Origin of the sequence: Escherichia sp. MOD1-EC5495, from assembly GCF_002965965.1 — a bacterium.
Classification (GTDB): domain Bacteria; phylum Pseudomonadota; class Gammaproteobacteria; order Enterobacterales; family Enterobacteriaceae; genus Escherichia; species Escherichia ruysiae.
The window spans coordinates 57,672-109,990 of the sequence record NZ_PTRI01000017.1 but is presented as its reverse complement, the minus strand read 5'-3'; the positions used below and the strand labels follow the sequence as shown (position 1 = coordinate 109,990).

The following is a 52,319-nucleotide window of genomic DNA, read 5'->3' as shown; positions in this document are numbered from 1 at the left end:
GCACGACCTTGCCAAGGTCGGGGTCGCGAGTTCGAGTCTCGTTTCCCGCTCCAAATTCTCCTCTCAATAAACTATCCACAGCGACGCGATGCGTTATTGCTGGTTTTTGTTGTCTCTGACAAACTCTTGTAAACAGAGTTATCCACAGGTTCAGGCTGTAATCTTAATTTCAGAAAAACTTCGCACGGTGAATAGTAAATTCTTAACGTGTTGATATTTAAATTGAAAATTAAGGTTTCGATTTGTCGTATTGATCGCTTGACGATTTTTTCCGGCTTGAATTGCAATACGTTTTTATTTTTATTCACAAGCTGTGGATGAATCAGGCGTCGCGTGGTAAGCCCTTTTCAATCACCCGAACAAGACGCTGTTTTTTCGGTAGTTGAACCTCAACCACGCATGCATTTCGTCTCTCGATTTGCTGCGCAATCGCCCACGCTATGTGCTCATCAAGAAGTGGATGCTCACCTTTACGACTTTCCAGCGCCGCCAGAATCGCTTCATCCCAGGGGGCATTGCCTAATGCTACGGCGATATTACGCAGCCAGCGCAGGTGGCCTATACGGCGAATCGCTGAACCTTCTGTTATTTTTAAAAACTTCTCTTCGCTCCAGGCGAATAACTCAATGAGTTCCGGTGCGTGTAATGGTTTGCGTGGGCTGAAATCGTCTTCAGTTGTCAGTTGCGAATAGCGATTCCACGGGCAGATAAGCTGGCAATCATCGCAACCGTAAATACGGTTTCCCATTAACGGGCGTAACTCTTCCGGGATTGCCCCTTCCAGTTCTATCGTCAGATAAGAAATGCAGCGGCGAGCATCTACGGTATATGGCTCGACGATGGCGCCGGTCGGGCAAATCGTCATACAGGCCACGCATTTACCGCATCCTTCCTCGACCGGTTGATCCACAGGTAACGGAATATCAACCAGCAGCTCGCCTAAAAAGAAGAACGAACCGGCTTCGCGATTGAGGATAAGTGAGTGCTTACCTGTCCAGCCAAGTCCCGCTTTTTCAGCCAACGGGCGCTCAAGAACAGGCGCAGAATCGACAAACGGTCTAAAATTCAGCGAAACACAATGTTGCTGAATCATCTCGCCCAGCTTTTTGAGTCGGTTGCGCAGAAGTTTGTGATAATCACGGCCCAGCGCATAACGGCTAACATAGCCGAGTTTGGGATTTTTCAGCGTGCTGGCAAATGCGGCGTTGGCAGGCAGGTAATTCATCCGCACGCTGATCACGCGCAGCGTACCGGGCAATAACTCGTGGGGGCGGGCGCGCAGCATACCGTGACGTGCCATCCAGTCCATTTCGCCATGGTATTGTTTGTCCAGCCATGCTTGCAGTTTTGGCTCGGAATCGCTGAGATCGGTGTCGGTAATACCCACCTGCTGAAAGCCCAGTTCCAGCCCCCACTGTTTAATTTTTTGCGCTAACTGATTGAGATCGAGGGGCTCTGACATGACGGACCATACAATGAAGAAAAACCCCGTAAGTATACCACACACCGTCTGGCACGCCGACGATATCCGACGTGGTGAACGCGAAGCGGCAGATGCGCTGGGGCTTACACTCTATGAGCTGATGCTTCGCGCGGGTGAAGCCGCGTTTCAGGTGTGTCGTTCGGCTTATCCTGACGCCCGCCACTGGCTGGTGCTGTGCGGTCATGGCAATAACGGCGGCGATGGCTACGTGGTCGCGCGGCTGGCAAAAGCGGTCGGTATTGAGGTTACGTTGCTGGCTCTGGAGAGCGACAAACCGTTACCGGAAGAGGCTGCGCTGGCACGCGAAGCATGGTTAAACGCGGGAGGCGAGATCCATGCCTCGAATATTGTCTGGCCCGAATCGGTAGATCTGATTGTTGATGCGTTGCTCGGTACCGGCTTGCAGCAAGCGCCCCGCGAATCCATTAGCCAGTTAATCGACCACGCTAATTCCTATCCTGCGCCGATTGTGGCGGTTGATATCCCTTCCGGCCTGCTGGTACAAACCGGAGCCGCGCCAGGCGCGGTGATCAACGCCGATCAAACCATCACTTTTATTGCGCTGAAACCAGGTTTGTTAACCGGCAAAGCGCGGGATGTTACCGGGCAACTGCATTTTGACTCGCTGGGACTGGACAGTTGGCTGGCAAGTCAGGAGACGAAAATTCAGCGGTTTTCTGCAGAACAACTTTCTCACTGGCTGAAACCGCGTCGCCCGTCTTCGCATAAAGGCGATCATGGGCGGCTGGTGATTATCGGTGGCGATCACGGCACGGCAGGGGCTATTCGTATGACGGGAGAAGCGGCGCTGCGTGCTGGAGCAGGTTTAGTCAGAGTGCTGACCCGCAGCGAAAACATTGCGCCGCTGCTGACCGCACGTCCGGAATTGATGGTGTTCGAGTTGACGGATAAATCTTTAACTGAAAGCCTGGAATGGGCCGATGTGGTGGTGATTGGTCCCGGTCTGGGTCAGCAAGAGTGGGGGAAAAAAGCCCTGCAAAAAGTGGAGAATTTTCGCAAACCGATGTTGTGGGATGCCGATGCATTGAACCTGCTGGCAATCAATCCCGATAAGCGTCACAATCGCGTGATCACGCCGCATCCTGGCGAGGCCGCACGGTTGTTGGGCTGTTCCGTAGCAGAAATTGAAAGTGACCGCTTACATTGCGCCCAACGTCTGGTACAACGTTATGGCGGCGTAGCGGTGCTGAAAGGTGCCGGAACCGTGGTCGCAGCAAACCCTGATGACTTAGGCATTATTGATGCCGGGAATGCAGGTATGGCCACTGGCGGCATGGGCGATGTGCTCTCTGGTATTATTGGTGCATTGCTTGGGCAAAAACTGTCGCCATATGATGCCGCCTGTGCTGGATGTATCGCACACGGCGCGGCGGCTGACGTGTTGGCGGCGCGTTTTGGTACGCGCGGGATGCTGGCAACCGATCTCTTTTCCACGCTACAGCGTATTGTTAACCCGGAAGTGACTGATAAAAACCATGATGAATCGAGTAATTCCGCTCCCTGATGAGCAGGCAACATTAGACCTGGGCGAGCGGGTAGCCAAAGCCTGCGATGGCGCAACCGTAATCTATCTGTATGGCGATTTAGGCGCAGGTAAAACCACCTTTAGCCGGGGCTTTTTACAGGCTCTGGGTCATCAGGGTAATGTCAAAAGCCCCACTTATACGCTGGTCGAACCCTATACGCTCGACAACTTAATGGTTTATCACTTTGATTTGTACCGCCTTGCCGATCCCGAGGAGCTGGAGTTTATGGGGATCCGCGATTATTTTGCCAACGATGCCATCTGCCTGGTGGAGTGGCCACAACAAGGTACAGGTGTTCTTCCTGACCCGGATGTCGAAATACACATTGATTATCAGGCACAAGGCCGTGAGGCGCGCGTGAGTGCGGTCTCCTCTGCGGGTGAATTGTTGCTGGCGCGTTTAGCCGGTTAACCTTTGAAGGTGGCGGGATGATGTATCGCATCAGAAATTGGTTGGTAGCGACGTTGGTGCTGCTGTGCGCGCAGGCTGGCGCCGCTACGCTCTCTGATATTCAGGTTTCTAATGGCAATCAACAGGCGCGGATAACGTTAAGTTTTATTGGCGATCCTGACTATGCATTTAGCCATCAAAGCAAACGCACCGTGGCACTCGATATCAAACAAACGGGTGTGATTCAGGGGCTGCCGTTGTTGTTCAGTGGTAATAATCTGGTGAAGGCGATTCGCTCTGGAACGCCAAAAGATGCGCAAACGCTGCGTTTGGTGGTGGATCTCACCGAAAACGGTAAAACCGAAGCGGTGAAGCGGCAGAATGGTAGCAATTACACCGTTGTCTTTACGATTAACGCCGATGCGCCGCCACCGCCTCCTCCGCCGCCAGTGGTTGCTAAACGTGTTGAAACGCCAGCCGTTGTTGCACCGCGCGTCAGCGAACCGGCGCGCAATCCGTTTAAAACCGAGAGCAACCGGGCTACGGGTGTCATCAGTAGCAATACGGTGACGCGTCCGGCAGCGCGCGCGACGGCTAACACTGGCGATAAAATTGTCATCGCTATTGATGCCGGACACGGCGGCCAGGATCCTGGCGCTATCGGCCCTGGCGGTACGCGGGAGAAAAACGTCACCATCGCCATCGCACGTAAATTGCGTACTTTGCTCAATGATGATCCGATGTTTAAGGGCGTTCTAACCCGTGACGGAGATTACTTTATCTCGGTGATGGGACGCAGCGATGTGGCACGTAAGCAAAACGCCAATTTCCTTGTGTCGATTCACGCTGATGCCGCTCCGAATCGCAGTGCTACCGGCGCTTCCGTATGGGTGCTCTCTAACCGTCGTGCAAACAGTGAAATGGCAAGCTGGCTGGAACAGCACGAGAAACAGTCGGAGCTGCTGGGCGGGGCAGGCGATGTGCTGGCGAACAGTCAGTCTGACCCGTATTTAAGCCAGGCGGTGCTGGATTTACAGTTCGGTCATTCCCAGCGGGTAGGGTATGATGTGGCGACCAGTATGATCAGCCAGTTGCAACGCATTGGCGAAATTCATAAACGTCGACCAGAACACGCCAGCCTTGGCGTTCTGCGTTCGCCGGATATCCCGTCAGTACTGGTCGAAACCGGTTTTATCAGCAACAACAGCGAAGAACGTTTGCTGGCGAGCGACGATTACCAACAACAGCTGGCAGAAGCCATTTATAAAGGCCTGCGCAATTACTTCCTTGCGCATCCGATGCAGTCTGCGCCGCAGGGTGCAACGGCACAAACTGCCAGTACGGTGACGACGCCAGATCGCACACTGCCAAACTAAGGATTATTGATGCCCATTCAGGTCTTACCGCCACAACTGGCGAATCAGATTGCCGCAGGTGAGGTGGTCGAGCGACCTGCGTCGGTAGTCAAAGAACTGGTGGAAAACAGCCTCGATGCGGGTGCGACGCGTATCGATATTGATATCGAACGTGGCGGGGCGAAACTTATCCGCATTCGTGATAACGGCTGCGGTATCAAAAAAGATGAGCTGGCGCTGGCGCTGGCTCGTCATGCCACCAGTAAAATCGCCTCTCTGGACGATCTCGAAGCCATTATCAGCCTGGGTTTTCGCGGTGAGGCGCTGGCGAGTATCAGTTCGGTTTCCCGCCTGACGCTCACTTCGCGCACTGCGGAACAGCAGGAAGCCTGGCAGGCTTATGCCGAAGGGCGCGATATGGACGTGACGGTTAAACCGGCGGCGCATCCGGTGGGAACGACGCTGGAGGTGCTGGATCTGTTCTACAACACCCCAGCGCGGCGCAAATTCCTGCGCACCGAGAAAACCGAATTTAACCATATCGATGAAATCATCCGCCGCATCGCGCTGGCACGTTTTGACGTCACTATCAACTTATCGCATAACGGCAAAATCGTACGCCAGTACCGCGCAGTGCCGGAAGGCGGACAAAAAGAACGCCGTTTAGGGGCGATTTGTGGCACCGCTTTTCTCGAACATGCGCTGGCGATTGAATGGCAGCACGGCGATCTCACGCTGCGCGGCTGGGTGGCAGATCCGAATCACACCACGCCCGCACTGGCGGAAATTCAGTATTGCTACGTGAATGGGCGCATGATGCGCGATCGCTTGATCAATCACGCGATCCGCCAGGCCTGCGAAGACAAACTGGGTGCCGATCAGCAACCGGCGTTTGTGCTGTATCTGGAGATCGACCCGCATCAGGTGGACGTCAACGTGCACCCCGCCAAACACGAGGTGCGTTTCCATCAGTCGCGTCTGGTGCATGACTTTATCTATCAGGGTGTGCTGAGCGTGCTACAACAGCAACTGGAAACGCCGCTGCCGCTGGATGATGAACCACAACCTGCACCGCGCGCCATCCCGGAAAACCGCGTAGCCGCAGGGCGTAATCATTTTGCAGAACCGGCAGTTCGTGAGCCGGTAGCTCCACGCTACACTCCTGCGCCAGCATCAGGCAGTCGCCAGTCTGCTCCCTGGCCGAACGCGCAACCGGGCTACCAGAAACAGCAAGGTGAAGTGTATCGCCAGCTTTTGCAAACGCCTGCGTCGACGCTCAAACCAAAAGCGCCAGAACCTCAGGAACTTACGCTGGCCTCGAATGGTCAAAGCTTTGGTCGGGTGCTGACTATTGTCCATTCCGACTGTGCGCTGCTGGAGCGCGACGGCAACATTTCACTTTTAGCCCTGGCGGTAGCGGAACGCTGGCTGCGTCAGGTGCAACTGACGCCGGGGGAATCGCCAGTTTGCGCTCAGCCGTTGCTTATTCCGTTGCGGTTAAAAGTCTCTGGTGAAGAAAAATCGGCATTAGAAAAAGCGCAGTCTGCTCTGGCGGAGTTAGGCATTGAATTTCAGTCTGATGCGCAGCATGTGACCATCAGAGCCGTGCCTTTACCCTTACGCCAACAAAATTTACAAATCTTGATTCCTGAACTGATAGGCTACCTGGCGAAGCAGTCCGTATTCGAACCTGGCAATATTGCGCAGTGGATTGCACGAAATCTGATGAGCGAACACACGCAGTGGTCAATGGCTCAGGCTATTACCCTGCTGGCGGATGTAGAACGGTTATGTCCGCAGCTTGTGAAAACGCCGCCGGGTGGTCTGTTACAATCTGTTGATTTACATCCGGCGATAAAAGCCCTGAAAGATGAGTGATATCAGTAAGGCGAGCCTGCCTAAGGCAATTTTTTTGATGGGGCCGACGGCCTCCGGTAAAACTGCGCTGGCTATTGAGCTGCGTAAAATTTTACCAGTAGAGTTGATAAGCGTTGATTCTGCCCTTATTTACAAAGGGATGGATATCGGGACGGCGAAGCCGAACGCTGAAGAGTTACTCGCCGCGCCGCACCGATTGCTGGATATTCGCGATCCGTCGCAGGCTTATTCGGCTGCTGATTTTCGTCGCGATGCGTTGGCGGAAATGGCCGATATCACGACGGCGGGGCGGATCCCGCTGTTAGTGGGCGGTACTATGTTGTATTTCAAGGCGTTACTGGAGGGGTTGTCGCCGCTACCGTCGGCGGACCCGGAAGTACGAGCCAGAATTGAGCAACAAGCGGCAGAGCAAGGTTGGGAGTCATTGCATCGTCAACTGCAGGAGATCGATCCTGTTGCGGCAGCAAGGATTCATCCAAATGATCCACAAAGGCTTTCCCGGGCACTGGAAGTTTTTTTCATTTCGGGTAAAACTTTAACGGAACTGACGCAAACGTCAGGAGACGCTCTACCGTATCAGGTGCATCAGTTCGCCATCGCCCCGGCGAGCCGTGAACTGCTCCATCAACGAATTGAGCAGCGTTTTCATCAGATGTTGGCTTCAGGTTTTGAAGCAGAAGTCCGGGCGCTTTTTGCCCGAGGAGATTTGCATACGGATTTGCCTTCCATTCGTTGCGTGGGTTATCGCCAGATGTGGTCTTACCTTGAAGGCGAAATCTCATACGATGAAATGGTTTATCGAGGTGTTTGCGCCACGAGACAGTTGGCGAAGCGGCAGATAACCTGGCTGCGTGGTTGGGAAGGGGTTCACTGGCTTGACAGTGAAAAACCAGAACAGGCGCGTGACGAAGTATTACAGGTTGTTGGTGCTATCGCAGGCTGAATGTGTACAATTGAGACGTATCGTGCGCAATTTTTTCAGAATCGAAAGGTTCAAAGTACAAATAAGCATATAAGGAAAAGAGAGAATGGCTAAGGGGCAATCTTTACAAGATCCGTTCCTGAACGCACTGCGTCGGGAACGTGTTCCAGTTTCTATTTATTTGGTGAATGGTATTAAGCTGCAAGGACAAATCGAGTCTTTTGATCAGTTCGTGATCCTGTTGAAAAACACGGTCAGCCAGATGGTTTATAAGCACGCGATTTCTACTGTTGTCCCGTCTCGTCCGGTTTCTCATCACAGTAACAACGCCGGTGGCGGTACGAGCAGTAACTACCATCATGGTAGCAGCGCGCAGAATACTTCCGCGCAACAGGACAGCGAAGAAACCGAATAAGGTTTCGGGCTGTTTTTTTACACGGGGAGCCAGCGATCCTGCGTTCCCCGCTGATCTATTTAGAGGGTTTTACGCTTGTTTGACCGTTATGATGCTGGTGAGCAGGCGGTGCTGGTACACATCTATTTTACGCAAGACAAAGATATGGAAGACCTCCAGGAGTTTGAATCTCTGGTTTCTTCCGCCGGTGTCGAAGCATTGCAGGTGATTACCGGTAGCCGTAAAGCGCCACACCCAAAGTATTTTGTAGGTGAAGGTAAAGCAGTTGAAATTGCGGAAGCTGTCAAAGCGACGGGTGCTTCGGTCGTTCTTTTTGACCATGCCCTGAGCCCAGCGCAAGAGCGTAACCTGGAGCGTTTGTGCGAGTGTCGTGTCATCGACCGCACCGGCCTTATTTTAGATATTTTCGCCCAACGTGCGCGTACCCATGAGGGTAAGTTGCAGGTTGAGCTGGCGCAGCTGCGCCATCTGGCTACGCGCCTGGTGCGTGGCTGGACCCACCTTGAAAGACAGAAAGGCGGGATCGGTTTGCGTGGTCCGGGTGAAACCCAGCTCGAAACCGACCGTCGTTTGTTGCGTAATCGCATCGTGCAGATACAGTCGCGCCTGGAAAGAGTTGAAAAGCAGCGTGAGCAGGGGCGGCAATCGCGTATCAAAGCCGACGTTCCTACTGTTTCGCTGGTGGGATATACCAACGCCGGTAAATCTACCCTTTTCAATCGCATTACCGAAGCACGGGTCTATGCGGCAGACCAGTTGTTTGCCACCCTCGATCCGACGTTGCGGCGTATTGACGTCGCGGATGTCGGTGAAACCGTGCTGGCAGATACCGTAGGGTTTATTCGCCACTTGCCGCACGATCTGGTGGCGGCGTTTAAAGCCACGTTACAAGAGACGCGGCAAGCCACATTGCTGCTGCACGTCATTGATGCGGCAGATGTGCGTGTACAAGAAAACATCGAAGCGGTGAATACGGTTCTTGAAGAGATCGATGCTCACGAGATCCCAACCCTGCTGGTGATGAATAAGATCGATATGCTGGAAGATTTCGAACCGCGTATTGATCGGGACGAAGAGAACAAACCGATCCGTGTCTGGCTTTCTGCGCAGACCGGAGCGGGGATACCACAGCTTTTTCAGGCTTTGACGGAGCGGCTTTCCGGTGAGGTGGCGCAGCATACATTGCGTCTGCCGCCGCAGGAAGGGCGTCTGAGAAGTCGTTTTTATCAGCTTCAGGCAATAGAAAAAGAGTGGATGGAGGAGGACGGCAGTGTAAGTCTGCAAGTTCGTATGCCGATTGTTGACTGGCGTCGCCTCTGTAAACAAGAACCGGCGTTGATCGATTACCTGATCTAACCGGCAAAGCGTCTGAAGCGTGGAGTCATATCCTCTGGCGTCGAAAGACAACAGGGATCACCGCATAACAAATATGGAGCACAAACATGGCGTGGAATCAGCCCGGTAATAACGGACAAGACCGCGACCCGTGGGGAAGCAGCAAACCTGGCGGCAACTCTGAGGGAAATGGAAACAAAGGCGGTCGCGATCAAGGGCCACCTGATTTAGATGATATCTTCCGCAAACTGAGCAAAAAGCTCGGTGGTCTGGGCGGCGGTAAAGGCACCGGATCTGGCGGTGGCAGTTCATCGCAAGGCCCGCGCCCGCAGCTTGGCGGTCGTGTCGTTACCATCGCAGCGGCAGCGATTGTCATTATCTGGGCGGCCAGTGGTTTCTACACCATTAAAGAAGCCGAACGCGGCGTGGTAACACGCTTTGGTAAATTCAGCCATCTGGTTGAGCCTGGTCTGAACTGGAAACCGACATTTATCGACGAAGTTAAACCGGTGAACGTGGAAGCCGTGCGTGAACTGGCAGCTTCTGGTGTGATGCTGACGTCGGACGAGAACGTAGTGCGCGTTGAGATGAACGTGCAGTACCGCGTCACCAATCCGGAAAAATATCTGTATAGCGTGACCAGCCCGGATGACAGCCTGCGTCAGGCTACCGACAGCGCCCTGCGTGGAGTTATCGGTAAATACACCATGGACCGCATTCTGACGGAAGGTCGTACCGTGATTCGTAGCGATACTCAGCGCGAACTGGAAGAGACTATCCGCCCGTATGACATGGGTATCACGCTGCTGGACGTCAACTTCCAGGCTGCTCGTCCGCCGGAAGAAGTAAAAGCGGCGTTTGACGATGCGATTGCCGCGCGTGAAAACGAACAGCAATACATTCGTGAAGCAGAAGCGTATACCAACGAAGTTCAGCCGCGTGCGAACGGTCAGGCGCAACGTATCCTCGAAGAGGCGCGTGCGTACAAGGCTCAGACTATCCTGGAAGCTCAGGGTGAAGTGGCGCGCTTTGCTAAACTTCTGCCGGAATATAAAGCCGCGCCGGAAATTACTCGCGAGCGTCTGTATATCGAGACGATGGAAAAAGTGTTGGGCAACACCCGCAAAGTGCTGGTTAACGACAAAGGTGGCAACCTGATGGTTCTGCCGTTAGACCAGATGCTGAAAGGGGGTAACGCGCCTGCGGCGAAGAGCGACAACGGTGCCAGCAATCTGCTGCGTCTGCCGCCAGCCTCTTCCTCCACGACCAGTGGGGCAAGCAACACGTCGTCCACCAATCAGGGCGATATTATGGACCAACGCCGCGCCAACGCGCAGCGTAACGACTACCAGCGTCAGGGGGAATAACGATGCGTAAGTCAGTTATCGCGATTATCATCATCGTGCTGGTAGTGCTTTACATGTCTGTCTTTGTCGTCAAAGAAGGTGAGCGCGGTATTACGCTGCGTTTTGGTAAGGTACTGCGTGACGATGACAACAAACCTCTGGTTTATGAGCCGGGTCTGCATTTCAAGATACCGTTCATTGAAACGGTGAAAATGCTCGACGCGCGTATTCAGACCATGGACAACCAGGCCGACCGCTTTGTGACCAAAGAGAAGAAAGACCTGATCGTCGATTCTTACATCAAATGGCGCATCAGCGATTTCAGCCGTTACTACCTGGCAACGGGTGGTGGCGACATTTCGCAAGCGGAAGTGCTGTTGAAACGTAAGTTCTCTGACCGTCTGCGTTCTGAAATTGGTCGCCTGGATGTGAAAGACATCGTCACCGATTCCCGTGGTCGTCTGACTCTGGAAGTGCGTGACGCGCTGAACTCTGGTTCTGCGGGTACTGAAGATGAAGTCACTACCCCAGCAGCAGATAACGCTATTGCCGAAGCGGCAGAGCGCGTAACGGCTGAAACGAAGGGTAAAGTTCCGGTCATCAACCCGAACAGTATGGCGGCGCTGGGTATTGAAGTTGTCGATGTGCGTATTAAGCAGATCAACCTGCCGACCGAAGTGTCTGAAGCGATTTACAACCGTATGCGCGCCGAGCGTGAAGCGGTAGCGCGTCGTCACCGTTCACAAGGTCAGGAAGAAGCGGAGAAACTGCGCGCGACTGCCGACTATGAAGTGACCAGAACGCTGGCAGAAGCAGAGCGTCAGGGTCGTATCATGCGCGGTGAAGGCGACGCTGAAGCTGCCAAACTGTTTGCTGATGCATTCAGCAAAGATCCGGACTTCTACGCATTCATCCGTAGCCTGCGTGCCTACGAGAATAGCTTCTCCGGTAATCAGGACGTGATGGTCATGAGCCCGGACAGCGATTTCTTCCGCTACATGAAGACGCCGAGCTCCGCGACGCGTTAAGATAACGACTGCGGTACAGGTCAATAAAGCCACCGCATCCTCAGGGATGTCGGTGGTTTTCTTTTTCTATAAGGATAATGAATGAATTCGACAATCTGGCTGGCGCTTGCCCTGGTTTTGGTGCTGGAAGGTTTAGGGCCGATGCTTTACCCGCAAGCATGGAAGAAGATGATCTCTGCGATGACCAATTTGCCCGATAATATTTTACGTCGTTTTGGTGGGGGACTTGTGGTTGCGGGCGTTGTGGTCTACTACATGTTGAGGAAAACGATTGGCTGAACAAAAAATAGACTGATTAAGGTCATTTTTGGATGCAAAAAGTGCTGTAACTCTGAAAAAGCGATGGTAGAATCCATTTTTAAGCAAACGGTGATTTTGAAAAATGGGTAACAACGTCGTCGTACTGGGCACCCAATGGGGTGACGAAGGTAAAGGTAAGATCGTCGATCTTCTGACTGAACGGGCTAAATATGTTGTACGCTACCAGGGCGGTCACAACGCAGGCCATACTCTCGTAATCAACGGTGAAAAAACCGTTCTCCATCTTATTCCATCAGGTATTCTCCGCGAGAATGTAACCAGCATCATCGGTAACGGTGTTGTGCTGTCTCCGGCCGCGCTGATGAAAGAGATGAAAGAACTGGAAGACCGTGGCATCCCCGTTCGTGAGCGTCTGCTGCTGTCTGAAGCATGTCCGCTGATCCTTGATTATCACGTTGCGCTGGATAACGCACGTGAGAAAGCGCGTGGCGCGAAAGCGATCGGCACCACGGGTCGTGGTATCGGGCCTGCTTATGAAGATAAAGTTGCACGTCGCGGTCTGCGTGTTGGCGACCTTTTCGACAAAGAAACCTTCGCTGAAAAACTGAAAGAAGTGATGGAATATCACAACTTCCAGTTGGTTAACTACTACAAAGTTGAAGCGGTTGATTACCAGAAAGTTCTGGATGATACGATGGCTGTTGCCGACATCCTGACTTCTATGGTTGTTGACGTTTCTGACCTGCTCGACCAGGCGCGTCAGCGTGGCGATTTCGTCATGTTCGAAGGTGCGCAGGGTACGCTGCTGGATATCGACCACGGTACTTATCCGTACGTAACTTCTTCCAACACCACTGCGGGTGGCGTGGCGACCGGTTCCGGCCTGGGCCCGCGTTATGTTGATTACGTTCTGGGTATCCTCAAAGCTTACTCCACTCGTGTAGGTGCAGGTCCGTTCCCGACTGAACTGTTTGATGAAACTGGCGAGTTCCTCTGCAAGCAGGGTAACGAATTCGGCGCAACTACGGGTCGTCGTCGTCGTACCGGCTGGCTGGACACCGTTGCCGTTCGTCGTGCGGTACAGCTGAACTCCCTGTCTGGCTTCTGCCTGACCAAACTGGACGTTCTGGATGGCCTGAAAGAGGTGAAACTCTGCGTAGCTTACCGTATGCCGGATGGTCGCGAAGTGACCACCACTCCGCTGGCAGCTGACGACTGGAAAGGTGTAGAGCCGATTTACGAAACCATGCCGGGCTGGTCTGAATCCACCTTCGGCGTGAAAGATCGTAGCGGCCTGCCACAGGCGGCGCTGAACTACATCAAGCGTATCGAAGAGCTGACTGGTGTGCCGATCGATATCATCTCTACCGGCCCGGATCGTACTGAAACCATGATTCTGCGCGACCCGTTCGACGCGTAATTCTGGTGTGCCCGGCAGATATTTTGCCTGCCGGGCTGGCAGTGTGATACATTACTGCGTCGGATAGCCATTACGCTTTCCGACGCAGTGTTAAATCCTCGCTTTTTTCCTTCCCCAAACTGAAATAAATTAGCGACACAGCTTGTGGCTGGTTTATCATCAATGTAAATGTATTTTTTCCCGATTTCCCTTTTGAGGTTGATGTGCAGTTAACGAGTTTCACTGATTACGGATTACGTGCGCTGATCTACATGGCGTCATTGCCAGAAGGGCGGATGACCAGTATTTCTGAAGTGACTGACGTCTACGGCGTCTCCCGTAATCATATGGTCAAAATAATCAATCAACTTAGTCGTGCCGGCTTCGTGACTGCTGTTCGTGGAAAAAATGGCGGCATTCGCCTGGGTAAACCAGCGAGTGCGATACGTATTGGTGATGTGGTGCGCGAGCTGGAACCCTTATCGCTGGTGAATTGCAGCAGCGAGTTTTGCCACATAACACCTGCCTGTCGGTTGAAACAGGCACTTTCTAAGGCTGTGCAAAGTTTTCTTACGGAACTGGATAACTACACGCTTGCCGATTTGGTTGAAGAGAATCAACCGCTTTATAAATTATTGCTGGTGGAGTGACGAAAATCTTCATCAGAGATGACAACGGAGGAACCGAGATGTCACAAGATCCTTTCCAGGAACGCGAAGCTGAAAAATACGCGAATCCCATCCCTAGTCGGGAATTTATCCTCGAACATTTAACCAAACGTGAAAAACCGGCCAGCCGTGATGAGCTGGCGGTTGAACTGCACATTGAAGGCGAAGAGCAGCTTGAAGGCCTGCGCCGCCGCCTACGCGCGATGGAGCGCGACGGTCAACTGGTCTTCACTCGCCGTCAGTGCTATGCGCTGCCGGAACGCCTCGACCTGGTGAAAGGTACCGTTATTGGCCACCGTGATGGCTACGGCTTTCTGCGGGTTGAAGGACGTAAAGATGATTTGTATCTCTCTAGCGAGCAGATGAAAACCTGCATTCATGGCGATCAGGTGCTGGCGCAGCCGCTGGGCGCTGACCGTAAAGGTCGCCGTGAAGCGCGTATTGTCCGCGTACTGGTGCCAAAAACCAGCCAGATTGTTGGTCGCTACTTTACCGAAGCGGGCGTCGGCTTTGTGGTTCCTGACGACAGCCGTCTGAGCTTCGATATCTTAATCCCGCCAGATCAGATCATGGGCGCGCGGATGGGCTTTGTGGTGGTGGTCGAACTGACCCAACGCCCGACTCGCCGTACCAAAGCGGTGGGTAAAATCGTCGAAGTGCTTGGCGATAATATGGGCACCGGCATGGCGGTTGATATCGCTCTGCGCACCCATGAAATCCCGTACATCTGGCCACAGGCCGTTGAGCAACAGGTTGCCGGACTGAAAGAAGAAGTGCCGGAAGAAGCAAAAGCGGGTCGTGTCGATCTGCGCGATTTACCGCTGGTCACCATTGATGGCGAAGACGCCCGTGACTTTGACGATGCAGTTTACTGCGAGAAAAAACGCGGCGGCGGCTGGCGTTTATGGGTCGCAATTGCCGACGTCAGCTACTATGTGCGTCCGCCAACGCCGCTGGACAGAGAAGCGCGTAACCGTGGTACGTCGGTGTACTTCCCGTCGCAGGTTATCCCGATGCTGCCGGAAGTGCTCTCTAACGGCCTGTGTTCGCTCAACCCACAGGTAGACCGCCTGTGTATGGTGTGCGAGATGACTATTTCGTCGAAAGGTCGCCTGACTGGCTACAAATTCTACGAAGCGGTGATGAGCTCTCACGCGCGTCTGACCTACACCAAAGTCTGGCATATTCTGCAGGGCGATCAGGATCTGCGCGAGCAGTACGCCCCGCTGGTTAAGCATCTCGAAGAGTTGCATAACCTCTATAAAGTGCTGGATAAAGCCCGTGAAGAACGTGGCGGGATCTCATTTGAGAGCGAAGAAGCGAAGTTCATTTTCAACGCTGAACGCCGTATTGAGCGTATCGAACAGACCCAGCGTAACGACGCGCACAAATTAATTGAAGAGTGTATGATTCTGGCGAATATCTCGGCGGCACGTTTCGTTGAGAAAGCCAAAGAACCGGCACTGTTCCGTATACACGACAAGCCGAGCACCGAAGCGATTACCTCTTTCCGTTCAGTGCTGGCGGAGCTGGGGCTGGAGCTGCCGGGCGGTAACAAGCCGGAACCGCGTGACTACGCGGAGCTGCTGGAGTCGGTTGCCGATCGTCCTGATGCAGAAATGCTGCAAACCATGCTGCTGCGTTCAATGAAACAGGCGATTTATGACCCGGAAAACCGTGGTCACTTCGGTCTGGCATTGCAGTCCTATGCGCACTTTACTTCGCCGATTCGTCGTTATCCTGACCTGACGCTGCACCGCGCCATTAAATATCTGCTGGCGAAAGAGCAGGGGCATCAGGGCAACACCACTGAAACCGGCGGCTACCATTATTCGATGGAAGAGATGCTGCAACTGGGTCAGCACTGTTCGATGGCGGAACGCCGTGCCGACGAAGCAACGCGCGATGTGGCTGACTGGCTGAAGTGTGACTTCATGCTCGACCAGGTAGGTAACGTCTTTAAAGGCGTGATTTCCAGCGTCACTGGCTTTGGCTTCTTCGTCCGTCTGGACGACTTGTTCATCGATGGTCTGGTTCACGTCTCTTCGCTGGACAACGACTACTATCGCTTTGATCAAGTCGGACAACGCCTGATGGGGGAATCCAGCGGTCAGACTTATCGTCTGGGCGATCGCGTGGAAGTTCGCGTCGAAGCGGTTAATATGGACGAGCGCAAAATCGACTTTAGCCTGATCTCCAGCGAACGCGCACCGCGCAACGTCGGTAAAACGGCGCGCGAGAAAGCGAAAAAAGGCGATGCAGGCAAAAAAGGCGGTAAGCGTCGTCAGGTCGGTAAAAAGGTAAACTTTGAGCCAGACAGCGCCTTCCGTGGTGAGAAAAAAACGAAGCCGAAAGCGGCGAAGAAAGACGCGAAAAAAGCGAAAAAGCCATCGGCGAAAACGCAGAAAATAGCCGCTGCAACCAAAGCGAAGCGTGCGGCGAAGAAAAAAGTGGCAGAGTGATCATTACCCTCTTCAAACAGAAGAGGGGCAGATTGCTGACAAAATGCGCTTTGTTCATGCCGGATGCGGCGTGAACGCCTTATCCGGCCTACATAATCACGCAAATTCAATATATTGCAGGAATCATGTAGGCCGGATAAACGTAGTGCATCAGGCAAAACGTAAACAACGAGTACATTAATGAGCGAAATGATTTACGGCATCCACGCAGTGCAGGCCCTGCTGGAGCGCGCCCCTGAACGTTTTCAGGAAGTCTTTATTTTAAAAGGCCGTGAAGATAAACGTCTGTTACCGCTGATCCACGCCCTTGAGTCCCAGGGCGTGGTTATCCAGTTGGCAAACCGCCAATATCTCGACGAGAAAAGCGACGGTGCCGTGCATCAGGGCATTATCGCTCGCGTGAAGCCTGGACGTCAGTATCAGGAAAACGATCTCCCGGATCTGATCGCTTCTCTCGATCAACCGTTCCTGCTGATCCTCGACGGCGTAACCGATCCGCATAACCTCGGTGCGTGCCTGCGTAGCGCGGACGCCGCTGGCGTTCATGCAGTGATTGTGCCGAAAGATCGCTCCGCCCAGCTCAACGCCACGGCGAAAAAAGTGGCCTGTGGTGCGGCAGAAAGCGTTCCGCTGATTCGGGTGACTAACCTGGCGCGCACCATGCGTATGTTGCAGGAAGAGAACATCTGGATCGTCGGTACGGCAGGTGAAGCGGATCATACGCTTTATCAGAGCAAAATGACCGGTCGTCTGGCGCTGGTGATGGGCGCGGAAGGTGAAGGTATGCGTCGCCTGACCCGTGAACATTGCGATGAACTGATTAGTATTCCGATGGCAGGTAGCGTTTCTTCCCTGAACGTTTCGGTTGCGACCGGAATTTGCTTATTTGAAGCAGTTCGCCAGCGTAGCTAATTCCTCTGAATTATGAAAAACCATCCATATTTGGATGGTTTTTTTTATCTATAGCTGGTAAGATAATTACGCTCTATAAATATTCATTTTATTAATAATTAAATTTAATCTATATGGAATAATATATGACATGGAATCCGTTGGCGCTGGCGGCGGCGCTGCAAGCTGTACCTGAACAAAATATTGATATAACAAATAGCGAAAACGCATTAATTATTAAAATGAATGATTATGGCGATTTGCAGATCAATATTCTTTTTACTTCTCGCCAGATGATTATCGAAACCTTCATTTGTCCGGTTTGTTATATCAGCAATCCAGATGAATTTAATACCTTTCTATTAAGAAATCAGAAGATTATGCCGCTGTCATCGGTAGGGATCTCCAGTGTGCAACAGGAAGAGTATTACATCGTTTTCGGGGCGTTATCGCTTAAATCTTCCCTTGACGACATTCTGCTGGAGATAACCACACTGGTGGATAACGCCTTGGATCTGGCTGAAATTACTGAAGAATATTCACACTAATTACAAGGATTCGTATTTATGGGGATTTTAAAAAGTTTATTTACGCTGGGTAAATCATTTATCGCACAGGCGGAAGAGTCCATTGAAGAAACCCAGGGTGTGCGGATGCTGGAACAACATATTCGCGACGCTAAAGCTGAACTGGATAAAGCCGGAAAATCTCGCGTCGATCTGCTGGCGCGAGTGAAATTAAGCAACGACAAACTGAAAGATTTACGCGAACGTAAAGCGGGTCTGGAAGCCCGTGCGCTGGAAGCGTTGAGTAAGAACGTTAATCCGTCGTTGATTAACGAAGTTGCTGAAGAAATCGCGCGTCTTGAGAATCTCATTACCGCTGAAGAACAAGTATTGTCGAATCTGGAAGTCTCCCGCGATGGCGTAGAAAAAGCGGTTGCGGCGACGGCACAGCGTATTGCCCAATTTGAACAACAAATGGAAGTCGTTAAGGCCACTGAAGCGATGCAACGTGCGCAGCAGGCTGTGACGACATCTACAGTCGGCGCGTCTTCCAGCGTTTCGACAGCGGCAGAGTCATTAAAACGCCTGCAAACGCGTCAGGCTGAACGTCAGGCTCGACTGGATGCCGCCGCACAGCTGGAGAAAGTCGCAGACGGTCGCGATCTTGACGAAAAGCTGGCGGAGGCCGGAATTGGCGGCACCAATAAAAGCAGTGCCCAGGATGTGCTGGCGAGACTGCAACGCCAACAGGGTGAGTAATTTTTTTGCCAGCCTCACTGCAAGGCTGGCAACTATTTTAAGGATAAAATATGTCTGGTTTTTTCCAGCGCCTGTTTGGCAAGGATGATAAGCCTGCTATTAATCGTGGTACGCTGGGACTCCATCTCAATAGTGGTTTCACGCTCGATACGTTAGCGTTTCGTTTGCTGGAAGAGGCATTGCTGATCGAGTTACCGGGTGAAGAATATACCGTGGCCGCCGTCAGCTGCATCGATCTGGGCGGCGGTAGCCAGATTTTCCGCTATTACACTTCTGGCGATGAATTTCTGCAAATTAACACCACCGGCGGCGAAGATATTGATGACATTGATGATATCAAGAAGCTATTTGTCTATGAAGAGAGCTACGGTATCAGCAAAGAAAGCCACTGGCGCGAGGCGATCAACGCCAAAGCGATGGGGGCGATAACCCTAAACTGGCAGGAAAAACGCTGGCAGCGATTTTTTAACAGCGAAGAACCGGGATATATCGAACCCGTCTACATGCTGGAAAAAGTAGAAAATCAAAACCATGCCAAATGGGAAGTGCATAATTTTACCATGGGCTACCAACGGCAGGTGACCGAAGATACTTACGAATATTTGCTGTTAAATGGTGAGGAATCATTTAACGACCTCGGCGAGCCGGAGTGGCTATTTTCTCGCGCGCTGGGTGTCGATATCCCACTGACATCACTTCATATTATTGGTTAATTACAGGGACGTTTATAATGCATATACTGGATTCACTCCTTGCTTTTAGCGCCTATTTTTTTATCGGCGTAGCTATGGTGATTATCTTTCTTTTTATCTATTCCAAAATTACTCCACATAATGAATGGCAGTTGATCAAGAATAATAACACTGCGGCGTCGCTGGCGTTCAGTGGCACGTTGTTGGGTTACGTTATTCCATTATCCAGTGCGGCAATCAATGCGGTGAGTATTCCAGATTATTTTGCCTGGGGCGGAATCGCACTGGTGATTCAGTTACTCGTTTTTGCTGGCGTTAGACTTTATATGCCGGCATTAAGCGATAAAATTATTAATCACAACACTGCGGCAGGAATGTTTATGGGAACCGCCGCGCTGGCTGGCGGTATTTTTAACGCAGCTTGTATGACATGGTAATGGACGATCATGGCCAGAAAACGCAAATCAAGAAATAACAGTAAAATTGGTCACGGAGCGATCAGTCGCATTGGTAGACCGAATAATCCTTTTGAACCGCGTCGCAATCGTTACGCACAAAAATACTTAACGTTGGCGCTAATGGGCGGTGCCGCTTTTTTCGTATTGAAAGGATGTGCCGATAGTAGCGACGTCGATAACGACGGCGACGGAACGTTTTATTCGACAGTGCAGGATTGTATTGATGATGGTAATAATTCAGACATCTGTGCGCGTGGCTGGAACAATGCCAAAGCGGCATTTTATGCCGATGTTCCGAAGAATATGACTCAGCAGAATTGTCAGTCTAAGTACGAAAATTGCTACTACGACAATGTTGAACAGAGCTGGATTCCAGTCATTTCAGGATTTTTGTTAAGCCGGGTTATTCGTAAAGATCGCGATGAGCCGTTCGTCTATAACAGCGGAGGATCCTCATTTGCTTCGCGCCCCGTCTGGCGCAGCACTTCCGGTGATTACTCCTGGCGGTCCGGTTCTGGCAAAAAAGAGTCTTACTCCTCGGGCGGCTTTACCACCAGAAAAGCCTCAACGGTTTCTCGCGGCGGCTATGGTCGTTCTTCCAGCGCCCGTGGGCATTGGGGAGGGTAATTATGCTGAGACATAACGTCCCTGTACGGCAGGATCTTGACCAGATCGCCGCCGACAACGGTTTCGACTTTCATATCATTGATAATGAGATCTATTGGGATGAGAGTCGGGCCTATCGCTTTACTCTGCGCCAGATAGAAGAGCAGATCGAAAAACCAACCGCAGAGTTACATCAGATGTGTCTTGAGGTGGTGGATCGTGCCGTTAAAGATGAACAGATCCTGACGCAACTGGCGATCCCGCCGTTGTACTGGGATGTGATCGCTGAAAGCTGGCGTGCGCGCGATCCTTCGCTGTATGGCCGTATGGATTTTGCCTGGTGTGGTAATGCGCCGGTGAAGCTGCTGGAGTACAACGCCGATACGCCGACTTCGTTGTATGAGTCGGCATATTTCCAGTGGCTATGGCTGGAGGATGCGCGGCGCAGCGGCGTTATTCCACGTGACGCCGATCAGTACAATGCCATTCAGGAACGCCTGATCTCGCGCTTTAGCGAGCTTTATAGCCGGGAGCCGTTTTATTTTTGCTGCTGTCAGGATACCGACGAAGACCGGACTACCGTGCTCTACTTGCAGGACTGTGCTCAGCAGGCAGGGCAGGAGTCACGGTTTATCTACATTGAAGATCTCGGTCTGGGCGTCGGCGGCGTGTTGACCGATCTTGATGATAACGTCATCCAGCGTGCATTTAAGCTGTATCCGCTGGAGTGGATGATGCGTGACGATAACGGTCCTTTGCTGCGCAAGCGCCGTGAGCAATGGGTGGAGCCGCTATGGAAAAGCATATTGAGCAATAAAGGGTTAATGCCGCTGCTGTGGCGTTTCTTCCCTGGGCATCCTAACCTTCTGGCATCCTGGTTTGAGGGCGAAAAACCGCAGATTGCCGCTGGCGAAAGCTACGTACGTAAACCGATCTACTCGCGCGAAGGTGGTAACGTCACCATTTTCAACGGTCAGAATAATGTCGTTGACCATGCTGATGGTGATTACGCCGATGAACCGATGATCTACCAGGCGTTTCAACCGCTGCCGCGATTTGGCGATAGCTACACACTGATTGGTAGCTGGGTTGTCGATGATGAAGCGTGCGGAATGGGGATCCGTGAAGATAACACGCTGATCACTAAAGACACCTCGCGTTTTGTTCCGCATTACATTGCTGGTTAAGAATGTTTTAGCAATCTCTTTCTGTCAGGAATCCGTGGCAGTGACCATACTAATGGTGACTGCCATTGATGGAGGGAGACACAGTGCACTGGCAAACTCACACCGTTTTCAATCAACCGATACCATTAAATAACAGCAACTTATACCTGTCTGATGGCGCGCTCTGCGAAGCGGTAACGCGTGAAGGTGCTGGCTGGGATAGCGATTTTCTTGCCAGTATTGGTCAGCAACTAGGAACGGCTGAATCCCTTGAACTGGGGCGGCTGGCAAATGTGAATCCGCCTGAATTGTTGCGCTACGATGCGCAGGGACGCCGTCTGGACGATGTGCGTTTTCACCCTGCCTGGCACCTGCTGATGCAGGCGTTATGTACCAATCGGGTGCACAATCTGGCCTGGGAAGAAGACGCTCGCTCTGGCGCATTTGTGGCGCGGGCAGCGCGTTTTATGTTACACGCGCAGGTTGAGGCCGGATCGTTATGCCCGATAACCATGACCTTTGCCGCCATGCCATTGTTGTTACAGATGCTACCTGCGCCGTTTAAGGACTGGAGCACGCCGTTGTTGAGCGATCGCTACGATTCCCACCTATTACCCGGCGGGCAAAAACGCGGCCTGTTGATTGGCATGGGAATGACGGAAAAGCAGGGCGGCTCTGATGTTATGAGCAATACCACTCGGGCAGAACGTCTGGAAGATGGTTCTTATCGGCTGGTGGGGCATAAATGGTTTTTCTCGGTGCCGCAAAGCGATGCGCATCTGGTGCTGGCGCAGACCACGGGTGGTTTGTCCTGCTTTTTTGTGCCGCGCTTTCTGCCTGATGGGCAACGGAATGCGATTCGCCTGGAGCGGCTGAAAGACAAGCTGGGTAATCGCTCCAACGCCAGTTGCGAAGTGGAGTTTCAGGATGCCATCGGTTGGTTATTGGGTCAGGAAGGAGAAGGTATTCGCCTGATCCTGAAAATGGGCGGGATGACGCGTTTTGATTGCGCCCTGGGTAGCCATGCCATGATGCGCCGTGCATTCTCGCTGGCGATTTATCATGCACATCAACGTCATGTTTTTGGTAATCCATTGATCCAACAGCCCCTTATGCGTCATGTCTTAAGTCGTATGGCACTTCAGCTTGAAGGGCAAACGGCGTTGCTGTTTCGTCTTGCGCGAGCGTGGGATCGGCGTGCCGATGCTAAAGAAGCCCTGTGGGCGCGCCTATTCACTCCAACGGCGAAGTTTGTGATTTGCAAAAGTGGTATGCCGTTTGTGGCCGAAGCGATGGAGGTGCTGGGCGGCATTGGTTATTGCGAGGAGAGCGAGCTGCCGCGTCTTTACCGGGAGATGCCGGTAAATAGCATCTGGGAAGGCTCTGGCAACATCATGTGTCTGGATGTTCTGCGTGTGCTCAATAAGCAGGCTGGTGTATACGATTTACTGGCGGAAGCGTTTATGGAAGTGAAAGGGCAGGATCGCTATTTTGATCGCGCGGTTCGTCGATTACAGCAGCAACTGCGCAAACCGACTGAAGAGCTTGGGCGAGAGATCACTCATCAGCTATTCCTGCTGGGTTGCGGCGCACAAATGTTGAAATATGCTTCACCGCCAATGGCGCAGGCGTGGTGTCAGGTGATGTTAGATACGCGCGGCAGCGTACGGTTGTCAGAGCAGATCCAGAATGATTTATTACTGCGGGCGACGGGAGGTGTGTGTTTGTAAGCGAGTACGCCTGATGCGACGCTGGCGTGTCTTATCATGCCTACAGCAGCATTTCGTGTTTTCGACTAACGCCATGAAATTTCAGGATCTGTAGGCCGGATAGGGCGCAGGCGCCGCATCCGGCATTGTTCATTCGATGTTGATGACATTCATGCATACAGTATCGCCTGTACACGCCAGTTATCGGGCTGCTGGTCTTCGTACATGGTAATAATGCGATACCATGACGCCCCCTGTTCATCGGCCTTTAACGCCACGATACGTTCCACGTCCTGCGGATCCCCTGAAATATTGCTAACCGAGATCTGACCTATTTCATTCAGGCCCGTCACGCAGTCAGCACTGGCGAATTCTGCAGACTGTGCCGTGGCGCTCGCAGGATAAGTCACTAATTGTAGCGAGGGTGAGGCAAGTAATTGTTTCATCGTCAGCTCCATTTTTCGTTTCCCCACATGTTGCAGGGCATTCCATCGCGGTAATAAACGCCCGAGCTTCCAGTCGGTAATTTATTGTGCACAGGTAAACGCATAGGGACGCAAAGCAATGTAAAGCTTACTATGTAAGTTGTCTGATTTATTTACGGTATAAAATGGCTTGTGAATACCACTGTCCTGTCACGATGGTTTCATCCACCATGACGACAACGTAATAATCAGCTTTTGCAGCGACAGCTTTCGCCCTGATTTCTGCTAATGCGTCATCCGGAGAACCCCGAACCATCGTGCTTACGCTACCTATTCGCTGCAACCCCTGGGTTTGGTCGCGGCGAATTTCTTGCGGATGGTCTGTTACTGGTGGTGCTGGCTGTGGCGTACCTTGCAGTGCGCTACAGGCGCTTAACATCAACACCAATAATAAACTGGCAAACCGGGAAATAACGCTATTACGTTTCCTGCTAACCATAGTGTAGTGCCTTATTAATTTAACTTTGGGGGAATGTTCCCGAATTGTTACCTGGTACGCGATTTTCGAATGAAAACGTGGCGAAAGCGTAATCCACATCTCAACATTATGAACTAATACTGCCAGCAGAAACTTGTGCTAAGGATTTGTTCATGTCATACCAGACCCAAAGGAGAAACAGATGATTGAATTAGAATCGCGCGTGCTGGCAGATATTCCCGTTCTTCACGCTTATCCCACAGGGCGAAAAGAAACCCCGTTACCATGCGTGATTTTTTATCACGGCTTTACTTCATCCAGCCTGGTGTATAGCTATTTTTCCGTCGCGCTGGCGCAGACTGGTTTGCGGGTGATTATGCCGGATGCGCCCGATCACGGTAGCCGTTTTAGTGGCGACGCACCGCGACGGTTAAATCAATTCTGGCAAATCTTGCTACAAAGTATGCAGGAGTTCACTACCTTACGTGCGGCAATAGCCGAAGAAAAATGGCTGCTTGATGAACGTCTGGCGGTTGGTGGCGCATCGATGGGCGCGATGACGGCGCTGGGGATTACCGCTCGCCACCCAACGGTGAAATGTACTGCCAGTATGATGGGCTCGGGCTATTTCACATCGCTTGCCCGTTCACTGTTTCCACCGCTAATACCTGAAACGGCAGCACAACAGAATGAATTTAATGATGTTATTGCGCCACTGGTGGAGTGGGAAGCGACAAACCACCTGGAACAACTCGGGGACAGGCCGCTCCTGCTGTGGCATGGCCTTGACGATGATGTAGTGCCTGCCGACGAATCACTACGTTTGCAGCAGGCATTAAGAGAAACGGGACGGGATAAACAGTTAACCTGTTCATGGCAGCCATGCGTGCGCCACCGTATTACACCCGAGGCGTTAGATGCCGCTGTGACATTTTTCCGCCAACATCTTTAAACACGCAGAATGCTGACCCCTTGCGCTTCCAGTTGTTGCAGGATTTCTGGGTTAGCATTTTTGCCGGTGATCAGCATATCGATTTGATCGGCACGGCTAAAGAGCATCCCCGCGCGTTCGCCAATCTTGCTGCTATCAACCAGTACCACCAGTTTTCCTACTACACTCAGCATTTTCTGTTCTGCCATCGCCGTCAGCATATCAGTTTTATACAACCCTTCCGCTGTTAGTCCTTTGCCACTGGTAAACATCCAGTGCCCGGCATAGAGACTGTTTTCGCTGCCCTGTGGGCTTAAGGTGATGGACTGACTTTTGTTGTATTGCCCGCCCATGATGATCACGCTGTCATGTTCCTGATCGATCAGGTAATTCGCCAGCGGCAGATAATTAGTGATAATTTGCACTGGCTTGCCACACATTTCCCGCCCAAGCAGGAATGCGGTGGAACCGCAGTTGATGACCACGCTTTCGCCCGGATTGACCAGCTGCGAGGCCGCTTTAGCGATACGTACCTTTTCATCGTGATTTTGCGCCTGATGCAGATTCATCGGCGTCCAGCGCGGGCGCTGCTGGGTAATGGCTTCTGCGCCATTGCGCACTTTTTTCAGTTTGCCGCTTTCGTCGAGTTTATTGATATCACGCCGCGCGGTAGCAGGCGAAATTCCCAGACGCTCAACGACTTTCTCAACAGTCACAAAGCCCAGTTGTGCGAGCATTTCCAGGAGAATTTGATGTCTTTGTGCTTCAGTCATGAGCTATTCCGATAAAATTTGATTTTTTTAGATGATATTTGAAATAGCCAGGAAATACTACGCCGGATAGCGCGAACATCTCTACGCTATCCGGTATAAACGACACGATTACAGGAACGATTTGAACGGCAGATCCGGTTCAATAGTGAAGCAATCGTCAAAACCACGCGGATAGTGGTACTCGAAGTTGTCTTTATCCAGCGGCCAGGTAAACTTGCCACCAACCTGCCAGATAAACGGCTTGAAGCCATACTTCAGGCGGTCTTTTTTCATTTCCCACAGCACGCGGATCTCTTGCGGATCGGCCTGGAAGTTTGACCAGATATCGTGGTGGAACGGAATAACCACTTTCGCATTCAGGGCTTCACCCATACGCAGCATATCGGCGCTGGTCATTTTGTCGGTAATACCGCGCGGGTTCTCACCGTACGATCCTAACGCCACGTCGATCTGATGCTCGTTACCGTGCTTCGCATAGTAGTTAGAGTAGTGGGAATCGCCGCTGTGATAAAGGGAACCGCCAGGCGTTTTGAACAGGTAGTTCACCGCGCGATCGTCCATACCATCTGGCAGTACGCCCGACGCTTTTTGATCCGCAGGCAGGGTAATCAGTGCAGTACGATCAAACGCGTCAAGCGCATGAATTTCAATGTCTTTCACTTTTACTACATCGCCTGGTTTGACCACGATGCAACGTTCTTTCGGCACGCCCCAGCCAATCCATAAATCCACGCAGGTTTTCGGCCCGATAAACGGTACGTCATCAGCGCAGTTTTGTATCACGGCGGCTGCCACGTTCACGTCGATATGATCGTTGTGATCGTGAGTCGCCAGCACGGCGTCGATCTGGCGAATAGCAAACGGATCTAGAACAAACGGCGTGGTACGCAGGTTTGGTTGCAGTTTTTTCACGCCCGCCATGCGCTGCATCTGGTGACCCTGTTTCATCAGCGGGTTGCCGTGGCTTTGTTTGCCAGTACCGCACCAGAAATCGACGCAAACGTTGGTGCCACCTTCTGATTTCAACCAGATCCCGGTACAGCCGAGCCACCACATCGCGAATGTGCCTGGTGCGACCTGCTCCTGTTCAATTTCTTCATTCAGCCAGCTACCCCACTCCGGGAAAGTACTCAGGATCCAGGATTCACGGGTGATACTTTTCACTTTACTCATCGCCATTTACCTTCATGATGGTTCAATTCGAATCAATAATTGATTGGTTTTGATTAATCCTGACACTATTTTTTCAGGAAGGCAATGACCATTTTTTGACTTTTGGCCTGGGAAGTTGTTGTGAATTTTGGCTGTGGAAAGATTTAATGGAATGTGTAATAAAGTTAACTTAATGAATTTAAATGATTAATTGTTTCTTTATGTGAATCACATACTTTCGTTGTGGAATTATTTGCGTGTCGCGTCACATTTAATCATAAATAATCTTGTTGTGATTACTTTTGAAAATTAGAGTGAGTACACAACATTCCGGGTGTGTGGAATACCCGGTTACCTCTTCTTCAGGAGATCGTTATGGAGATCCTCTACAACATCTTTACCGTGTTTTTTAACCAGGTCATGACCAATGCCCCATTGTTGCTGGGTATTGTGACCTGTCTGGGCTATATCCTGCTGCGCAAAAGTGTCAGCGTGATTATCAAAGGTACGATTAAAACCATTATTGGTTTCATGTTGTTGCAGGCAGGATCCGGCATCCTTACCAGCACCTTCAAACCGGTAGTGGCGAAAATGTCGGAAGTTTATGGCATTAACGGTGCGATTTCAGATACCTATGCCTCAATGATGGCGACCATCGAACGTATGGGTGATGCCTATAGCTGGGTGGGTTATGCGGTGCTGTTGGCTCTGGCGTTGAACATCTGTTACGTGCTGCTGCGTCGAATTACTGGCATTCGTACCATCATGCTGACTGGTCACATTATGTTCCAGCAGGCAGGGCTGATTGCGGTAACGCTGTTTATCTTCGGCTACTCCATGTGGACGACCATTATCTGCACTGCGATTCTGGTTTCGCTCTATTGGGGCATCACCTCCAACATGATGTACAAGCCGACTCAGGAAGTGACGGACGGCTGCGGTTTCTCCATTGGTCACCAGCAGCAGTTTGCATCATGGATTGCCTACAAAGTCGCGCCGTTCCTGGGCAAGAAAGAGGAGAGTGTTGAAGACCTCAAACTGCCAGGTTGGCTGAATATTTTCCACGACAACATCGTCTCCACGGCGATTGTGATGACCATCTTCTTTGGCGCCATTCTGCTTTCCTTCGGTATCGACACCGTACAGGCGATGGCAGGCAAAGTGCACTGGACGGTCTATATCCTGCAAACCGGTTTCTCCTTTGCGGTAGCGATTTTCATCATCACTCAGGGCGTGCGCATGTTTGTGGCGGAACTCTCTGAAGCGTTTAACGGTATCTCCCAGCGCCTGATCCCGGGTGCGGTTCTGGCGATTGACTGTGCGGCTATCTATAGCTTCGCGCCGAACGCCGTGGTCTGGGGCTTTATGTGGGGCACCATCGGTCAGCTGATTGCGGTTGGCATCCTGGTTGCCTGCGGCTCTTCGATCCTGATTATTCCTGGCTTTATCCCAATGTTCTTCTCCAACGCCACCATCGGCGTGTTCGCTAACCACTTTGGCGGCTGGCGCGCGGCGCTGAAGATTTGTCTGGTGATGGGGATGATCGAAATCTTTGGCTGTGTCTGGGCGGTGAAACTCACCGGTATGAGCGCCTGGATGGGCATGGCGGACTGGTCGATTCTGGCACCACCGATGATGCAGGGCTTCTTCTCCATCGGTATCGCCTTTATGGCCGTCATTATCGTCATTGCACTGGCTTATATGTTCTTCGCTGGCCGCGCACTGCGCGCAGAAGAAGATGCAGAAAAACAACTGGCAGAACAGTCTGCTTAATAAGGAGTTTTGATTATGACCGTACGTATTCTGGCTGTGTGTGGCAACGGACAAGGTAGTTCCATGATCATGAAGATGAAAGTGGATCAGTTTTTAACCCAGTCGAACATCGACCACTCGGTAAATAGCTGCGCGGTTGGCGAATACAAAAGCGAGTTGAGCGGCGCGGATATCATCATCGCTTCTACGCATATTGCGGGCGAAATCACCGTTACCGGCAACAAATATGTCGTTGGTGTGCGCAACATGCTCTCTCCTGCCGACTTTGGCCCGAAACTGCTGGAAGTGATCAAAGAACATTTCCCGCAGGACGTGAAGTAAGGACGCGCCATGAAATTACGTGATTCGCTGGCGGAAAATAAATCTATCCGTCTACAGGCTGAAGCTGAAACCTGGCAGGACGCGGTAAAAATTGGCGTCGACCTGCTGGTGGCGGCAGACGTTGTCGAGCCGCGTTACTACCAGGCGATTCTGGATGCGGTTGAACAGCACGGCCCGTACTTCGTGCTCGCACCAGGCCTGGCAATGCCGCACGGACGCCCGGAAGAGGGCGTTAAGAAAACCGGCTTTGCACTGGTGACGCTGAAAAAGCCGCTGGAGTTCAACCACGAAGATAACGACCCGGTAGATATCCTCATCACCATGGCGGCGGTCGATGCCAACACTCACCAGGAAGTGGGCATCATGCAAATCGTCAACCTGTTTGAAGATGAAGAGAATTTCGACCGTTTACGCGCCTGCCGTACCGAGCAGGAAGTACTGGATTTAATTGACCGCACTAACGCGGCTGCTTAAGAAGGAATTGAAGATGTCATTACCCATGTTGCAAGTCGCGCTGGACAACCAGACTATGGATAGCGCCTACGAAACCACTCGCCTGATTGCCGAAGAAGTCGACATTATCGAAGTGGGCACCATTCTGTGCGTGGGCGAAGGCGTGCGTGCGGTTCGCGATCTGAAAGCACTCTACCCGCATAAAATTGTGCTGGCAGACGCCAAAATTGCCGATGCGGGCAAAATCCTTTCTCGTATGTGCTTCGAAGCCAACGCTGACTGGGTGACCGTGATTTGCTGCGCGGATATCAACACCGCCAAAGGCGCGCTGGACGTGGCGAAAGAGTTTAACGGTGATGTGCAGATTGAACTGACCGGTTACTGGACCTGGGAACAGGCGCAGCAGTGGTGTGACGCAGGCATTGGGCAGGTGGTTTATCATCGCAGCCGTGACGCGCAGGCCGCTGGCGTGGCCTGGGGCGAAGCGGATATCACTGCGATTAAACGTCTTTCTGATATGGGCTTCAAAGTGACCGTCACCGGTGGCCTGGCGCTGGAAGATCTGCCGCTGTTCAAAGGCATTCCGATTCATGTGTTTATCGCAGGTCGCAGCATCCGTGATGCCGCTTCTCCGGTTGAAGCCGCACGTCAGTTCAAACGTTCCATCGCCGAACTGTGGGGCTAAGGAGCGGATATGTTGTCCAAACAAATCCCGCTTGGCATCTATGAAAAAGCACTCCCCGCCGGGGAGTGCTGGCTGGAACGGCTGCAACTGGCAAAAACGTTAGGCTTCGATTTTGTCGAGATGTCGGTAGATGAAACTGACGATCGCCTGTCGCGCCTCGACTGGAGCCGCGAGCAGCGCCTGGCGCTGGTGAATGCAATTGTGGAAACCGGCGTGCGCGTGCCGTCTATGTGCCTTTCTGCTCATCGTCGTTTTCCGCTGGGCAGTGAAGATGACGCAGTGCGGGCGCAGGGGCTGGAGATTATGCGTAAGGCCATCCAGTTCGCGCAGGACGTCGGCATTCGCGTGATCCAACTGGCGGGCTATGACGTTTACTACCAGGAAGCCAATAACGAAACGCGTCGTCGTTTCCGTGACGGCCTGAAAGAGAGCGTTGAGATGGCGAGCCGCGCGCAGGTGACGCTGGCGATGGAGATTATGGATTACCCCCTGATGAACTCCATCAGCAAGGCGCTGGGCTACGCGCACTATCTCAACAACCCGTGGTTCCAGCTCTACCCGGATATCGGCAACCTGTCGGCGTGGGATAACGACGTGCAGATGGAATTGCAGGCCGGAATCGGGCATATCGTCGCAGTGCATGTGAAAGACACCAAACCGGGCGTCTTCAAAAAGGTGCCGTTTGGTGAAGGCGTGGTGGATTTCGAACGTTGCTTTGAAACGCTCAAACAGAGTGGTTATTGCGGGCCTTACCTGATTGAGATGTGGAGTGAAACGGCGGAAGACCCGGCGGCGGAAGTGGCGAAAGCGCGTGATTGGGTGAAAGCGCGCATGGCCAAAGCAGGTATGGTGGAGGCGGCATAATGCAAAAGCTGAAACAGCAGGTGTTTGAAGCCAATATGGATCTGCCGCGTTACGGGCTGGTGACCTTTACCTGGGGCAACGTTAGCGCCATTGATCGCGAGCACGGGCTGGTGGTGATCAAGCCCAGCGGTATCGCCTACGAAACCATGAAAGCGGACGATATGGTGGTGGTCGATATGAGTGGCAAGGTGGTGGACGGTCAGTATCGCCCCTCATCAGACACCGCGACGCATCTCGAACTCTACCGCCGTTACCCGTCGCTTGGCGGCATTGTCCATACCCACTCCACTCATGCCACCGCATGGGCGCAGGCGGGGCTGGCAATTCCGGCGTTAGGCACCACGCACGCTGACTACTTCTTTGGCGACATCCCGTGTACGCGTGGATTAAGCGAAGAAGAGGTGCAGGGCGAGTATGAACTGAACACCGGCAAAGTGATTATCGAAACGCTGGGCGATGCCGAGCCGCTGCATACACCGGGAATTGTGGTGTATCAGCACGGACCATTTGCCTGGGGGAAAGATGCTCACGATGCGGTGCATAACGCGGTCGTGATGGAAGAAGTGGCGAAGATGGCGTGGATTGCGCGCGGCATTAACCCTCAGCTTAATCCCATCGACAGCTACCTGATGAATAAACACTTCATGCGTAAGCATGGTCCCAACGCCTATTACGGGCAGAAGTAAAACACGTGCTGCGGAAATTTCCTTCTTCGGGAGATAACTGGTCTGATTCCGCAGCCGTTTTCAAAAAAAGCCCCCTGAGAAGGGGGCAAAGCAAACTATGGCAATGTTTCGTTGGTTATACCTGGTGCTAGCGATAAATATCCGCGCTGGCGTGCATGTTGCCGTTACTCCCCGGTTCCCGCATCAGAATCACGTGGTAGTACGTTGCGCCTTGCGCATCTGTCTCTTCATTCAGTGCCTGGCGAGCTTCACTTTCAGTGGCGAAGTTATGGTTGATATAAATCACGCCTAAGCTCTGTACGTCGTCCATATTTCTGGCCTGGTGGTTATTAATTTCAATGGCTGCCCATGTATTTGCACTTAGCAAAAGCACAGCCAGAAGGGCTAAAACACGGCTGAACATAGATACCTCCTCGACGGCTGTCTTTGTGTGCTCTCCTCTGTGATGATCTTCTGATTTAATTTTAATCAATGATAAAGAAGTTGATGGTGACCATTTCTGATGCTGTTGTTCAAAAAAGCACCGTAATGGAATGTGATGAACTTCAAATCAGCGGGTTAGTACGATTTGGCGAAAGGTGAGATTTATTTGTCGGCTGGCCTTGAGTTTAGCGGGGTATACCAGTACTATAACGCGTCATTTTTCAGCCGCCCTTTAACACGTTCCTTGCCTCCATGGGCTGCGGCTGACCCAGACAGGAGGCTGAATAATCCGTAAGGAGCAATTCGATGCGTCATTACGAAATCGTTTTTATGGTCCATCCTGACCAGAGCGAACAGGTTCCGGGCATGATCGAGCGCTACACTGCTGCCATCACTGGTGCAGAAGGCAAGATCCACCGTCTGGAAGACTGGGGCCGCCGTCAGCTGGCTTACCCGATCAACAAACTGCACAAAGCTCACTACGTTCTGATGAACGTTGAAGCGCCGCAGGAAGTGATCGATGAGCTGGAAACTACCTTCCGCTTCAACGACGCCGTTATCCGTAGCATGGTAATGCGTACTAAGCACGCCGTTACCGAAGCATCTCCGATGGTTAAAGCGAAAGACGAGCGCCGTGAGCGTCGCGATGATTTCGCAAACGAAACCGCTGATGATGCTGAAGCTGGGGATTCTGAAGAGTAATTTCTGATGACCAACCGTCTGGTGTTGTCCGGCACCGTGTGCAGGACTCCCCTTCGAAAGGTCAGTCCATCAGGAATTCCTCACTGCCAGTTCGTGCTTGAGCATCGTTCTGTGCAGGAGGAAGCCGGTTTTCACCGGCAGGCGTGGTGTCAAATGCCCGTTATTATTAGCGGACACGAAAACCAGGCCATTACTCACAGTATAACGGTCGGCAGTCGCATAACCGTTCAGGGGTTCATTTCATGCCACAAGGCGAAGAACGGACTGAGCAAAATGGTTTTGCATGCCGAGCAGATTGAATTGATAGATTCTGGAGACTAGCCATATGGCACGTTATTTCCGTCGTCGCAAGTTCTGCCGTTTCACCGCGGAAGGCGTTCAAGAGATCGACTATAAAGATATCGCTACGCTGAAAAACTACATCACCGAAAGCGGTAAGATTGTCCCAAGCCGTATCACCGGTACCCGTGCAAAATACCAGCGTCAGCTGGCTCGCGCTATCAAACGCGCTCGCTACCTGTCCCTGCTGCCGTACACTGATCGCCATCAGTAATCGGTCACGGTCCATTAATACGACTTTGAGAGGATAAGGTAATGCAAGTTATTCTGCTTGATAAAGTAGCAAACCTGGGTAGCCTGGGTGATCAGGTAAACGTTAAAGCGGGCTATGCTCGTAACTTCCTGGTACCGCAGGGTAAAGCTGTTCCAGCTACCAAGAAAAACATTGAATTCTTCGAAGCACGTCGCGCTGAACTGGAAGCTAAACTGGCTGAAGTTCTGGCTGCAGCTAACGCTCGCGCTGAGAAAATCAATGCACTGGAAACTGTTACCATCGCGTCTAAAGCTGGCGACGAAGGTAAACTGTTCGGTTCCATCGGTACTCGCGACATCGCTGACGCTGTAACTGCAGCTGGCGTTGAAGTGGCTAAGAGCGAAGTTCGTCTGCCGAACGGCGTTCTGCGTACCACTGGCGAACACGAAGTGAGCTTCCAGGTTCACAGCGAAGTATTCGCGAAAGTGATCGTAAACGTAGTAGCTGAATAATTCGTTATTCAACGAGACGTAAAAACGCCGACCATTGGTCGGCGTTTTGCTTTATAGCGAAAGCGTTACAACTGGAGTATAACGCTCTGATATCTATTAATTAGCTTGTCGCTAGCTGTACTTGCGGTTCTTCATCTTTAACTTTGATAAGCGTCCACAATGCAATAGCGCCAATAATGTCAAAGAAAGCCAGAGCAATAAAGAACGGTGCGAAGCCGATAATGTGAACGAATGCCCCGATGAACAGGTTGAAAATCAACTGACCGCTCCACGCACAGGCTCCAGCCATACCCACTGCGGTAGCCACTTCGTCTTTTTTGAACAGATCGCCGCCCAAAGTTGCTGCAACGGTAGAAAGGCATTGATGCGAGAACGCGCCAATACTAATCAGTAACACGGCAATGTAGGGATTTTCGACAATACTCACCAGACCAATCGTCATCATGATGACGGCAGCGATAGTGAAGGTAATTCTTCGTGAGTTGATTAAACTCACGCCGCGATCGTGGAAGAACTTCGCGACAAAACCACTGGCTAAACAGCCAAGGTCGCCCAACAGGAAAGGTAGCCAGACGAACATCGCAATTTCTTTCAGGCTAAAATGCAGCGTTTCAACAAAGAAAATTGGCACCCAGAAGTTAATGGTTCCCCATGCCGGGTCAGCGAGAAAACGCGCGATGCCAATCCCCCAGAAATTACGTTGGCTGAGGATATGCTTGATTGATGTTTTTTCTTTCTTATCTGTTTTAAGATGCTGTTCTTGCCCTGATTCAATATAGTGGCGCTCTTCATCAGAAAGGCGTTTGGCATCTTTTGGATCTTTATAACAAAAGAACCAAAATAAAGCCGCGAGCAAAGCAAGGCTACCTGAGACAATAAACGCAAATTGCCAGCTATGAAACATAATGCACCAGGCAATTAGCGGTGGTGCAAGCATCGCGCCGAGTGAGGTGCCCATATTGAAAACACCTGTTGCCACGCCACGCTCTTTTGCCGGGAACCATGTTGATGCGGTTTTTACACCGGCCGGAATTGCCGACGCTTCGCTGAAACCCATCAGGGCGCGCATAAATGCCAGACCTGACCATGTTCCGGTCAGCGCATGACCCATTGTTGCCAGCCCCCATACTGCGGCGCAAATCGCAAAACTCAATTTCAGACCAACAGTGTCAATAAAAAATCCCATTACCGGTTGACCCAATGTATAGGCCAACTGGAATGCACTGACAATCCATGAATATTGCTCTTTGGTTATTCCGGTTGTCTCCATAATCGTTGGAGCCGCAATACCTAACGCCGTTCTGTCCAGATAATTGATTACAGTGATAAAGCATACGAGGGCAATCATATGCCACCGGTAATTTTTTATTTTATTCATGTTTAAACCTTTTAATTATATTAATAAACCCTGGTTGTTGGTAATTCCGTATAATAGTTAATAAAAATCAGGTACAGAGAACATATTAAAAATTATTGTGTGTAAATCTCTCCCTTTAGAAAATCTGGCCAGTTTTTTTCAAAGTAAATACCATTAATACGCGGTAGCACACGTAACGACTTCACTTCAGTAATAAAAGAGTCTTGTGAATAATGAATAGTTAATTTGTGATTTTTATCATCATCTTGTTCAGAGCGAAAACGCCATTCTTCTTTTGCCCCCTGGCGAGTTTGCGGTAGATATTCACCCTGGGGATCAATAATCATCCGCGCCCCACGACTGCCGCCGCCTGCGTCAATAAAATGCGTTAATTGTGTTAAGACGGCGGCAGACGTCAGCGCCATATGCCGCCACATAAACAATTCGGCAACTTCGCCCACGTGTTTGATAGCCAAACCATGCCGTTGTACAAATTCATTCAATAGCAGGGCATCGCGAGTGGCGCGCCGGACTTTATCGCCATGGCAAATAAACCCAGCGTAGTCAGACATTCGTGCCTGGATTTTTTCCCTCACCGTTACCAGCGCCATTCCATTTTCGTTTGCCAGCGCCTGAGTGATGATCTCTCTGATTGAATTTAGTGCCGGAGATGCCAGTTGTGCGACATCATCTTCAACAGATCGCTTTTGTGTGCAGCCAATAAAACGCGCCAGACGCACGGCAAAAACCTGTCCGGCATTCAGCGCCGCGCCGCCAGGTCGGGTAACACCGTGAGTTCCGGCGACTTCTCCCACCGCAAAACAACCGGGCAGAGAAGTTTGCCCCCAGATATCAACCTCAATGCCGCCATTCATATGCTGATTGTTCATGGCAAACTGCAACGGCTGCGTGGTGAGATCGTAACCGTGCATCTTATACAGTGAGATGGACAATGGATTCATCCGTTGCAGACGTTCGATAGGCGATGGCGCCAGAGCGTCGTTATTTTCCAGATATGCGCGAACGTCGTCGTCCAGTCGATCTAATGAGAAGGGCAAATCACCAGGCACCGCTTCAGGATTTCGCTTGAAATCCATAAAAACCTGGCGGCCTGATTGCTGCTCTTGCGCTACCGCCATGTCCAACAGGCTTGAGCCAAAACCCATCACCCGCGTGGCGTGGAACGGCCACTGATAGCCTTTACGGAAGATGTTTGAAGCCAGTTCCTGGGTGGTGCGATAGTAATCCGCGAGGAAGTTATACTCGTTGCCCTCGGCATCCACGGAATAGATATACGGGATCACCTGCACATAGGTGCCGGACAAATTCCACGGAAACGTGCTGCGCGGCGTGCCTATACCAAACTGGCTTTCGGTCAGATTGGTTAGCGTCAGACCTTCTTCCAGCGCCAGCCCCAGCGAGCCAAAGCATTTATGCGGATAAACACTGTCGCGATAAAGCTCGCCCGGCCCGCCTGTTGCCAGTACCACATTGGGCGCAGTAACAATTGCCAGTCCCCACGGGTTATGGGCGCGGGAACCGGTTGCGAGGATAGCTCCTGCCACGCGATCTTCGCCATTCTCACCGCGTTGATGCAGCAGTTTGATAACTGTCGCGCTGGTTAACAATGGGATGGAAAGACGCTGCACTTCTTCGAGCAATACTTTCACCATCAGACGAGAAGTGCGCGGCCCACAGGAGGTTGCGCGTCCGGCTTCGTCATGGTCGGTCTGATAACGGAGAATTGCACCATAGCGATCTTCCGGTAATTCCAGACCGAGATATTGCAGCCCGCCAAGGGTATGCAGGGAACCGACTGCTTCAACATACGCCGTGTCGTGATCCATCGCACCGCCGCTCGCCAGTGCTTCGGCAAGTTTGGTGAAGTTGTCGCCGTTGCCCGCCGTAGCGGCGGTAAACAGCGTCTGTTTATCGGAACCGGAGCAGGCCGATGTTCCCATGTATAACCCGGCGGTGGCGATCAGCACATTTTGCTGGCGACGTTTCAGTTCAACCGCCGCACGTAATCCTGCCGCGCCGCTACCAACGACCAGAGCATCTGTTTGCCAGAGTGGGTAGTCAACACCGTCCACCGTGACAATTGACGTTGGCTCTGTTGACACAAAACCCTTCGGGAAGGTGACGTGGGTCAGCGCATCGAGGATGGCGTCATCAGGCTGGCTCATGCGTCCTCCATCGGCGTAAAAAGGCTACTTTCCATCAGGCGCGGTTGGTTGATAATTGGACGGAAGGCCATATACGGCAGAATGTCGCGGTCAATCTCTACGCCCGGCGCGATTTCAATTAATTCAACGCCTTCTGCCGTTAACTGGAATACCGCACGTTCAGTGATATACAGTACTTCCTGACCGCTTTGCTGTGCGTAGGCGGCGCTAAAGGTGATTTTTTCCACCTGAGTAACCAGTTTGGGGATTTGACCTGGCTGGGCGATATGCAAGCCATCTGGTGTTACGTCAATTTTGCTGCCTTTGGCGTCGAACGTACCGCAGAACACCACCTTACGGGCGTTTTGCGCAATTTCGAGAAATCCGCCAGGGCCAATCAGATTGCCATTGAGATGTGAGACGTTGACGTTACCATGTTGATCCATCTCGCCCATGCCGAGGAACGTAATGTCGATGCCGCCGCCGCTGTAGAACTCGAATTGATCCAGCGAAGGGATAATGGCGTCGGCGTTACGGGCGCAGCCGAAAAACGCGTCATCCAGCATCATACCGTTATGCACGCCTTGCTCGACGCTTAGCCATAAACTTTGGTAAGGAACGCCTTCACGCAGCGCAACCCCAGGAATACCGCCGGGGATACCAAAGCCAAAGTTGGTTGAAGCGCCTGCCACCAGCTCGCGCGCTGCCCGACGGGCAATTAAGCGACGTACCGGATGACTAACCAGTTCAATAGCGCCGTTAGAACTCAGACGGCGATGTTGACCGCTGATCGTCAGGTCGTAACCGCCAAGATAGGTTTGCGGTTGTTCGCGGTATTCAACGATGCCATCAACCAGAATCCCCGGTAATTTGACCCGACGTGGTTCAATAGCGCCAGCTTCCAGTACATCGCGCACCTGTACGAACACTTTGCCACCGCTGTTGTGTGCTGCCAGCGCCATCGAATAGCTATCCATATCAATCGCTTCTTCTTCGAGGCTGACGTTGCCACGCGGATCGGCATAGGTGCCCCGCAAAATGGCATAGTCCACTTTGAAAGGGCGATAGCGGAGTTTGGTTTCGCCATCAATTTCGATCAGTTCTACCAGATCCTCGGTGGTGCAAGCGTTCGACTTTCCGCCGCCATTGCGTGGATCAACAAATGATCCCAGGCCAACGTGGGTAAAAAGTCCCGGACGTCCGGCACCAATTTCCCGCAGCAATGCCTGAATCACACCGCCTGGGAAGCAGTAGGCTTCAATGGCATTGTTCTTCACCAGTTCCTGCATTTTGGGCGACCAGGTAAAGTGTCCGGCAATAATGCGTTTGAGCATTTCAGCATGAGCGAAGCGGTTCGTGCCTTTGCAGTCGCGATCGCCAATGCCCAGCGAGTGGATTAGCGTCAGGTCGCGTGGATGTCCGGTTTGCAGGAAACGCGCTTCAATAGCTGCCAAAATATGGTCGGCTTCCACCATACCGCCGCCGTTACCGCTAATGGCAATGGTTGCGCCATCCTGAATTTGCGCCGCCAGTGCCTCGGCGGTTGTTATCTTACGCATACAATTTCCTTATTGATTATGGAAGCTCACGCTACTTTTTTCGGCAAATGCCTGCGTCGCCTGCTGGCAATCCTGAGTGGCGGACATTAATCCAGCCAGTAACTGGTGTGGGTATTCAGCGTGTTTATTTTCCAGTGCCAGAATCAGCTGCTTAATATGCGCCAGTGCCACCGGACCACATTTTTCCAGCTGCGCTAACTGGTTCGCCATCCAGCTTTCCACCTGTTCTTTTTCTACTACTTCATCAATTAAATTCGCCGCCTGGGCTTCATGCGCCGTCAGGTGTTTACCCAGCATCAGCATCTGGCGACCGACCACCGGACCAACCTGATTAAGCACGCGTTCAATGCCCATCCAGCCAGGCACCATGCCGAGCATGACTTCCGGGTTAGAAAATTTCGCGCTGGGGCGAGCGATTCGAATATCGCAGCACAAGGCGAGTTCAATACCGCCGCCGATGGTATGACCGTTGAGATTCGCAACCGTTAATTGCGGTAAATTGCGCAGACGATTAAAAACGTCATTACCGCGTTTAATCCATTTTCTGCCCATATCTAATGGCGAATAGGCCGACCACGATTTAATATCACCGCCCGCACAAAAGAATTTATCGCCGGTTGCCGTTAATTCGACTAATCGTAATGTGGTGTCGTTTTCAATTTCATTTAAATAATGGTCGAGAGATTCAATCATCTCTTCGTTAATAGCATGACATTTATCTTCACGGTTCAACGTCAGACGGCAGGAAGCCGCCGCTCTGCTGAACAGAACGGGTTGGTCATTCATGATTATTCCTTAGCAATAATGCGCGATGCGATCGACGCTAATATCCAGCGTGCTGTTAATATCTTTCTGCCACCAGTACGGTGAGAATATTTCCAGTTCAATAGCGCCATTAAATCCGGCGTTTTCAACCAGTCGACGAATTGACGGAATATTTATCACGCCATCTCCCGGCATTCCCCGGTCATTGACCAGATCGGTGGTCGGCACTAACCAGTCGGAAACATGAAACGCGAGAATACGTTTTCCGGCGCGCAGGATCTGGCTGGCCAGATCCGGATCCCACCAGACATGGTAAACATCCACAGCCACGCCGAGGCCAAATTCGCCATCGGGATCGAGTTCATCACACCAGTCCAGCGCCTGGCGTAACGTGCACAAACAAGAGCGATCGGCGGCGGTCATTGGGTGCAGTGGCTCCAGCGCAATCGGCACGCCAACTTCTTTCGAATGTGGCAGTAACTGGCGTATCCCTTGTTTCACCTGTTCCCGTGCTTCATACAGATCTTTTGTGCCCTGGGGTAAGCCGCCAACCACCTGCATATAACAGGCGGCGTTCAGCACCGCTGCGTCGTCCAGCGCCCGGCGGTTATCATCAATCGCCAGTTTGCGTTCCGCCAGCGTCGGCGCGGTGTAGTAGGTGCTACGACATAAACCGGAAACGCTCATGTTACTGGCGGCAAGCTGACGGGCGATCTGCTGAAGATCTTCGCCCTGCAACTCTCTGCGCCAGGGGGCGATCGCACCTATACCGCGTGCGGCGCAGGCATCAATAATGGCGGGTAGCGGGGTTTTATAGCCCAGCGTCGCGGTATTGATGCTGAATAAATCCGGGCGTTGTAACAGATCTCTCATGGTTCAGCCTCAGAAACGCGGCATACTTAAGCCACCGTCGATGGCGACGGCCTGACCACAGGTGTAAATCAGTTTGCCTTCCGCCATCGCGCGGACAGTGGAGGCGATATCAGCCGGATAACCCCAACGTCCCCACGGCACCAGTCCCTTAGCGATCAGTTCGTCGTAATAAGCCGTTGCCGGAATAGTCATATCGGTTTTGATTAGACCAGGGCGCACTTCATAGACGCCAATTTGTTCGTTGCAAAGGCGAGCGGCAAACAGACGAGCAGCGGCAGAAACGGCGGTTTTAGCGATGGTATATTCGCCGCGATTCATCGCCAGCATGATGGCGTTGATTGAGCTGACAAAAATAATCGAGCGGTGCGGGAATTCTGTTTCTGGTTTTGGCTGTGCGAGCAGACGTTTACTGAATGCCTGTGCGAGGAAGAACGGCGCGCGGGTGTTAATAGCAATGTTTTGGTCGAAACTGTCTGGTTCGAGGTCGAGGAGATCACCGCGTTTTTTCACAGAAATGCCCGCGTTATTGAGCAGGCAGTCCAGACGCTCCCACTGATTTTGCGCCGCGTCGAGCATCTCTTCATGCAGGGAGAGATCGCCAACATCGGCAGGGAAGCAAATCACTTCCACGCCTTCTGCCATACATTCCTGTTGCGTGGCATATAATTTTTCTACGCTGTCGGCATCGGGGCGATCGTTAATCAACAGATTAAATCCGCCACGGGCAAGCTCCAGCGCACACCCCTTACCAATGCCACGTGCGGCTCCAGTGATGACGGCAACAGGACGAGTGGATTTCATACAATAGCTCTCTTTTTGAATATTGTTTCCCTAAGTGACGATTAGCTTGCGACGTGCGGCAAGAAAGATCAACCATCTGGTTGGTTGATATGCGATAGTGATCACAGGACATTTGATAACCCGATGAAAGTACAAGTTTTTAGCCTTTTTACTGGAGCTTCTAATTAATCGGGTTAAGATAGTCATCTTGAAGAGGTCGTGGGGAAGCGTTATGTATCTTGATACCAGCAACGTACAGAGCCTGAAGGAAAAGCTGCTGTTATGTGCGGTTAATGAATTTGCCGAATATGGTTACGAAGGAGCCAGAGTCGATAATATTGTTAAGGCCGCAGGGTGCAGTAAACAGACGGTTTATCACCACTTTGGTAATAAAGAAAATTTATTTATCGAAGTGCTGGAATATACCTGGAACGATATTCGACAAAAAGAAAAATCCCTGGATGTTTCAGGTCTTCCTCCACAAAAAGCAATTGAAAAAATCATCGATTTTACCTGGGATTATTACATTGCTAACCCCTGGTTTTTAAAAATTGTGCATAGTGAAAACCAGAGTAAAGGTGTGCATTATGCAAAATCACAGCGTCTTTTAGAAATTAACCATGCGCACTTGCAGTTAATGGAATCTTTGTTGGCTGAAGGGAAGAGGCTCAATATTTTTAAGCCAGATATCGACCCGTTGCAGGTGAATATTAATATTGCCGCGCTCGGGGGATATTATTTGATCAACCAGCATACGCTTGGCCTGGTTTATCACATCAGTATGGTTTCACCGCAGGCGCTGGAAGCCAGACGTAAGGTCATCAAAGAGACGATCCTTAGCTGGCTTCTCGTTGACCCTTCATCTACCGCGCACGAATAAAACTGCCATCTGGCTGGCGGGTAAACAGAACCTGTTGATTATTCCCCGTATCAATGGTTAAGCCCGTCACTACGCCGCTGGCGTTCTGGCGGATTTGTACCAATTGCCCATTTTGCAAATTACTTAGCGGCTTGCCCGCGCCTTCTACCTGCGCCATCGCATAGACATCGGTAGCGGGTAGTCCGTGGTCGCGGAACAATTGCGCCATCGTTTTACCCGGTTCGACACGATAAGAGCGCCACTGATTATCAATTCCACCATCTGGCTGGAAAGGTTGCGTTTGCGAAGTTTGTGGCTGATCTTCCGGCTGGCCTTCCTGTATCGGTTCAGGGGCGACCGGAGCCACCTGATCAGGATCATTTTGTGGGGTAACTAATTGCGCCCGCAGTTGTTCTTCCGTTGGCGGTTGTGATTGCGACTGAATATCCAGCTGCGCTTCACGCGTCACCACCGGCGCGTTGGGCGTATCATCAGACGGAAGCAGAAAACCGACCACCAATACAATGGCGGCAATAATGATCCCCCGACGATGCATCGGCGGCAGCGGGTCCATGAAGCGAAAATTGTCCGGCGCGTGCCAGACTTTCTCCAGGGTTGGTTTTAGTTCAAAGCGCCCGGGCATGGTTTCCTCCTGCTCCGCGTCTTGTTCCTCAATCATAGCCTATGAATAAGCTAACGCTATGATGTCCGTGGTAAACCCGCCTTTATTATATTCATACGGGATATTGCTATTGTTTCTTTTTCCCCGTGATTTGTCATCATTCCCGCGACAAAGTTTTACCCAAGGAAGTGTGGCTGATATGCTGCCGCTACTTTATACCCGAAGAAAGGAAATACGATGACCACTCCAACTTTTGATACCATCGAAGCGCAAGCAAGCTACGGTATTGGTTTGCAGGTAGGGCAACAACTGAGTGAATCTGGTCTGCAAGGGCTGCTGCCAGAAGCACTGGTTGCGGGCATTGCCGATGCGCTGGAAGGTAAACATCCGGCTGTTCCGGTTGATGTGGTGCACCGCGCGCTGCGTGAAATTCACGAACGTGCTGATGCCGTTCGTCGTCAGCGTTTCCAGGCGATGGCTGCCGAAGGTGTGAAATACCTCGAAGAAAACGCCAAAAAAGAGGGCGTGAACAGCACCGAATCTGGCCTGCAATTCCGCGTGATCAATCAGGGCGAAGGCGCAATTCCTGCGCGCACCGACCGCGTTCGCGTTCATTACACCGGTAAGCTGATCGACGGTACTGTATTTGACAGCTCCGTTGCCCGTGGTGAACCGGCTGAATTCCCGGTTAACGGCGTGATTCCAGGCTGGATTGAAGCACTGACTCTGATGCCGGTGGGTTCTAAATGGGAACTGACCATCCCGCAGGAACTGGCTTATGGCGAGCGTGGCGCAGGCGCGTCCATCCCTCCGTTCAGCACCCTGGTGTTTGAAGTCGAACTGCTGGAAATCCTCTAAGCAGCGCATTCTGTTCCCCTCGAGCCAGAGGGGAGCAGGCATTCAGCAATAACCCCTTCAGTTTGCCAAACGACGCTATTTTGTGTTGCAAAGACCACGTAAGCGTGTATTTTTGTGAGCTGTTTCGCGTTATCACCGTGATATGACACTCACTTTAAACATTAAATTAACATTAGATCTAAATCTTAGTATTCATCCCGCGTATTGTTACCTAATATCGATGAGTCCCGATACAGATTCGTCGTATCATAGACTGACTAAAGGCCGCAGAGCCTGAACAACACAGACAGGTACAGGAAGAAAAAAACATGGTAGATCAGGTAAAAGTCGTTGCCGATGATCAGGCTCCGGCTGAACAGTCGCTACGGCGCAATCTCACAAACCGACATATTCAGCTTATTGCCATTGGCGGTGCCATAGGTACAGGGTTGTTTATGGGTTCCGGTAAAACAATTAGTCTTGCCGGGCCGTCGATCATTTTTGTTTATATGATCATCGGCTTTATGCTCTTTTTCGTGATGCGGGCAATGGGGGAATTGCTGCTTTCGAATCTGGAATATAAATCTTTTAGTGACTTCGCTTCCGATTTATTGGGACCGTGGGCAGGATATTTCACCGGCTGGACTTATTGGTTCTGTTGGGTAGTTACTGGTATGGCGGATGTTGTCGCTATTACCGCTTATGCGCAGTTCTGGTTCCCGGGGCTTTCCGACTGGGTGGCGTCGCTGTCGGTGATCATTCTGTTGCTGGTTCTTAATCTCGCCACTGTGAAAATGTTCGGTGAGATGGAGTTCTGGTTTGCGATGATCAAAATCGTCGCCATCGTGTCGCTGATTGTCGTTGGTCTGATCATGGTGATGATGCACTTCCAGTCTCCGACCGGTGTGGAAGCGTCGTTCGCGCATTTGTGGAATGACGGCGGCTGGTTCCCGAAAGGCTTAAGCGGCTTCTTTGCCGGATTCCAGATAGCGGTTTTCGCTTTCGTGGGGATTGAGTTGGTCGGTACAACGGCTGCGGAAACGAAAGATCCGGAGAAATCACTGCCACGCGCAATTAACTCCATTCCGATCCGCATCATTATGTTCTACGTCTTCGCGCTGATTGTAATTATGTCCGTGACGCCGTGGAGTTCTGTGGTCGCGGAGAAAAGCCCATTTGTTGAACTGTTTGTGCTGGTGGGGCTGCCTGCGGCGGCAAGCGTGATTAACTTTGTGGTGCTGACCTCTGCGGCTTCTTCTGCTAACAGTGGCGTATTTTCTACCAGCCGTATGTTGTTTGGTCTGGCACAGGAAGGCGTCGCGCCGAAAGCGTTCGCTAAACTCTCTAAACGCGCAGTACCAGCGAAAGGGCTGACCTTCTCCTGCATCTGTCTGCTCGGCGGCGTGGTGATGTTGTATGTGAATCCAAGCGTGATTGGCGCGTTCACGATGATCACTACAGTTTCCGCGATTCTGTTTATGTTCGTCTGGACGATTATCCTTTGTTCGTACCTGGTGTACCGCAAACAACGTCCGCACCTGCATGAGAAGTCGATCTACAAGATGCCGCTCGGCAAACTGATGTGCTGGGTATGTATGGCATTCTTTGTATTCGTCATCGTGCTGCTGACGCTGGAAGATGACACCCGCCAGGCGCTGCTGGTTACCCCGTTGTGGTTTATTGTACTGGGGCTGGGCTGGCTGTTTATTGGTAAGAAGCGGGCTGCTGAACTGCGGAAATAGCCGCACTATCAAGCTGGATGGCGCAATGCCATCCAGCTTTTAGATCACTCACCCGCCAGCGCGCGCGGGAACAGTACATTGTTTTCCAGACTAATGTGATCCATCAGGTCATCAATCAATTCATTGATACCGTTATACATCGCTTTCCAGGTGGTGCAGGCTTCTGGCGGCGGTGTGACGTTATTGGTAGTGTGTTTGATCACTTCCAGCAGTTCGCCCGCTTCATCGTGCTCGCTTTCCATTACGCTGATTGGCCCCATTGCCTGGCTGCCCATGCCTTGTTTGATCATCGGGAAGAGGATCTGCTCTTCTTTCATCATGTGGCTGGAAAGCTCTTCATGCAGCATGGTCAGGTATTTTGTCAGCCCTTTTGGCACGCTCGGTTTGTCGGCGTGAACGCGCTCGACTTTAGTCGCTTGCAGAATCAGCTCCGGCAGTTGCTCGCGGTGACGATCGTGGTAGCGCACGATGATATGGTCGATGATTTCCGCCAGCGGCGCGCTACGCCAGTCTTTCTCAATCGGTTGTTCAGCAAGCTTTGCCAGTTCGGCTTCAATGGCGTCAACATCCAGCTCCTTACGTGCCGCCGCGCGCGCCAGCGTCTGCTTACCGCCGCAGCAGTAATCCATATCATATTTACGAAACAGAGCCGAAGCGCGAGGAATAGAGAGCGCCAGTTCACCTAAAGGTTGGTCGCGATAAGCCATAGCTGATACCTCATTCTTAATAAGATAAGATGTATTTTAAATGCATCTTTAAGGCAAAAGCTATAACCCTTACGTAGCAGAGGCTTATTTAACAGACTGGCAAGGTGTCAACTTTCAGAGACAGGTTCGGTTAAAGGTTTTTCTGGTTTTGCTCTGACTGCAATGACCACACCAACCACTAACAGCGCGATACCGCTCAGCGTCATTAGCGGCGGCATTTGCTGGCGGAGTAAAAAGGTGTACAGCAAACCTGCCAGCGTTTCGAAAACAATCAGCGGCCCGAGAATCACTGTCGGTAATCGCTGGCTGGCGACGTTCCAGCAGAGTGCGCCAACCCATGAGCAAAGCACGGCTATCGCAACCATCAGACTAATAAACACCAGCGGACGGGGGCCAAAAGGTAAGGAGAAGTCCGGCGTTTGTATATTCAGCCAGTAACAGGCGACGAGATAGCCGATGAGAGAAACCGGCAGCGTGACCAGCGCCTGCGCCGTCGCCCACATCATTGGATGTTTGTCTGGGTTTTCCCGCAGCCAGCGGGCGTTGCGTAGGGCATACCACGCCCAGCAGACCACGGAAACTAACGCCAGCACGATGCCAGAGGTATAACGTGCCCAGTCAAAATTGGGGAGTCCGTGGTTTAACTCAGCAATATTCACACACGCCAGGCCGATGCCAATACAAACCAGCGCCGGAGCGAGTTTTCCCCATGCGAGTTTGCCGTCGCGCTGGCTATAAAGCAGATTGGCGAAGACAGGAATAACCACCGGCAGGGTGCCGATAATCATCGTGGAAACAGGCGCGCCGGTACGTTGAATGGCACTGGCAAGGCAAAAATAATAAATCAGGTTGCCCATCATGGTGAGCATCAAGGCGGTAAACCAATCGCGACGCGCCAACTGACGCAGACGCACGCGCCCCAGCCAGGCAATGGGTAGCGCAATTAATCCTAACGCCAGATAACGCCCCATCGACTGCAACATCGCCGGGTATTCCGGCAAGATCAACGGCCCGACAAAAATAAGCCCCCACATCAACCCTGCTAGCAGGGCGTACAACACGCCGCTAATCATCACTGGCATCCACTGGTCTGTCAGAAGAAATGTTCAGGAAGCAGACATGGTTGCTCCCGGCATCCCGTCATTATCAGAGAGGATGCGGGAGGATGCCACTTTAATTAACTAGTTATTAACATTAAAAAGATTGCTTACGCTTTCGGCTAACGTTGTCGTTGGGCGACCAATCAATTTGCTCAGCGTTTTGCTGTCATCAAACAGACCACCTTTCGATGCGCCAACGTCAGAATCAGCCAGCATGTCCGCCAGTCCGACAGGAAGACCAACGCCTTTCAGCGCAGTGGCGAAATCGGCTTCGCTCAGGTTCTGGTAGGTAACCGGCTTGCCGCTCTGTTTGGTCAGCTCTGCCGCTAACTGTGTCAACGTCCAGGCACTATCGCCCGCCAGTTCGTAAACCTTGCCTTCGTGACCGGCTTCGCTAATCACGCGCGCGGCAGCGGCTGCATAATCTACCCGCGTTGCTGAGGCAATTTTGCCATCGCCCGCCGCACCGATAAATACGCCGTGCTCCAGTGCTGCCGGGGCGCTGGCGAGGTAGTTCTCGGTATACCAGCCGTTGCGCAGCAGGGTATAAGCGATGCCAGAATTAGCCAGCATTTTCTCCGTCTCGATATGCTCAGCAGCCAGGCCGAGCGGAGATTTATCCGCGTGCAGCAGACTGGTGTACGCAATAAATTTCACGCCAGCCGCCTTTGCGGCATTAATAACATTACGATGCTGCGGGGCACGCTGTCCTACTTCGCTGGAAGAGATCAGCAGTAGTTTTTCCACGCCCTGTAGCGCAGATGTCAGTGCAGCTTCATTGCCGTAGTCAGCCTGACGCACGGTAATACCCTGTGCGCTCAATGCCTGAGCTTTTGCCGGATTACGTGCGATAGCCACTATTTGGCTGGCAGGGACGGTTTTCACCAGGGACTCAATAACATAGTGACCAAGTTGGCCGGTTGCGCCGGTAATAGCGATCATGGGAAGTCTCCATCGTTTTGTCTTGTGTTTAAATACGCTACCACCTAAACTTACTTTTAGTAAGTACGTACAAAAAGGTAAGTGTGAAATGAGTCAGGTTAGTCTGTCGCAACAACTGAAAGAGGGAAATCTCTTCGCTGAACAGTGCCCGTCGCGCGAGGTGCTGAAACACGTCACCAGCCGTTGGGGAGTATTGATTCTGGTGGCGCTACGCGAAGGCACTCATCGTTTTAGCGACCTGCGCCGTAAAATGGGCGGGGTGAGTGAAAAGATGCTTGCGCAGTCGTTACAGGCGCTGGAACAGGATGGGTTTCTTAACCGTATCTCGTATCCGGTGGTGCCGCCACATGTGGAATATAGCCTCACGCCGCTGGGCGAGCAGGTGAGTGAAAAGGTTGCTGCGCTGGCGGACTGGATTGAGATTCATCTGCCAGAGGTGCTGGCGGTGCGGGATGAACGTGCGGCATAACTGCCGGATGCGCTGCGCTTATCCACCCTGCGCTTCATGACTTGTAGGGTGGATAAGATACGTCAGCATCGCATCCGCCAATAAGTGCCGGATGCGATTTGTAGGCCGAAAAAGATGTCTATTACTGACTCAAATCCACCTGATAAATCGCAAATCCGATATCATCGGTCGCGACTTTTTTCATCGGATATTGCCCTTTCTCTTTAATAAACGCTGCGGCTTTATCTGTCGGAGAAGTTTCGAAACGGATATCCAGTTTCTTATCGCCGGGGATCGGTGCTAAACGCCAGTTGTTATCTGCCGCCGGGTGAATTTCCCCCGCACGCTTCGACTCTTCTGCAATCCACGCTGCCAGCACCGAGCGGTTTTCATCCGGTGAAGCAAAAGCAATATGGCTGTCACCCGTACCGGCAAATTTGCCGCCGTAAGCGCGATAGTTATTGGTGGCAACGAGGAACATCGCGTTCGGATCAATCGGTTTGCCATTAAAGGTCAGGTTCTTAATCCTTTCCGCATTAGCATTAACCACCTGACATTCACCGTCATAGCGGGCGGGCTGGGTGACGTCAATCTGGTAATTCACGCCATCAATAACATCAAAGTTATAGGTGCGGAAACCATCCCAGTTGATGAGTGACTGTGGTTTCGTGCTGTTGGGGTCAATCTGATTAAACTGTCCGGCAGAGCACTCCAGCCACTCTTTCACCTCTTTACCGCTGGCTTTCACCACGATCAGCGTATTGGGGTAGAGATAGAGATCGGCGGCGTTGCGGAAGGTAAGCTGGCCTTTTTCCACTTCAACATAGCTGGCTGGGTCGTTTTTGCGACCGCCAACTTTAAACGGCGCAGCAGCAGAGAGCACCGGCAGTTTTGCCAGATCGGGATCGCCCTGGATGTAATGTTCGACATACGCTTTTTGTGCGTTGTTCACCACCTGCACGGTCGGATCGTCCTGCACCAGCGCCAGATAGCTATACATATTGTCGGCAGATTTTCCAATCGGCTTGCTGACAAACTGGCGTGTGGCGTTGTGATCGGCTTTAAGCGTATCGACCAGTTTGCTATCTTCCGCCGCAAGGGATTTTTTATTGGCGATGTCGTAAATCGGCCGTGCTTCCGCTTTCGCCTGCGTCACCTGCCATTTTCCGCTGTCATTATCGAGTTGCAGATCAACCACGCCGAGATGATCGCCCCACATGCCAGGCATCACTGCTGGAACACCGTTAATCGTGCCTTTGGCGATATCTACGCCTTTGATATCAGCAAAATCTTTACTCGGGAAAACGGCGTGAGCATGACCAAACATAATGGCGTCAACGCCCGGAATTTCACTGAGATAATAAACTGAGTTTTCCGCCATCACTTTATACGGATCGGCAGACAGACCAGAGTGCGCCAGAACGACAACAACATCGGCACCTTTCTCGCGCATTTCCGGCACGTACTTGCGTACCGTTTCAGTGATATCGTTAACGGTAACTTTGCCGGATAAATTGGCCTTATCTCACCCCATAATCTGCGGTGGTACAACACCGATGTAGCCAATCTTAAGCGTCTGTTTATTGCCGTCTTTATCGACCACTTCGGTGTCTTTAATTAAATACGGTGTAAACATCGGCTGTTTGGTTTTAGCGTCGATGACGTTGGCATTCACATAGGGGAATTTTGCTCCAGCCAGCGCATTTTTCAGATAATCCAGACCGTAGTTAAATTCATGATTGCCGAGTGTGCCAACGGTATAATCCAGCGTATTCAGCGCCTTATAGACCGGATGAACATCACCTGCTTTTAATCCTTTCGCCGACATGTAATCTGCCAGCGGGCTACCCTGGATCAGGTCACCGTTATCGACCAGTACGCTATTTTTCACTTCGTTGCGCGCGTCATTAATCAGGCTCGCGGTACGTACCAGTCCAAATTTTTCTGTGGATGTATCTTTGTAATAATCGAAATCCATCATGTTGCTATGCAAATCAGAGGTTTCCATTATGCGGAGATCGACTGTTGCCGCATTCACACTGGCGGCAATCAGCGTAGCAAGAAGCGTTGCACTAAACTTAACCATCTGGGCATCCTTTTATGAACAAGAAGATGAGACGTCTTTCATATGGAGCGTGAAGGATGCCATAAATAATAAATCAGGAAACGATGACGCCATCACAGTTGGCGGATTCTGTAACGATAGGGTATAAGTAAAACAACAAGTTAACACCACTGAAACAAAAGAGGTGGAGAATGTTAGAACAAGTATGTCAACTCGCACGGAATGCGGGCGATGCCATTATGCAGGTCTACGACGGGACGAAACCGATGGACGTCGTCAGCAAGGCGGATAACTCTCCGGTGACGGCGGCGGACATTGCCGCGCACACCGTAATCATGGACGGTTTACGTACCCTGACGCCGGATATTCCGGTTCTTTCCGAAGAAGATCCTCCCGGTTGGGAAGTCCGCCAGCACTGGCAACGTTACTGGCTGGTAGATCCGCTGGACGGCACCAAAGAGTTTATTAAACGAAATGGTGAATTTACCGTTAACATTGCGCTGATTGACAAAGGCAAACCGGTATTAGGTGTGGTGTATGCGCCGGTAATGAACGTCATGTACAGCGCGGCGGAAGGCAAAGCCTGGAAAGAAGAGTGCGGCGTGTGCAAGCAGATTCAGGTACGCGACGCCCGTCCGCCGCTAGTCGTCATCAGCCGTTCCCATGCGGATGCTGAGCTGAAAGAGTATCTGCAACAGCTTGGTGAACACCAGACGACATCCATCGGCTCTTCACTGAAATTCTGCCTGGTGGCGGAAGGTCAGGCGCAGCTCTACCCGCGTTTCGGGCCGACGAATATTTGGGATACCGCTGCCGGTCATGCCGTGGCCGCCGCCGCCGGAGCACACGTTCACAACTGGCAGGGCAAACCGCTGGATTACACTCCGCGCGAATCCTTCCTGAATCCTGGATTCCGGGTTTCTATTTATTAAGCAATTTATGCAGCAAGTCCATGACTTGCTGCACTTCTTGCTGGGTTAACGCTCCGTCCTTCGCCCATTGCACGCGACCGTCTTTATCCAGCACTGCAATGGCGGAACTCTCTTCATCCAGTTGCCAGGCTCCGCGCGCGACGCCATTGCTGTCGACAATAAACTGCGACCACGGATAGAGCTTTTTATTGCTCTCCAGACTGCTGCGCACAAACATACCGGAACCGGGGATGGCGTCGTCGGTGTTGACTATGGTGGTCGTCTGGTAGCGATCGTGCGGCAATTTCGCCGATTTAATTGCTTCAATCAGCGTCGCATTTTTCTCTTTTGCGGAGGTGCGACCGGCAATATGTTGCAGTACTCGCACTTTTCCCGCTAACTGCGCACTGTTCCAGGTTTTGTAGCTAAACTGATCTTTATCAAACACCAACTCGCCACGATCGGTAATACCAATCGGCGGTACGCGCTGACCAGTTTCGAATTTATGCGCGGAGGCCATCATCGGCAGTAGCAAGCAAGTCAGCGCGAGGATCTTGCGTAGGGTCATAGTGTTTCCTTCTTATCGTATGCAGGTGATCCG

55 protein-coding genes and 1 pseudogene are annotated in these 52,319 nt (G+C 51.8%); 38 read left to right on the top strand and 18 right to left on the bottom strand.

Going from position 1 to position 52,319, the window contains the following annotated elements:
- Positions 1-286: 286 nt before the first annotated feature.
- Positions 287-340 (top strand): hypothetical protein, encoded by a 54-nt coding sequence (locus tag BEG40_RS15180; protein ID WP_105285681.1) that lies wholly within the window; start codon positions 287-289, stop codon positions 338-340.
- Here the strand turns inward: BEG40_RS15180 and queG are convergent.
- On the bottom strand, positions 323-1,462 hold the full coding sequence (gene queG, locus BEG40_RS15175; RefSeq protein ID WP_001294201.1) for a tRNA epoxyqueuosine(34) reductase QueG: 1,140 nt from the start codon (positions 1,460-1,462) through the stop codon (positions 323-325). The two genes, BEG40_RS15180 and queG, sit on opposite strands and share 18 nt — an antisense overlap.
- Between queG and nnr the strand changes: the two genes are divergently transcribed.
- The 21 genes from nnr (at position 1,461) to BEG40_RS15065 (ending at position 23,297) form a co-directional block, all read left to right on the top strand.
- Positions 1,461-3,008 carry a bifunctional ADP-dependent NAD(P)H-hydrate dehydratase/NAD(P)H-hydrate epimerase gene (nnr, locus tag BEG40_RS15170; protein WP_105285678.1) on the top strand — a complete coding sequence of 516 codons (1,548 nt, stop codon included), beginning with the start codon at positions 1,461-1,463 and terminating at the stop codon, positions 3,006-3,008. The two genes, queG and nnr, sit on opposite strands and share 2 nt — an antisense overlap.
- Positions 2,980-3,441: a tRNA (adenosine(37)-N6)-threonylcarbamoyltransferase complex ATPase subunit type 1 TsaE gene (gene tsaE, locus BEG40_RS15165; RefSeq protein WP_000981977.1), complete on the top strand. Its 462-nt coding sequence runs from the start codon at positions 2,980-2,982 to the stop codon at positions 3,439-3,441. Before nnr ends, tsaE begins: the two co-directional genes overlap by 29 nt.
- A 17-nt stretch (positions 3,442-3,458) precedes the next feature.
- Positions 3,459-4,796, top strand: coding sequence for an N-acetylmuramoyl-L-alanine amidase AmiB (amiB, locus tag BEG40_RS15160; RefSeq protein WP_016159970.1), 1,338 nt, complete (start codon positions 3,459-3,461; stop codon positions 4,794-4,796).
- A 9-nt stretch (positions 4,797-4,805) separates the two neighbouring features.
- Positions 4,806-6,653, top strand: coding sequence for a DNA mismatch repair endonuclease MutL (gene mutL / locus BEG40_RS15155; RefSeq protein ID WP_105285677.1), 1,848 nt, complete (start codon positions 4,806-4,808; stop codon positions 6,651-6,653).
- The gene (gene miaA / locus BEG40_RS15150; RefSeq protein WP_001280353.1) at positions 6,646-7,596 is read left to right on the top strand and encodes a tRNA (adenosine(37)-N6)-dimethylallyltransferase MiaA; all 951 of its coding nucleotides are present in this window, start codon (positions 6,646-6,648) and stop codon (positions 7,594-7,596) included. The genes mutL and miaA overlap by 8 nt, the downstream gene beginning before the upstream one ends.
- An 85-nt stretch (positions 7,597-7,681) precedes the next feature.
- On the top strand, positions 7,682-7,990 hold the full coding sequence (gene hfq / locus BEG40_RS15145; protein WP_001051883.1) for an RNA chaperone Hfq: 309 nt from the start codon (positions 7,682-7,684) through the stop codon (positions 7,988-7,990).
- A gap of 75 nt (positions 7,991-8,065) precedes the next feature.
- A complete protein-coding gene (hflX, locus tag BEG40_RS15140; protein WP_000460360.1) occupies positions 8,066-9,346 on the top strand; it encodes a ribosome rescue GTPase HflX in 1,281 nt (426 codons plus the stop codon).
- Between the two features lie 86 nt (positions 9,347-9,432).
- A complete protein-coding gene (gene hflK / locus BEG40_RS15135) occupies positions 9,433-10,692 on the top strand; it encodes an FtsH protease activity modulator HflK (protein WP_105285676.1) in 1,260 nt (419 codons plus the stop codon).
- Positions 10,693-10,694: 2 nt separating this feature from the next.
- Complete coding sequence (gene hflC / locus BEG40_RS15130) at positions 10,695-11,699, top strand: protease modulator HflC (RefSeq protein WP_001232411.1); 1,005 nt, start codon at positions 10,695-10,697, stop codon at positions 11,697-11,699.
- A gap of 81 nt (positions 11,700-11,780) precedes the next feature.
- Entirely contained in the window at positions 11,781-11,978 is a 198-nt protein-coding gene (locus BEG40_RS15125; RefSeq protein ID WP_001089300.1) for a DUF2065 domain-containing protein, read from the top strand.
- A 103-nt stretch (positions 11,979-12,081) separates the two neighbouring features.
- The gene (purA, locus tag BEG40_RS15120; RefSeq protein ID WP_000527963.1) at positions 12,082-13,380 is read left to right on the top strand and encodes an adenylosuccinate synthase; all 1,299 of its coding nucleotides are present in this window, start codon (positions 12,082-12,084) and stop codon (positions 13,378-13,380) included.
- A gap of 203 nt (positions 13,381-13,583) precedes the next feature.
- Positions 13,584-14,009 carry a nitric oxide-sensing transcriptional repressor NsrR gene (gene nsrR, locus BEG40_RS15115; RefSeq protein ID WP_096960878.1) on the top strand — a complete coding sequence of 142 codons (426 nt, stop codon included), beginning with the start codon at positions 13,584-13,586 and terminating at the stop codon, positions 14,007-14,009.
- Positions 14,010-14,047: 38 nt separating this feature from the next.
- Positions 14,048-16,489: a ribonuclease R gene (gene rnr, locus BEG40_RS15110; protein WP_000076290.1), complete on the top strand. Its 2,442-nt coding sequence runs from the start codon at positions 14,048-14,050 to the stop codon at positions 16,487-16,489.
- A gap of 180 nt (positions 16,490-16,669) precedes the next feature.
- On the top strand, positions 16,670-17,401 hold the full coding sequence (rlmB, locus tag BEG40_RS15100) for a 23S rRNA (guanosine(2251)-2'-O)-methyltransferase RlmB (protein ID WP_001293282.1): 732 nt from the start codon (positions 16,670-16,672) through the stop codon (positions 17,399-17,401).
- 125 nt (positions 17,402-17,526) lie between these two features.
- Positions 17,527-17,928 carry a YjfI family protein gene (locus BEG40_RS15095; protein WP_000220110.1) on the top strand — a complete coding sequence of 134 codons (402 nt, stop codon included), beginning with the start codon at positions 17,527-17,529 and terminating at the stop codon, positions 17,926-17,928.
- Between the two features lie 18 nt (positions 17,929-17,946).
- Entirely contained in the window at positions 17,947-18,645 is a 699-nt protein-coding gene (locus BEG40_RS15090) for a PspA/IM30 family protein (protein WP_000511940.1), read from the top strand.
- Positions 18,646-18,695: 50 nt separating this feature from the next.
- Entirely contained in the window at positions 18,696-19,358 is a 663-nt protein-coding gene (locus BEG40_RS15085) for a YjfK family protein (RefSeq protein WP_105285674.1), read from the top strand.
- A gap of 17 nt (positions 19,359-19,375) precedes the next feature.
- Complete coding sequence (locus BEG40_RS15080; protein ID WP_000547757.1) at positions 19,376-19,774, top strand: DUF350 domain-containing protein; 399 nt, start codon at positions 19,376-19,378, stop codon at positions 19,772-19,774.
- A gap of 9 nt (positions 19,775-19,783) precedes the next feature.
- Entirely contained in the window at positions 19,784-20,422 is a 639-nt protein-coding gene (locus BEG40_RS15075; protein ID WP_000101663.1) for a DUF1190 domain-containing protein, read from the top strand.
- Between the two features lie 2 nt (positions 20,423-20,424).
- Entirely contained in the window at positions 20,425-21,588 is a 1,164-nt protein-coding gene (locus BEG40_RS15070; RefSeq protein WP_000943937.1) for a glutathionylspermidine synthase family protein, read from the top strand.
- A gap of 83 nt (positions 21,589-21,671) precedes the next feature.
- Positions 21,672-23,297 (top strand): isovaleryl-CoA dehydrogenase, encoded by a 1,626-nt coding sequence (locus BEG40_RS15065; RefSeq protein ID WP_105285673.1) that lies wholly within the window; start codon positions 21,672-21,674, stop codon positions 23,295-23,297.
- Between the two features lie 149 nt (positions 23,298-23,446).
- On the opposite strand, the gene yjfN is transcribed toward BEG40_RS15065, so the two are convergent.
- Positions 23,447-23,722: a DUF1471 family protease activator YjfN gene (gene yjfN / locus BEG40_RS15060; protein ID WP_000811566.1), complete on the bottom strand. Its 276-nt coding sequence runs from the start codon at positions 23,720-23,722 to the stop codon at positions 23,447-23,449.
- A 148-nt stretch (positions 23,723-23,870) separates the two neighbouring features.
- A complete protein-coding gene (gene bsmA / locus BEG40_RS15055) occupies positions 23,871-24,200 on the bottom strand; it encodes a biofilm peroxide resistance protein BsmA (protein WP_000254627.1) in 330 nt (109 codons plus the stop codon).
- Positions 24,201-24,381: 181 nt separating this feature from the next.
- Here bsmA and yjfP point away from each other — a divergent pair, with 181 nt between their 5' ends.
- Positions 24,382-25,131: an esterase gene (gene yjfP, locus BEG40_RS15050; RefSeq protein WP_105285672.1), complete on the top strand. Its 750-nt coding sequence runs from the start codon at positions 24,382-24,384 to the stop codon at positions 25,129-25,131.
- On the opposite strand, the gene ulaR is transcribed toward yjfP, so the two are convergent.
- Together ulaR and ulaG are read right to left on the bottom strand one after the other, a co-directional pair.
- Positions 25,128-25,883: an HTH-type transcriptional regulator UlaR gene (ulaR, locus tag BEG40_RS15045; protein WP_000133631.1), complete on the bottom strand. Its 756-nt coding sequence runs from the start codon at positions 25,881-25,883 to the stop codon at positions 25,128-25,130. The two genes, yjfP and ulaR, sit on opposite strands and share 4 nt — an antisense overlap.
- Before the next feature lie 108 nt (positions 25,884-25,991).
- A complete protein-coding gene (gene ulaG, locus BEG40_RS15040) occupies positions 25,992-27,056 on the bottom strand; it encodes an L-ascorbate 6-phosphate lactonase (protein ID WP_105285671.1) in 1,065 nt (354 codons plus the stop codon).
- Between the two features lie 354 nt (positions 27,057-27,410).
- On the opposite strand from ulaG, the gene ulaA reads away from it, so the two are divergent.
- Genes ulaA through ulaF form a run of 6 tightly spaced genes read left to right on the top strand, consistent with a single transcriptional unit; the run spans position 27,411 to position 31,817 of the window.
- The gene (gene ulaA / locus BEG40_RS15035) at positions 27,411-28,808 is read left to right on the top strand and encodes a PTS ascorbate transporter subunit IIC (RefSeq protein ID WP_001355100.1); all 1,398 of its coding nucleotides are present in this window, start codon (positions 27,411-27,413) and stop codon (positions 28,806-28,808) included.
- 15 nt (positions 28,809-28,823) lie between these two features.
- Entirely contained in the window at positions 28,824-29,129 is a 306-nt protein-coding gene (gene ulaB / locus BEG40_RS15030) for a PTS ascorbate transporter subunit IIB (RefSeq protein WP_000218350.1), read from the top strand.
- A gap of 9 nt (positions 29,130-29,138) precedes the next feature.
- On the top strand, positions 29,139-29,603 hold the full coding sequence (gene ulaC / locus BEG40_RS15025; RefSeq protein WP_000776505.1) for a PTS ascorbate transporter subunit IIA: 465 nt from the start codon (positions 29,139-29,141) through the stop codon (positions 29,601-29,603).
- 13 nt (positions 29,604-29,616) lie between these two features.
- Entirely contained in the window at positions 29,617-30,267 is a 651-nt protein-coding gene (ulaD, locus tag BEG40_RS15020; protein ID WP_105285670.1) for a 3-keto-L-gulonate-6-phosphate decarboxylase UlaD, read from the top strand.
- 9 nt (positions 30,268-30,276) lie between these two features.
- Positions 30,277-31,131: an L-ribulose-5-phosphate 3-epimerase UlaE gene (gene ulaE, locus BEG40_RS15015; RefSeq protein WP_105285669.1), complete on the top strand. Its 855-nt coding sequence runs from the start codon at positions 30,277-30,279 to the stop codon at positions 31,129-31,131.
- Complete coding sequence (gene ulaF / locus BEG40_RS15010) at positions 31,131-31,817, top strand: L-ribulose-5-phosphate 4-epimerase UlaF (protein ID WP_001170783.1); 687 nt, start codon at positions 31,131-31,133, stop codon at positions 31,815-31,817. Before ulaE ends, ulaF begins: the two co-directional genes overlap by 1 nt.
- A gap of 127 nt (positions 31,818-31,944) precedes the next feature.
- Here the strand turns inward: ulaF and yjfY are convergent, their stop codons facing one another.
- On the bottom strand, positions 31,945-32,220 hold the full coding sequence (gene yjfY / locus BEG40_RS15005; RefSeq protein WP_000492914.1) for a DUF1471 family protein YjfY: 276 nt from the start codon (positions 32,218-32,220) through the stop codon (positions 31,945-31,947).
- A gap of 326 nt (positions 32,221-32,546) precedes the next feature.
- On the opposite strand from yjfY, the gene rpsF reads away from it, so the two are divergent.
- The 4 genes from rpsF to rplI are packed head-to-tail and all read left to right on the top strand — an operon-like array spanning position 32,547 to position 33,986.
- A complete protein-coding gene (gene rpsF, locus BEG40_RS15000) occupies positions 32,547-32,942 on the top strand; it encodes a 30S ribosomal protein S6 (RefSeq protein ID WP_001216676.1) in 396 nt (131 codons plus the stop codon).
- Positions 32,943-32,948: 6 nt separating this feature from the next.
- Complete coding sequence (priB, locus tag BEG40_RS14995) at positions 32,949-33,263, top strand: primosomal replication protein N (RefSeq protein WP_016159978.1); 315 nt, start codon at positions 32,949-32,951, stop codon at positions 33,261-33,263.
- Between the two features lie 4 nt (positions 33,264-33,267).
- Positions 33,268-33,495 (top strand): 30S ribosomal protein S18, encoded by a 228-nt coding sequence (gene rpsR, locus BEG40_RS14990; protein WP_000135199.1) that lies wholly within the window; start codon positions 33,268-33,270, stop codon positions 33,493-33,495.
- Positions 33,496-33,536: 41 nt separating this feature from the next.
- Positions 33,537-33,986, top strand: a complete 450-nt coding sequence (gene rplI, locus BEG40_RS14985; protein ID WP_001196062.1) for a 50S ribosomal protein L9 — start codon at positions 33,537-33,539, stop codon at positions 33,984-33,986.
- Between the two features lie 100 nt (positions 33,987-34,086).
- Here the strand turns inward: rplI and BEG40_RS14980 are convergent, their stop codons facing one another.
- The 6 genes from BEG40_RS14980 to BEG40_RS14955 form a co-directional block, all read right to left on the bottom strand.
- A complete protein-coding gene (locus tag BEG40_RS14980; protein WP_001033619.1) occupies positions 34,087-35,364 on the bottom strand; it encodes an MFS transporter in 1,278 nt (425 codons plus the stop codon).
- 92 nt (positions 35,365-35,456) lie between these two features.
- A complete protein-coding gene (locus BEG40_RS14975; RefSeq protein ID WP_105285668.1) occupies positions 35,457-37,529 on the bottom strand; it encodes an FAD-dependent oxidoreductase in 2,073 nt (690 codons plus the stop codon).
- Complete coding sequence (locus BEG40_RS14970) at positions 37,526-39,067, bottom strand: acyl CoA:acetate/3-ketoacid CoA transferase (protein WP_105285667.1); 1,542 nt, start codon at positions 39,065-39,067, stop codon at positions 37,526-37,528. Before BEG40_RS14970 ends, BEG40_RS14975 begins: the two co-directional genes overlap by 4 nt.
- 9 nt (positions 39,068-39,076) lie before the next feature.
- On the bottom strand, positions 39,077-39,853 hold the full coding sequence (locus tag BEG40_RS14965) for an enoyl-CoA hydratase/isomerase family protein (protein ID WP_105285666.1): 777 nt from the start codon (positions 39,851-39,853) through the stop codon (positions 39,077-39,079).
- A 9-nt stretch (positions 39,854-39,862) separates the two neighbouring features.
- Positions 39,863-40,705, bottom strand: a complete 843-nt coding sequence (locus BEG40_RS14960) for a sugar phosphate isomerase/epimerase family protein (protein ID WP_105285665.1) — start codon at positions 40,703-40,705, stop codon at positions 39,863-39,865.
- Between the two features lie 9 nt (positions 40,706-40,714).
- A complete protein-coding gene (locus BEG40_RS14955; RefSeq protein WP_105285664.1) occupies positions 40,715-41,506 on the bottom strand; it encodes a 3-ketoacyl-ACP reductase in 792 nt (263 codons plus the stop codon).
- Positions 41,507-41,717: 211 nt separating this feature from the next.
- Between BEG40_RS14955 and BEG40_RS14950 the strand changes: the two genes are divergently transcribed.
- A complete protein-coding gene (locus tag BEG40_RS14950) occupies positions 41,718-42,365 on the top strand; it encodes a TetR/AcrR family transcriptional regulator (protein WP_010348212.1) in 648 nt (215 codons plus the stop codon).
- On the opposite strand, the gene ytfB is transcribed toward BEG40_RS14950, so the two are convergent.
- Positions 42,349-42,987 (bottom strand): cell division protein YtfB, encoded by a 639-nt coding sequence (ytfB, locus tag BEG40_RS14945; protein WP_001119466.1) that lies wholly within the window; start codon positions 42,985-42,987, stop codon positions 42,349-42,351. The genes BEG40_RS14950 and ytfB overlap by 17 nt on opposite strands.
- Before the next feature lie 216 nt (positions 42,988-43,203).
- Here ytfB and bamJ point away from each other — a divergent pair, with 216 nt between their 5' ends.
- Together bamJ and cycA are read left to right on the top strand one after the other, a co-directional pair.
- Positions 43,204-43,824 (top strand): BamJ family beta-barrel-assembly machinery protein, encoded by a 621-nt coding sequence (gene bamJ, locus BEG40_RS14935; protein WP_000211237.1) that lies wholly within the window; start codon positions 43,204-43,206, stop codon positions 43,822-43,824.
- A gap of 308 nt (positions 43,825-44,132) precedes the next feature.
- A complete protein-coding gene (gene cycA, locus BEG40_RS14930; protein ID WP_105285663.1) occupies positions 44,133-45,545 on the top strand; it encodes a D-serine/D-alanine/glycine transporter in 1,413 nt (470 codons plus the stop codon).
- A 44-nt stretch (positions 45,546-45,589) separates the two neighbouring features.
- Here the strand turns inward: cycA and ytfE are convergent, their stop codons facing one another.
- The 3 genes from ytfE to qorB form a co-directional block, all read right to left on the bottom strand.
- Positions 45,590-46,252 carry an iron-sulfur cluster repair protein YtfE gene (ytfE, locus tag BEG40_RS14925; RefSeq protein ID WP_105285662.1) on the bottom strand — a complete coding sequence of 221 codons (663 nt, stop codon included), beginning with the start codon at positions 46,250-46,252 and terminating at the stop codon, positions 45,590-45,592.
- A 107-nt stretch (positions 46,253-46,359) separates the two neighbouring features.
- On the bottom strand, positions 46,360-47,325 hold the full coding sequence (locus BEG40_RS14920; protein ID WP_105285661.1) for a DMT family transporter: 966 nt from the start codon (positions 47,323-47,325) through the stop codon (positions 46,360-46,362).
- Positions 47,326-47,433: 108 nt separating this feature from the next.
- On the bottom strand, positions 47,434-48,294 hold the full coding sequence (gene qorB / locus BEG40_RS14915) for an NAD(P)H:quinone oxidoreductase (RefSeq protein ID WP_105285660.1): 861 nt from the start codon (positions 48,292-48,294) through the stop codon (positions 47,434-47,436).
- A gap of 88 nt (positions 48,295-48,382) precedes the next feature.
- Here qorB and BEG40_RS14910 point away from each other — a divergent pair, with 88 nt between their 5' ends.
- Positions 48,383-48,763 (top strand): winged helix-turn-helix transcriptional regulator, encoded by a 381-nt coding sequence (locus tag BEG40_RS14910; RefSeq protein ID WP_010355951.1) that lies wholly within the window; start codon positions 48,383-48,385, stop codon positions 48,761-48,763.
- A 121-nt stretch (positions 48,764-48,884) separates the two neighbouring features.
- Here BEG40_RS14910 and cpdB read toward each other — a convergent pair.
- Positions 48,885-50,828, bottom strand: a pseudogene (gene cpdB, locus BEG40_RS14905) (2',3'-cyclic-nucleotide 2'-phosphodiesterase).
- 170 nt (positions 50,829-50,998) lie between these two features.
- Between cpdB and cysQ the strand changes: the two are divergent.
- Positions 50,999-51,739, top strand: coding sequence for a 3'(2'),5'-bisphosphate nucleotidase CysQ (cysQ, locus tag BEG40_RS14900; RefSeq protein ID WP_105285659.1), 741 nt, complete (start codon positions 50,999-51,001; stop codon positions 51,737-51,739).
- Here the strand turns inward: cysQ and BEG40_RS14895 are convergent.
- Positions 51,729-52,286 carry a YtfJ family protein gene (locus BEG40_RS14895; RefSeq protein ID WP_000175264.1) on the bottom strand — a complete coding sequence of 186 codons (558 nt, stop codon included), beginning with the start codon at positions 52,284-52,286 and terminating at the stop codon, positions 51,729-51,731. The genes cysQ and BEG40_RS14895 overlap by 11 nt on opposite strands.
- Between the last annotated feature and the right edge of the window lie 33 nt (positions 52,287-52,319).

What these genes read in the sequence shown, in the direction of transcription:
- BEG40_RS14950 (WP_010348212.1), top strand. Translation starts at nt 41,718, where the DNA reads ATGTATCTTGATACCAGCAACGTACAGAGCCTGAAGGAAAAGCTGCTG.
- ulaA (WP_001355100.1), top strand. Translation starts at nt 27,411, where the DNA reads ATGGAGATCCTCTACAACATCTTTACCGTGTTTTTTAACCAGGTCATG.
- bamJ (WP_000211237.1), top strand. Translation starts at nt 43,204, where the DNA reads ATGACCACTCCAACTTTTGATACCATCGAAGCGCAAGCAAGCTACGGT.
- BEG40_RS15095 (WP_000220110.1), top strand. Translation starts at nt 17,527, where the DNA reads ATGACATGGAATCCGTTGGCGCTGGCGGCGGCGCTGCAAGCTGTACCT.
- BEG40_RS14960 (WP_105285665.1), bottom strand. Translation starts at nt 40,705, where the DNA reads ATGAGAGATCTGTTACAACGCCCGGATTTATTCAGCATCAATACCGCG.
- cycA (WP_105285663.1), top strand. Translation starts at nt 44,133, where the DNA reads ATGGTAGATCAGGTAAAAGTCGTTGCCGATGATCAGGCTCCGGCTGAA.
- nnr (WP_105285678.1), top strand. Translation starts at nt 1,461, where the DNA reads ATGACGGACCATACAATGAAGAAAAACCCCGTAAGTATACCACACACC.
- priB (WP_016159978.1), top strand. Translation starts at nt 32,949, where the DNA reads ATGACCAACCGTCTGGTGTTGTCCGGCACCGTGTGCAGGACTCCCCTT.
- rpsR (WP_000135199.1), top strand. Translation starts at nt 33,268, where the DNA reads ATGGCACGTTATTTCCGTCGTCGCAAGTTCTGCCGTTTCACCGCGGAA.
- mutL (WP_105285677.1), top strand. Translation starts at nt 4,806, where the DNA reads ATGCCCATTCAGGTCTTACCGCCACAACTGGCGAATCAGATTGCCGCA.
- ulaG (WP_105285671.1), bottom strand. Translation starts at nt 27,056, where the DNA reads ATGAGTAAAGTGAAAAGTATCACCCGTGAATCCTGGATCCTGAGTACT.
- BEG40_RS14955 (WP_105285664.1), bottom strand. Translation starts at nt 41,506, where the DNA reads ATGAAATCCACTCGTCCTGTTGCCGTCATCACTGGAGCCGCACGTGGC.
- rlmB (WP_001293282.1), top strand. Translation starts at nt 16,670, where the DNA reads ATGAGCGAAATGATTTACGGCATCCACGCAGTGCAGGCCCTGCTGGAG.
- purA (WP_000527963.1), top strand. Translation starts at nt 12,082, where the DNA reads ATGGGTAACAACGTCGTCGTACTGGGCACCCAATGGGGTGACGAAGGT.
- hflK (WP_105285676.1), top strand. Translation starts at nt 9,433, where the DNA reads ATGGCGTGGAATCAGCCCGGTAATAACGGACAAGACCGCGACCCGTGG.
- BEG40_RS14920 (WP_105285661.1), bottom strand. Translation starts at nt 47,325, where the DNA reads ATGATTAGCGGCGTGTTGTACGCCCTGCTAGCAGGGTTGATGTGGGGG.
- BEG40_RS14895 (WP_000175264.1), bottom strand. Translation starts at nt 52,286, where the DNA reads ATGACCCTACGCAAGATCCTCGCGCTGACTTGCTTGCTACTGCCGATG.
- BEG40_RS14975 (WP_105285668.1), bottom strand. Translation starts at nt 37,529, where the DNA reads ATGAGCCAGCCTGATGACGCCATCCTCGATGCGCTGACCCACGTCACC.
- ulaB (WP_000218350.1), top strand. Translation starts at nt 28,824, where the DNA reads ATGACCGTACGTATTCTGGCTGTGTGTGGCAACGGACAAGGTAGTTCC.
- miaA (WP_001280353.1), top strand. Translation starts at nt 6,646, where the DNA reads ATGAGTGATATCAGTAAGGCGAGCCTGCCTAAGGCAATTTTTTTGATG.
- yjfN (WP_000811566.1), bottom strand. Translation starts at nt 23,722, where the DNA reads ATGAAACAATTACTTGCCTCACCCTCGCTACAATTAGTGACTTATCCT.
- BEG40_RS15125 (WP_001089300.1), top strand. Translation starts at nt 11,781, where the DNA reads ATGAATTCGACAATCTGGCTGGCGCTTGCCCTGGTTTTGGTGCTGGAA.
- hfq (WP_001051883.1), top strand. Translation starts at nt 7,682, where the DNA reads ATGGCTAAGGGGCAATCTTTACAAGATCCGTTCCTGAACGCACTGCGT.
- BEG40_RS14910 (WP_010355951.1), top strand. Translation starts at nt 48,383, where the DNA reads ATGAGTCAGGTTAGTCTGTCGCAACAACTGAAAGAGGGAAATCTCTTC.
- tsaE (WP_000981977.1), top strand. Translation starts at nt 2,980, where the DNA reads ATGATGAATCGAGTAATTCCGCTCCCTGATGAGCAGGCAACATTAGAC.
- amiB (WP_016159970.1), top strand. Translation starts at nt 3,459, where the DNA reads ATGATGTATCGCATCAGAAATTGGTTGGTAGCGACGTTGGTGCTGCTG.
- BEG40_RS14970 (WP_105285667.1), bottom strand. Translation starts at nt 39,067, where the DNA reads ATGCGTAAGATAACAACCGCCGAGGCACTGGCGGCGCAAATTCAGGAT.
- yjfY (WP_000492914.1), bottom strand. Translation starts at nt 32,220, where the DNA reads ATGTTCAGCCGTGTTTTAGCCCTTCTGGCTGTGCTTTTGCTAAGTGCA.
- rplI (WP_001196062.1), top strand. Translation starts at nt 33,537, where the DNA reads ATGCAAGTTATTCTGCTTGATAAAGTAGCAAACCTGGGTAGCCTGGGT.
- BEG40_RS15070 (WP_000943937.1), top strand. Translation starts at nt 20,425, where the DNA reads ATGCTGAGACATAACGTCCCTGTACGGCAGGATCTTGACCAGATCGCC.
- ulaE (WP_105285669.1), top strand. Translation starts at nt 30,277, where the DNA reads ATGTTGTCCAAACAAATCCCGCTTGGCATCTATGAAAAAGCACTCCCC.
- ytfB (WP_001119466.1), bottom strand. Translation starts at nt 42,987, where the DNA reads ATGCCCGGGCGCTTTGAACTAAAACCAACCCTGGAGAAAGTCTGGCAC.
- ulaC (WP_000776505.1), top strand. Translation starts at nt 29,139, where the DNA reads ATGAAATTACGTGATTCGCTGGCGGAAAATAAATCTATCCGTCTACAG.
- rpsF (WP_001216676.1), top strand. Translation starts at nt 32,547, where the DNA reads ATGCGTCATTACGAAATCGTTTTTATGGTCCATCCTGACCAGAGCGAA.
- ulaR (WP_000133631.1), bottom strand. Translation starts at nt 25,883, where the DNA reads ATGACTGAAGCACAAAGACATCAAATTCTCCTGGAAATGCTCGCACAA.
- ulaD (WP_105285670.1), top strand. Translation starts at nt 29,617, where the DNA reads ATGTCATTACCCATGTTGCAAGTCGCGCTGGACAACCAGACTATGGAT.
- cysQ (WP_105285659.1), top strand. Translation starts at nt 50,999, where the DNA reads ATGTTAGAACAAGTATGTCAACTCGCACGGAATGCGGGCGATGCCATT.
- BEG40_RS14980 (WP_001033619.1), bottom strand. Translation starts at nt 35,364, where the DNA reads ATGAATAAAATAAAAAATTACCGGTGGCATATGATTGCCCTCGTATGC.
- ulaF (WP_001170783.1), top strand. Translation starts at nt 31,131, where the DNA reads ATGCAAAAGCTGAAACAGCAGGTGTTTGAAGCCAATATGGATCTGCCG.
- bsmA (WP_000254627.1), bottom strand. Translation starts at nt 24,200, where the DNA reads ATGGTTAGCAGGAAACGTAATAGCGTTATTTCCCGGTTTGCCAGTTTA.
- BEG40_RS14965 (WP_105285666.1), bottom strand. Translation starts at nt 39,853, where the DNA reads ATGAATGACCAACCCGTTCTGTTCAGCAGAGCGGCGGCTTCCTGCCGT.
- queG (WP_001294201.1), bottom strand. Translation starts at nt 1,462, where the DNA reads ATGTCAGAGCCCCTCGATCTCAATCAGTTAGCGCAAAAAATTAAACAG.
- BEG40_RS15080 (WP_000547757.1), top strand. Translation starts at nt 19,376, where the DNA reads ATGCATATACTGGATTCACTCCTTGCTTTTAGCGCCTATTTTTTTATC.
- hflC (WP_001232411.1), top strand. Translation starts at nt 10,695, where the DNA reads ATGCGTAAGTCAGTTATCGCGATTATCATCATCGTGCTGGTAGTGCTT.
- yjfP (WP_105285672.1), top strand. Translation starts at nt 24,382, where the DNA reads ATGATTGAATTAGAATCGCGCGTGCTGGCAGATATTCCCGTTCTTCAC.
- BEG40_RS15090 (WP_000511940.1), top strand. Translation starts at nt 17,947, where the DNA reads ATGGGGATTTTAAAAAGTTTATTTACGCTGGGTAAATCATTTATCGCA.
- rnr (WP_000076290.1), top strand. Translation starts at nt 14,048, where the DNA reads ATGTCACAAGATCCTTTCCAGGAACGCGAAGCTGAAAAATACGCGAAT.
- ytfE (WP_105285662.1), bottom strand. Translation starts at nt 46,252, where the DNA reads ATGGCTTATCGCGACCAACCTTTAGGTGAACTGGCGCTCTCTATTCCT.
- BEG40_RS15075 (WP_000101663.1), top strand. Translation starts at nt 19,784, where the DNA reads ATGGCCAGAAAACGCAAATCAAGAAATAACAGTAAAATTGGTCACGGA.
- BEG40_RS15085 (WP_105285674.1), top strand. Translation starts at nt 18,696, where the DNA reads ATGTCTGGTTTTTTCCAGCGCCTGTTTGGCAAGGATGATAAGCCTGCT.
- qorB (WP_105285660.1), bottom strand. Translation starts at nt 48,294, where the DNA reads ATGATCGCTATTACCGGCGCAACCGGCCAACTTGGTCACTATGTTATT.